General features: G+C 67.0%; 51 protein-coding genes and 1 pseudogene (1 of these 52 only partly in view). 34 read left to right on the top strand and 18 right to left on the bottom strand.

Annotated elements, in window-relative coordinates; all coding sequences use genetic code 11:
* A protein-coding gene (locus WEB29_01540) for a hypothetical protein (protein MEX2135629.1) crosses the window boundary here: on the top strand, window positions 1-87 show its final stretch. The gene continues 117 nt to the left of window position 1, outside the view; 87 of the gene's 204 nt are visible here — the last part of the coding sequence; its start codon lies beyond the left edge, outside the window; it ends in the stop codon at window positions 85-87.
* A gap of 59 nt (window positions 88-146) precedes the next feature.
* On the opposite strand, the gene WEB29_01535 is transcribed toward WEB29_01540, so the two are convergent.
* Complete coding sequence (locus tag WEB29_01535) at window positions 147-1,031, bottom strand: carbon-nitrogen hydrolase family protein (protein MEX2135628.1); 885 nt, start codon at window positions 1,029-1,031, stop codon at window positions 147-149.
* Between the two features lie 29 nt (window positions 1,032-1,060).
* Here WEB29_01535 and WEB29_01530 point away from each other — a divergent pair, with 29 nt between their 5' ends.
* The 6 genes from WEB29_01530 to WEB29_01505 all read left to right on the top strand — a co-directional run bounded on the left by WEB29_01530 (window position 1,061) and on the right by WEB29_01505 (window position 9,314).
* The gene (locus WEB29_01530; protein MEX2135627.1) at window positions 1,061-1,984 is read left to right on the top strand and encodes a DMT family transporter; all 924 of its coding nucleotides are present in this window, start codon (window positions 1,061-1,063) and stop codon (window positions 1,982-1,984) included.
* Complete coding sequence (locus tag WEB29_01525) at window positions 1,981-3,459, top strand: hypothetical protein (protein MEX2135626.1); 1,479 nt, start codon at window positions 1,981-1,983, stop codon at window positions 3,457-3,459. Before WEB29_01530 ends, WEB29_01525 begins: the two co-directional genes overlap by 4 nt.
* The gene (locus WEB29_01520; protein MEX2135625.1) at window positions 3,459-3,788 is read left to right on the top strand and encodes a DUF971 domain-containing protein; all 330 of its coding nucleotides are present in this window, start codon (window positions 3,459-3,461) and stop codon (window positions 3,786-3,788) included. The genes WEB29_01525 and WEB29_01520 overlap by 1 nt, the downstream gene beginning before the upstream one ends.
* Complete coding sequence (locus WEB29_01515; GenBank protein ID MEX2135624.1) at window positions 3,785-4,630, top strand: patatin-like phospholipase family protein; 846 nt, start codon at window positions 3,785-3,787, stop codon at window positions 4,628-4,630. The genes WEB29_01520 and WEB29_01515 overlap by 4 nt, the downstream gene beginning before the upstream one ends.
* The gene (locus tag WEB29_01510; protein ID MEX2135623.1) at window positions 4,620-5,543 is read left to right on the top strand and encodes a PIG-L family deacetylase; all 924 of its coding nucleotides are present in this window, start codon (window positions 4,620-4,622) and stop codon (window positions 5,541-5,543) included. Before WEB29_01515 ends, WEB29_01510 begins: the two co-directional genes overlap by 11 nt.
* Before the next feature lie 228 nt (window positions 5,544-5,771).
* Window positions 5,772-9,314, top strand: a complete 3,543-nt coding sequence (locus tag WEB29_01505; GenBank protein MEX2135622.1) for an adenylate/guanylate cyclase domain-containing protein — start codon at window positions 5,772-5,774, stop codon at window positions 9,312-9,314.
* 43 nt (window positions 9,315-9,357) lie between these two features.
* On the opposite strand, the gene WEB29_01500 is transcribed toward WEB29_01505, so the two are convergent.
* Window positions 9,358-9,972: a hypothetical protein gene (locus WEB29_01500; protein MEX2135621.1), complete on the bottom strand. Its 615-nt coding sequence runs from the start codon at window positions 9,970-9,972 to the stop codon at window positions 9,358-9,360.
* Window positions 9,973-10,036: 64 nt separating this feature from the next.
* Window positions 10,037-10,645, bottom strand: coding sequence for a histidine phosphatase family protein (locus WEB29_01495; protein ID MEX2135620.1), 609 nt, complete (start codon window positions 10,643-10,645; stop codon window positions 10,037-10,039).
* 406 nt (window positions 10,646-11,051) lie between these two features.
* Here WEB29_01495 and WEB29_01490 point away from each other — a divergent pair, with 406 nt between their 5' ends.
* The 8 genes and pseudogenes from WEB29_01490 (at window position 11,052) to WEB29_01455 (ending at window position 20,946) form a co-directional block, all read left to right on the top strand.
* A complete protein-coding gene (locus tag WEB29_01490; protein MEX2135619.1) occupies window positions 11,052-12,059 on the top strand; it encodes a hypothetical protein in 1,008 nt (335 codons plus the stop codon).
* Window positions 12,060-12,139: 80 nt separating this feature from the next.
* Window positions 12,140-12,700 (top strand): sigma-70 family RNA polymerase sigma factor, encoded by a 561-nt coding sequence (locus tag WEB29_01485; GenBank protein ID MEX2135618.1) that lies wholly within the window; start codon window positions 12,140-12,142, stop codon window positions 12,698-12,700.
* Window positions 12,690-13,802, top strand: a complete 1,113-nt coding sequence (locus WEB29_01480) for a hypothetical protein (protein MEX2135617.1) — start codon at window positions 12,690-12,692, stop codon at window positions 13,800-13,802. Before WEB29_01485 ends, WEB29_01480 begins: the two co-directional genes overlap by 11 nt.
* A 243-nt stretch (window positions 13,803-14,045) precedes the next feature.
* The gene (locus WEB29_01475; GenBank protein ID MEX2135616.1) at window positions 14,046-14,699 is read left to right on the top strand and encodes a helix-turn-helix transcriptional regulator; all 654 of its coding nucleotides are present in this window, start codon (window positions 14,046-14,048) and stop codon (window positions 14,697-14,699) included.
* An 18-nt stretch (window positions 14,700-14,717) separates the two neighbouring features.
* Window positions 14,718-15,698 carry a Dyp-type peroxidase gene (locus WEB29_01470; protein ID MEX2135615.1) on the top strand — a complete coding sequence of 327 codons (981 nt, stop codon included), beginning with the start codon at window positions 14,718-14,720 and terminating at the stop codon, window positions 15,696-15,698.
* 334 nt (window positions 15,699-16,032) lie between these two features.
* Window positions 16,033-20,394: an adenosylcobalamin-dependent ribonucleoside-diphosphate reductase gene (locus WEB29_01465; protein ID MEX2135614.1), complete on the top strand. Its 4,362-nt coding sequence runs from the start codon at window positions 16,033-16,035 to the stop codon at window positions 20,392-20,394.
* 122 nt (window positions 20,395-20,516) lie between these two features.
* Window positions 20,517-20,789: pseudogene (locus WEB29_01460) on the top strand (BrnT family toxin).
* Window positions 20,752-20,946: a hypothetical protein gene (locus WEB29_01455; GenBank protein ID MEX2135613.1), complete on the top strand. Its 195-nt coding sequence runs from the start codon at window positions 20,752-20,754 to the stop codon at window positions 20,944-20,946. Before WEB29_01460 ends, WEB29_01455 begins: the two are co-directional and overlap by 38 nt.
* 89 nt (window positions 20,947-21,035) lie before the next feature.
* Here WEB29_01455 and WEB29_01450 read toward each other — a convergent pair whose 3' ends face one another.
* Window positions 21,036-21,701: a TetR/AcrR family transcriptional regulator gene (locus WEB29_01450; GenBank protein ID MEX2135612.1), complete on the bottom strand. Its 666-nt coding sequence runs from the start codon at window positions 21,699-21,701 to the stop codon at window positions 21,036-21,038.
* Window positions 21,698-22,393, bottom strand: coding sequence for a hypothetical protein (locus tag WEB29_01445; GenBank protein ID MEX2135611.1), 696 nt, complete (start codon window positions 22,391-22,393; stop codon window positions 21,698-21,700). Before WEB29_01445 ends, WEB29_01450 begins: the two co-directional genes overlap by 4 nt.
* A gap of 160 nt (window positions 22,394-22,553) precedes the next feature.
* On the opposite strand from WEB29_01445, the gene WEB29_01440 reads away from it, so the two are divergent.
* The 4 genes from WEB29_01440 to WEB29_01425 are packed head-to-tail and all read left to right on the top strand — an operon-like array spanning window position 22,554 to window position 27,106.
* Window positions 22,554-23,498 carry a metallophosphoesterase gene (locus WEB29_01440; protein ID MEX2135610.1) on the top strand — a complete coding sequence of 315 codons (945 nt, stop codon included), beginning with the start codon at window positions 22,554-22,556 and terminating at the stop codon, window positions 23,496-23,498.
* Window positions 23,499-23,515: 17 nt separating this feature from the next.
* Entirely contained in the window at window positions 23,516-25,093 is a 1,578-nt protein-coding gene (locus WEB29_01435; protein ID MEX2135609.1) for an APC family permease, read from the top strand.
* 55 nt (window positions 25,094-25,148) lie between these two features.
* Window positions 25,149-26,108: a thiamine pyrophosphate-dependent dehydrogenase E1 component subunit alpha gene (locus tag WEB29_01430; protein ID MEX2135608.1), complete on the top strand. Its 960-nt coding sequence runs from the start codon at window positions 25,149-25,151 to the stop codon at window positions 26,106-26,108.
* Complete coding sequence (locus WEB29_01425) at window positions 26,105-27,106, top strand: transketolase C-terminal domain-containing protein (GenBank protein ID MEX2135607.1); 1,002 nt, start codon at window positions 26,105-26,107, stop codon at window positions 27,104-27,106. Before WEB29_01430 ends, WEB29_01425 begins: the two co-directional genes overlap by 4 nt.
* Before the next feature lie 9 nt (window positions 27,107-27,115).
* On the opposite strand, the gene WEB29_01420 is transcribed toward WEB29_01425, so the two are convergent.
* Window positions 27,116-27,952, bottom strand: coding sequence for a DMT family transporter (locus tag WEB29_01420; protein ID MEX2135606.1), 837 nt, complete (start codon window positions 27,950-27,952; stop codon window positions 27,116-27,118).
* Between the two features lie 574 nt (window positions 27,953-28,526).
* On the opposite strand from WEB29_01420, the gene WEB29_01415 reads away from it, so the two are divergent.
* The 3 genes from WEB29_01415 to WEB29_01405 are packed head-to-tail and all read left to right on the top strand — an operon-like array spanning window position 28,527 to window position 30,727.
* Complete coding sequence (locus tag WEB29_01415) at window positions 28,527-29,102, top strand: type II toxin-antitoxin system HicB family antitoxin (protein MEX2135605.1); 576 nt, start codon at window positions 28,527-28,529, stop codon at window positions 29,100-29,102.
* Window positions 29,099-29,518, top strand: a complete 420-nt coding sequence (locus tag WEB29_01410; GenBank protein ID MEX2135604.1) for a hypothetical protein — start codon at window positions 29,099-29,101, stop codon at window positions 29,516-29,518. Before WEB29_01415 ends, WEB29_01410 begins: the two co-directional genes overlap by 4 nt.
* Before the next feature lie 57 nt (window positions 29,519-29,575).
* On the top strand, window positions 29,576-30,727 hold the full coding sequence (locus WEB29_01405) for a hypothetical protein (protein ID MEX2135603.1): 1,152 nt from the start codon (window positions 29,576-29,578) through the stop codon (window positions 30,725-30,727).
* Between the two features lie 329 nt (window positions 30,728-31,056).
* Here the strand turns inward: WEB29_01405 and WEB29_01400 are convergent, their stop codons facing one another.
* On the bottom strand, window positions 31,057-31,344 hold the full coding sequence (locus tag WEB29_01400; protein ID MEX2135602.1) for a hypothetical protein: 288 nt from the start codon (window positions 31,342-31,344) through the stop codon (window positions 31,057-31,059).
* 240 nt (window positions 31,345-31,584) lie between these two features.
* Here WEB29_01400 and WEB29_01395 point away from each other — a divergent pair, with 240 nt between their 5' ends.
* Window positions 31,585-32,058, top strand: a complete 474-nt coding sequence (locus WEB29_01395; protein MEX2135601.1) for a hypothetical protein — start codon at window positions 31,585-31,587, stop codon at window positions 32,056-32,058.
* A gap of 15 nt (window positions 32,059-32,073) precedes the next feature.
* Here WEB29_01395 and WEB29_01390 read toward each other — a convergent pair whose 3' ends face one another.
* The 4 genes from WEB29_01390 to WEB29_01375 all read right to left on the bottom strand — a co-directional run bounded on the left by WEB29_01390 (window position 32,074) and on the right by WEB29_01375 (window position 37,974).
* Window positions 32,074-33,984 carry a DUF2075 domain-containing protein gene (locus tag WEB29_01390; protein MEX2135600.1) on the bottom strand — a complete coding sequence of 637 codons (1,911 nt, stop codon included), beginning with the start codon at window positions 33,982-33,984 and terminating at the stop codon, window positions 32,074-32,076.
* Between the two features lie 29 nt (window positions 33,985-34,013).
* Window positions 34,014-35,258 carry a hypothetical protein gene (locus tag WEB29_01385; GenBank protein MEX2135599.1) on the bottom strand — a complete coding sequence of 415 codons (1,245 nt, stop codon included), beginning with the start codon at window positions 35,256-35,258 and terminating at the stop codon, window positions 34,014-34,016.
* A gap of 506 nt (window positions 35,259-35,764) precedes the next feature.
* Window positions 35,765-36,757, bottom strand: coding sequence for a thermonuclease family protein (locus WEB29_01380; GenBank protein MEX2135598.1), 993 nt, complete (start codon window positions 36,755-36,757; stop codon window positions 35,765-35,767).
* 269 nt (window positions 36,758-37,026) lie between these two features.
* Window positions 37,027-37,974, bottom strand: coding sequence for an agmatinase family protein (locus tag WEB29_01375; protein ID MEX2135597.1), 948 nt, complete (start codon window positions 37,972-37,974; stop codon window positions 37,027-37,029).
* Between the two features lie 239 nt (window positions 37,975-38,213).
* Here WEB29_01375 and WEB29_01370 point away from each other — a divergent pair, with 239 nt between their 5' ends.
* On the top strand, window positions 38,214-38,996 hold the full coding sequence (locus tag WEB29_01370) for an SDR family oxidoreductase (protein ID MEX2135596.1): 783 nt from the start codon (window positions 38,214-38,216) through the stop codon (window positions 38,994-38,996).
* Here the strand turns inward: WEB29_01370 and WEB29_01365 are convergent.
* Window positions 38,993-39,670, bottom strand: a complete 678-nt coding sequence (locus WEB29_01365; protein ID MEX2135595.1) for an HAD family phosphatase — start codon at window positions 39,668-39,670, stop codon at window positions 38,993-38,995. The genes WEB29_01370 and WEB29_01365 overlap by 4 nt on opposite strands.
* Window positions 39,667-40,551: a TIGR03560 family F420-dependent LLM class oxidoreductase gene (locus WEB29_01360; protein MEX2135594.1), complete on the bottom strand. Its 885-nt coding sequence runs from the start codon at window positions 40,549-40,551 to the stop codon at window positions 39,667-39,669. Before WEB29_01360 ends, WEB29_01365 begins: the two co-directional genes overlap by 4 nt.
* Before the next feature lie 94 nt (window positions 40,552-40,645).
* On the opposite strand from WEB29_01360, the gene WEB29_01355 reads away from it, so the two are divergent.
* Genes WEB29_01355 through WEB29_01315 form a run of 9 tightly spaced genes read left to right on the top strand, consistent with a single transcriptional unit; the run spans window position 40,646 to window position 50,007 of the window.
* Window positions 40,646-41,407, top strand: a complete 762-nt coding sequence (locus tag WEB29_01355; protein ID MEX2135593.1) for a GntR family transcriptional regulator — start codon at window positions 40,646-40,648, stop codon at window positions 41,405-41,407.
* A 3-nt stretch (window positions 41,408-41,410) separates the two neighbouring features.
* The gene (locus tag WEB29_01350; GenBank protein MEX2135592.1) at window positions 41,411-42,538 is read left to right on the top strand and encodes an SIS domain-containing protein; all 1,128 of its coding nucleotides are present in this window, start codon (window positions 41,411-41,413) and stop codon (window positions 42,536-42,538) included.
* Between the two features lie 2 nt (window positions 42,539-42,540).
* Entirely contained in the window at window positions 42,541-44,064 is a 1,524-nt protein-coding gene (locus WEB29_01345) for an extracellular solute-binding protein (GenBank protein ID MEX2135591.1), read from the top strand.
* Between the two features lie 11 nt (window positions 44,065-44,075).
* Complete coding sequence (locus WEB29_01340; GenBank protein MEX2135590.1) at window positions 44,076-44,969, top strand: sugar ABC transporter permease; 894 nt, start codon at window positions 44,076-44,078, stop codon at window positions 44,967-44,969.
* On the top strand, window positions 44,966-45,814 hold the full coding sequence (locus WEB29_01335; protein MEX2135589.1) for a carbohydrate ABC transporter permease: 849 nt from the start codon (window positions 44,966-44,968) through the stop codon (window positions 45,812-45,814). Before WEB29_01340 ends, WEB29_01335 begins: the two co-directional genes overlap by 4 nt.
* A 4-nt stretch (window positions 45,815-45,818) precedes the next feature.
* Window positions 45,819-47,198, top strand: coding sequence for a hypothetical protein (locus WEB29_01330; protein ID MEX2135588.1), 1,380 nt, complete (start codon window positions 45,819-45,821; stop codon window positions 47,196-47,198).
* Window positions 47,183-48,115: a carbohydrate kinase family protein gene (locus WEB29_01325; protein ID MEX2135587.1), complete on the top strand. Its 933-nt coding sequence runs from the start codon at window positions 47,183-47,185 to the stop codon at window positions 48,113-48,115. Before WEB29_01330 ends, WEB29_01325 begins: the two co-directional genes overlap by 16 nt.
* Window positions 48,103-49,176 (top strand): SIS domain-containing protein, encoded by a 1,074-nt coding sequence (locus WEB29_01320; protein ID MEX2135586.1) that lies wholly within the window; start codon window positions 48,103-48,105, stop codon window positions 49,174-49,176. Before WEB29_01325 ends, WEB29_01320 begins: the two co-directional genes overlap by 13 nt.
* 3 nt (window positions 49,177-49,179) lie before the next feature.
* Window positions 49,180-50,007: an EamA family transporter gene (locus tag WEB29_01315; GenBank protein MEX2135585.1), complete on the top strand. Its 828-nt coding sequence runs from the start codon at window positions 49,180-49,182 to the stop codon at window positions 50,005-50,007.
* Here the strand turns inward: WEB29_01315 and WEB29_01310 are convergent.
* The 4 genes from WEB29_01310 to WEB29_01295 all read right to left on the bottom strand — a co-directional run bounded on the left by WEB29_01310 (window position 49,953) and on the right by WEB29_01295 (window position 54,904).
* Window positions 49,953-51,467 carry an FGGY family carbohydrate kinase gene (locus WEB29_01310; GenBank protein MEX2135584.1) on the bottom strand — a complete coding sequence of 505 codons (1,515 nt, stop codon included), beginning with the start codon at window positions 51,465-51,467 and terminating at the stop codon, window positions 49,953-49,955. The two genes, WEB29_01315 and WEB29_01310, sit on opposite strands and share 55 nt — an antisense overlap.
* Window positions 51,468-51,475: 8 nt before the next feature.
* Window positions 51,476-53,254, bottom strand: a complete 1,779-nt coding sequence (locus WEB29_01305; protein MEX2135583.1) for an L-fucose isomerase — start codon at window positions 53,252-53,254, stop codon at window positions 51,476-51,478.
* A gap of 146 nt (window positions 53,255-53,400) precedes the next feature.
* Window positions 53,401-53,634, bottom strand: coding sequence for a hypothetical protein (locus tag WEB29_01300; GenBank protein ID MEX2135582.1), 234 nt, complete (start codon window positions 53,632-53,634; stop codon window positions 53,401-53,403).
* Window positions 53,627-54,904 carry a helix-turn-helix transcriptional regulator gene (locus tag WEB29_01295; GenBank protein MEX2135581.1) on the bottom strand — a complete coding sequence of 426 codons (1,278 nt, stop codon included), beginning with the start codon at window positions 54,902-54,904 and terminating at the stop codon, window positions 53,627-53,629. Before WEB29_01295 ends, WEB29_01300 begins: the two co-directional genes overlap by 8 nt.
* Before the next feature lie 758 nt (window positions 54,905-55,662).
* On the opposite strand from WEB29_01295, the gene WEB29_01290 reads away from it, so the two are divergent.
* A complete protein-coding gene (locus WEB29_01290; protein MEX2135580.1) occupies window positions 55,663-56,226 on the top strand; it encodes a dihydrofolate reductase family protein in 564 nt (187 codons plus the stop codon).
* 171 nt (window positions 56,227-56,397) lie between these two features.
* Here the strand turns inward: WEB29_01290 and WEB29_01285 are convergent, their stop codons facing one another.
* Window positions 56,398-56,832 carry an SRPBCC family protein gene (locus tag WEB29_01285; GenBank protein ID MEX2135579.1) on the bottom strand — a complete coding sequence of 145 codons (435 nt, stop codon included), beginning with the start codon at window positions 56,830-56,832 and terminating at the stop codon, window positions 56,398-56,400.
* Window positions 56,833-57,050 lie beyond the last annotated feature (218 nt).

Genomic DNA, 57,050 nt, shown 5'->3' with positions numbered 1-57,050 from the left:
TCCGGGCCGGAGGGGACGGCAGCATTCATCGGCCTGGTCGCGGGCGTCTTCGTGGCCGGCTTCGTCATGTGGGCCGCCTCCGACTGACCTCCGACTGACCAAGGATTAGCCGATGCGCCTCGCCAGGGCGCGGCGACGGACAGCACCTATTCCACGTCCCCCGAGAAGAGGTTCGCGCTCGCCGCGTGCTCGCGGTCGATCGCGGGATCGAGCAGGCGCCGATACAGCCCCGGCCGACGATCGGCCATCGTGTCCCACTCGTGCTCGCCGGGGCGTCGCCGCACATGGGTCTGGCGCGCCGCCTCGGGGTCGATCTCCCCGACCAGCAGCTCTTCCTTCGTGTCGCTTGCCACCGCCAGCTGCTTCCCGTCGTAGTCGATCAGCACCGAGCGACCGATGAACGTGACTCCGCGCTCCGTCCCGACGCGGTCGCAGGCCAGCAGGTAGCAGTGGTTCTCCGCGGCGCGGGACGGGGCGAATATGCCGGGGTGGAAGTCGACGCCGACCGGCCAGTTGGTCGGCAGGGCGATCAGATCGGCCCCGTCGAGCGCGCACATGCGCGCCGCCTCCGGGAAGCGCAGGTCGTAGCAGATGAGGACGCCGATGCGCAGGCCGCCGACATCGATCACGCTCGGTGCATCGGGCCCGGGCGTGGTGAACCGGTCGACCCCGAGGTAGGGGAGATGCATCTTGCGGTAGGTGTAGCGCTTCCCATCGGGAGCCGCGACCAGCGCCGCGTTGAAGACCTCGTCGCCGTGCGCCTCGAGCGTGCCGCAGATGACGGTCATGCGGTGGACCTCGGCCAGGCCGGCGAGGACGTTATGAGCGATCACCCCGGCGCGTCGTGCAACCGGTCGCGCCTCGTCGAGCGAGCCGAACGCGTATCCGGTGACGGCGGCCTCGGGAAGGACGGCGAGGACGGCCCCCGCTGCGGCAGCCTCGGCCACCGCGCGGCCGATCCGGTCGAGGTTGCCCTCCACGTCGCCGAGCTGCGGATCGATCTGGCAGGCGGCCACGCGAAGCGTCGGCATCGGACCTTCCTTCCCGCTACCCTTCGCCGATGGCCACTCGACCCTGGCTGGTTCCGGCTGCCTTCATTTTACTCGGGCTCATCTGGGGCTCCTCGTTCCTGTGGATCAAGATCGGCATCGACGAGATGGATCCCGCCACGCTGGTCGCGCATCGGGTCAGCCTGGGCGCCGTGGCCATGCTCCTGTACGTGCGCCTCACCGGCGAGAAGCTCCCGCGGACCTTCCGCGAGCTCGTCCCCATGGCCGCCCTGGGGATGATCGCCACCGCCCTCCCGTTCTTCCTGATCACGTGGGGCGAGCTCTACATCGACTCGGGGACCGCCGCGGTGCTCAACTCCCTCACGCCGATCTTCAGCCTGATCCTGGCCGGGACGATTCTCCACACCGAGTCGGTGACGCTGGTGCGAGTGATCGGCCTGGTGACCGGCTTCGCCGGCGCCGCCCTGCTCGCCTCCCGGGAGTTCGCGCTGCGAGGCGATGCGCTGGCATTGATCGGGGTGGGGGCCGTCACCGTGGCGGCCATCTCGTATGCGGTCGGGGCCTCCGTCTCGAAGGCGATGGTGCATGGGACCCCTCGCAACGTGGTGGCGGCAGGCAACCTCACCTTTGGTGCGGTCTATATCTGGGTCTTTGCGCTGATCAGCGGGGCGAACCTCGCGCTGCCGACCCAGACCGACAGCATCATCGCGGTGCTGTGGCTGGGGCTGCTCGGCTCGTTCCTGGCCTTCATGCTCCTGTATTTCCTGATCGCGCACCTGGACGCGACGGTGGCCGCCATGGTGACCTACCTCTTCCCGGTAGTGGGGGTCACGCTCGGGGTCGTGTTCCTGAACGAGGTGCTCGATGCGCGCCTCCTCATCGGCACCGCCCTGGTCCTGATCGGGATCGTAGTGGTGAGCCTTCGGTATGATCAGGTCGTGCGAGTGGTCACCGGCTTGAGAGGCCGCGGATGAGCGGCTTCGACGAAGGGCCACGCTGGCCAGAGCGTGACGTCCCTCGAGAGCCCGATCAGGAGCCCCCGTCCGAGCCGTGGCGACCGCGGTGGTACGAACCCCCCGCGCTGGAACCCGAGCTGGAACCCGAGCGCCAACCGATTGCGGAACCGGAGCCCGAGCCAGAGCCGGAGCCGGAGCCGGAGCCTGAACCGGAGCCGGAGCCTGAACCGGAGCCCGAGCCAGAACCGGAGCCCGAGCCAGAACCGGAGCTGGCCCAGGAGGCGGAGCAGGAGGGCGACCTGCCGAGCCCCGATACCGAGGCCGCGCCGTCGACGACCTCGCTCGGCGACTCCGACGACTGGGACCCCAAGCGTGACGGCGATCGCCGCCGGCCGACGACCGCGGAGCAGGCGGTCCCGTGGCTGATCGGCCTGCTGCTGGCCCTGACGGGGATCGTGGTCGTGCTGATGGCGCTCATCTTCATCGGGCCCGAGGGAGTCTCCGGCCTGCCGAGCCCCTCGGCTTCGGCCTCGGCCTCGGCATCGGTCCAGGCCAGCGTCAGTGAAGGCCCAGCTGCCTCGGCGTCGATCGAGCCGTCGACCGGGCCCTCGGCCACGCCAGAGCCTGTCTTCGGCCCGCTCGAGATGACCTACCTGGGCCGCGCCTCCGCCGCGTCGCCGATCCGCCTCTCGCGCCGCGACTTCTCCACCACCGCCGACCCGGTGGTGCTGGCGGAGGATGCCAACGGGGTCGGCAAGTACGCATGGGCCCCCGATGGGCGTGTCGGCGCCGCGATCATCTCGGGGCGGGCGGTTGCGGTCGTGCCAGGGCAGGAGCTGCGCACCCTGACCGACCCGGTCGACGCGATCGTCTTCGCCGACGACTCGACCACGCTCTACGGCCTGCGCGTCGTGGAGGGCGCGACCAGCGATCGGGCCGAGGTGCTGCGCATCGACTTCGAAATCGGGGCGACCGAGATCATGACCACGATCACGTACCCGCACCCCGAGATCATCAAGGACCCCGCCCTGCGGGAGGCGCAGTTCGCCGACAACGGCGGCGTCGCGCGCCTGTGGGCAACGGTCGACGGCTACGTGGTGGCGTGGATCCTGGCCGAGCCGAGCAAGACCTACCGCATCGATCCGGCCGACGGGAGCTACACGGAGGTGGACGCCCAGCCGACGCTCTGGTCGCCGGACCAGCGGCTGCAGGTCAAGGTGAGCGAAGCGTCAGGTATCACCACCCTCACCCTGGCGGGGCATGACGATGTTGCCCAGGCATCGGTCAAGATCACCGGGCTGGTCAGCCACCTCCGCTGGGCGGGCACCAAGAACGCAGTCGTCTTCACCGTCGGCGTCCTCGTGGGCGGCGGGGTGCGGCAGAACCTCTACGTCTGGGACCTGGTCGACGGCATGGCCCCGTCGCCGCTCACCAGCAACGGCGCCTCGTTCGGCGCGGAGTGGCTGGGCGTGCTGCAGTCGTGGGTCCCCTGATGCAGCAGATCATCAACCCCATCGCCGTCGAGCTGGACGACACCGCCCGCCTGATGCGCATCCGCTGGGATGACGGCCACCTGGGCGAGTGGCGCTGGACCGACCTGCGTCGCGCCTGCCCCTGCGCGCTCTGCTCGGGCGAGGGGAATATGCCCGGCATCGTGACCCTCGACATGGTCTTCAGCGAGCAGCAGACGACCATGGAGCGGGTGAAATGGATCGGCCGATACGCCCTGGCGCCGATCTGGGCCGATGGCCATGACACGGGCCTCTTCACGTACACCAAGCTGCGCGAGCTGTGCCAGTGCGAGGAGCACCTCGCCCGATGACGCGGGTGCTGCAGTCCGGGTTCACCCTGGCGCTCGGCGGTGGCGGCGGCCGGGGGTGGGCGCACATCGGCGTGGCGCGGGCGCTCGATGACGCCGGGCTGCGCCCGGGCCTGGTGGTGGGCACCAGCATGGGTGCGATCGTGGGCGCCGGGATCGCCGCCGGCGTAGCGCCCCGCGAGATGGAACGCCTTGCCGGGCAGTTCTCCGTCTCGCGTGCCGTGGGCCGCGGCGGGCGGCTCGCCCTCTTCGATCCGCGGCCGCTGCTCGAGCACCTGCGACCGATCCTGGGCGATCCGTGGATCGAGGAGCTGCCGTTGCCGCTCGCGGTGTCTGCCTACGACCTGGTCGCTGGGCGGCCGGCAGCGATCACCTCGGGTCGACTGCTCGACGCGCTGGAGCGCAGCATCGCGGTGCCGCTCGTGTTCCCGCCCACGGCCGTCGAAGGCGCCGTCTGGTGCGACGCCGGTCCGTGGGAGTCGGTGCCGGTCAGCCTCGCGCGCAGCCTCTCGACGGCGCCGGTGATCGGCGTCTGGATCGACATTCCCAAGCCGGGCCTGCTCGCATCGCCGCCGGTCGCCACGCTGCTCCGCCGCCTGGGCGGTCGCCTGGGGACGGGGAGCCCGGCGGATGCGCTCACCGCCCGCCGCTACGCCGCGCTCCTGGCAACGCGCTGGGCAGACCCGGTGCACGTCGAGGAGCCCGACCTGATGATCCGGCCGCGGCTGGGTCTCACCTCGGGCCTGCAGTTCGGCCGCGTGGCCCGGATGGTCGAGCTCGGCTATCGCGACGCCCAGGCCACACTCCTGCAGGCTGGTTACGCGCCGGAGCGTCATGTCGCGTGAGCCGGCGCGACCCGCCGGACTGCTGCTGGTGCATGCCCATCCCGACGACGAGTGCTTCGCCACCGGCGGCCTGATCGCCCGCTCCATCGCGGAGGGGCGTCGCGTCGACCTGGTGGTGTGCACCGGAGGCGAGGAGGGCGAGATCCACGATCCCTCGCTGGACCCCGAAGAGGCGACACCGCGGATGCGCGAGATCCGCACGGCAGAGCTGGACTGCTCGGTTGCCGCGCTGCGGGACGGTGGCCCGGGCGAGCTTCAGGTGCATCGGCTCGGCTACCGCGACAGCGGCATGATGGATTCCGAGGCAAACGCGCACCCGGACGCGTTCTGGCAGGCGGACCTGGACGAGGCCTGCGGGAAGCTGGTGTCGGTCATTCGCGCGGCCCAGCCGGCGGTGCTGGTGACCTACGACGCCAAGGGGAACTACGGCCACCCCGACCACATCAATGCCCACAAGGTGGCGGTCTCCGCCCTGCAGGCGGCCGCCGACTCGTCGCGCTTCGACGCCGCCGGACCGGCCTGGTCGGTCGCCAAGTTCTATGAGATCGCGTTCAACCGGGACCGATGGTTCGCGGTGATGGTCGAGATGAAGGAGCGCGGCCTCAAGCTGCCGTGGGACCTCGATGCAGAGGGGGAAGAGTCGTCGGAGTCCGCTGAGGAGGAGTCATTCGGCGTGCCCGAGGCCGAGATCACGGCCTTCGTGGATGTCGAGGCCTGGTCTGGCGCCAAGTTGGCCGCGATGGACTGCCACAAGACCCAGCGCCAGGACTTCGGCTGGCTGCTCGACATGCCGGATGACCTCGCGTCGCGCATCCTCTCCCCGGAAAGCTTCGTGCTGACCCGCTGGCCGCACCGCGGAATCGCGCCCGGCCTGCGCGAGTCGTCCCTCTTCGAGGGGATCGACGAGCCCTAGCCCTGCGCGCCGCGGCTCGCCGCGCACACCGGGTGTGCACAACTGGCAAGAAGAGGCCCGGCCCCACCCGTTTGGGTCGTGAACTTGCCGCTGCCGCACGCCCCTTGAGCAGGGAGAGGAACAAGCGGCTGTATCCTGGCCGTAGTTCCCGTTTGTGCACGCCGGGTGTACACGGACCCAAGCAGCGGCACTTCCCAGGGAGGCCGTCGTTCGGTAAGGTCTCCCCTCATGGATCTCGCCCCGGTCATCTGCGCGAACTGCGGCACGCCCAACGACGCCGGCCGCAAGTTCTGCTCGGAGTGCGGCCACGGGCTCGGCGTGGCCTGCGCCGTATGCGGGACCCTCAACGCACCATCGGTCAAGTTCTGCGGCGAATGCGGATCACCCATGCAGGCCGATGCAGCGGCCGCACCCAAGGCAAGCGCCGAGCCAAGTGCCGAGCGGCGGCTGGTGTCGGTCATGTTCGCCGACCTGGTCGGCTTCACGACCGCCTCCGAGGGACGCGATGCGGAGGAGACGCGCGAGCTGCTGACCCGCTACTTCGAGATGGCGCGCGCGGCGGTCGAGCGGCACGGCGGGACGCTGGAGAAGTTCATCGGCGATGCGGTGATGGCGGTCTGGGGAGCGCCCACAGCCCACGAGGACGATGCCGAGCGCGCGGTCCGCGCGGCCATGGAGATCATCGCGGCGGTCCCGAGCCTGGGTGACGAACAGCACCCGATCCAGGCCCGCGCAGGGGTGCTGACGGGAGAGGCGGCGGTGACGATCGGCGCCGTCAACCAGGGACTGATCGCCGGTGACATGGTCAACACCGCGAGCCGCCTCCAGTCGGCCGCCGCTCCCGGCACCCTGCTGGTGGGCGAGGCGACCTACCGCGCCACGTCCAACGCCATCTCGTTCGAGCCGGCCGGCGAGCAGGCCCTCAGGGGCAAGGCCAGCCCGATCCCCGCCTGGCGCGCGATCGCCGTGGTGGCACGGCGCGGTGGATCGGGCCGGAGCGAGCTGCTCGAGCCGCCATTCGTGGGCCGCGAGGACGAGCTGCGACTGCTCAAGGACCTCTTCGACGCCACCGTCCGCGAGCGCAAGTCGCGGCTGATCAGCGTCATCGGGCAGGCCGGCATCGGCAAGTCAAGGCTGGCCTGGGAATTCGAGAAGTACCTCGACGGCGTCGTCGAAACTGTGTGGTGGCACCAGGGCCGCTCCCCGGCCTACGGGGAGGGGATCAGCTACTGGGCGCTGGTCGAGATGGTGCGGGGGCGCGCCGGCATCGGTGAGGGAGACGACGAGGCCACGATCCGCAGCCGCTTGAACGCGACGCTGGAGCAGTTCGTGCCCGACGCCGGGGAGCGGCGCTGGATCGCGCCGCGCCTGGCCGGCCTGCTGGGGATCGAGCAGCTGCCGGCCGAGAGCCGCGAGGAGCTGTTCGCGGCGTGGCGCACCCTCTTCGAGCGGATGTCCGAGCAGGCGCCGGTGGTCCTCATCTTCACCGACCTGCAATGGGCCGACCAGGGGATGCTCGACTTCGTCGAGAACCTGCTCGCCTGGGCCCGAACGGCACCGATCTTCGTCGTGGCGCTGGCGCGCCCGGAGCTGGCCGAGCGGCGGCCCGACTGGGGGAGCGGCGTCCGGACGCTCACGCGCCTCAACCTCGAGCCGCTGGCGGACGCGGAGATCGGCGAGATGCTGGAGGGGCTCGTGCCGGGACTCCCGCCCGCGGCGCTGCGCTCGATCGTGGGGCGCGCCGAGGGGATCCCGCTCTACGCGGTGGAGACGGTGCGGATGCTCCTCGACCGCGAGCTGATCGTGCCCGACGACGGCCGCTACCGTCTCACCGGAAACCTCGCCTCGCTCGGGGTGGCGGAGACGCTCCATGCGCTGATCGCCAGCCGTCTCGACGCGAACCGGCCGGAGGACCGCGCGCTGCTGCAGGACGCATCGGTCCTTGGCCAGACCTTCACCCTCGACGCGCTTGCGGCCGTGGCAGGTGAGGAGCCAGCCGCGCTGACGGAGCGGCTCGAGCGCCTCGTACGACGGCAGCTGCTCGCGCTCGACCAGGACCCGCGATCGCCGGAGCGCGGTCAATACGGGTTCGTGCAGGCGCTCGTGCGCGAGGTCGCCTACGCCTCGCTGGCGCGTGCGGACCGTCGGGTCCGGCACATGGCCGCCGCCCGCCACGTCGAGTCGCTCGGCGTCGACGAGCTGGCCGGCGTGCTGGCCAGCCACTACTTCGCGGCCTACCAGGCCTCGAAGGCCGGCGCCGAGGCCGATGCGCTGGCGGCCCAGGCCCGGATTGCGCTCCAGGCCGCGGCCGAGCGCGCTGCAGCGCTCAACTCGCACCGCCAGGCGCGCGGCTACTTCGAGCAGGCGATCACCGTGACGTCCGATCCGGCCGAGCAGGCGGTCCTTCATCTGCGCGCCACCGAGTCGGGGGAGAGCACCTTCGACATGGATCGTGCCATCGAGCATGCCAGCGCCGCACGGGAGCTCTACCGTTCGCTCGGCGACCTGCCCGGCCTGGTGCGCGCCACGACCTGGCTCGGCCGCCACCAGACCTCGGCCAAGCTCGAGCCGCAGGCGGTCGTCACATTCGAGGAGGGGCTGCGCGACGGCGAGCCGATCGCCGACTCGCCCGAGTTCGCGGCCCTGCTGGCGGAGCTGTCGCGGGTCTACATGATGATGAACCGCGACGAGGAGGCGATCGCGACGGCCGACCGCTCGCTGGAGCTCTCGGGCCGCCACGGGCTCGTGCTCCCCGTGGTCGAGGCCCTCATCAACAAGGGGACCGCGCTGGAGAACGCCGGGCGGATGACCGAGGCGGTCGCCACCCTGCGCGGGGCAATCGCCGAGGCGGAGCGCCACGGACTTGCCGTCAGCGCGCTGCGCGCACGAAATAACCTGCTCGGCGCCATCGAGGTGGACGATCTGAACGAGGCGATGGTCCTCCTGCGCGAGGGATACGAGCAGTCAGTCCGACTTGGCGGCGCGGGCTTCGTGCAGCAGTTCGTCTACAACATGGCGATTAACTCTCCACACACGGGAGAGTGGGGCGCGTGGATGGATGAGATGGCGGCAATCGAGGATGCCGAGCCACTCCATGCGTTCTACCAGGTGTCCTTCGCCGAGGCTCGCGCGTCGCTGGCCGCAGCGCGCGGTGACCAGCGTGAAGCCGATGCACAGCTGGCCCGAGCCGCCAGCGCCGCGCAGCAGCTCGACAGCTTGCTCGTGACCTCCAGCGAAGCCATGACCGAGTCGCGCGTCGCCTTCTTCCGGGGCGACTGGGTGCGATCTGCCCGACGCGGTCTCGACGCGGGACGGGACCAGAACTTCAGCCACGACGGCCCTCATTTCGCTTCGTTGGCGGCCATGGCAGGCGCGCTGCCAGGGGAACTCGCTGCCGCCATCACAGCGCTCGACGACTTTGCCCGTGGTGGACGCATCGCGGCCGCGTCATTCGCTGCCGCCGAGGCTGGCCAGGCGGCGCGAAGCGGTCGGCTCGACGAGGCGCGAGCGGGGTTCCGTCGTGCGCTGGGCCTCTTCCGCGAGGGTGGGGATCTCCTCAGCGAGGCGCTCACCGGGCTGATCTGGGGCCTGCTCGCCGGGGGACGTGACGCGGAGGCGGCCGCGGCGGAGAAGGCCGCCGAAGCCTTCTTCACCGAGCGCGGAGCCGCTCCCATGCTGGCCGACCTACACGCCGCATTCGTTCCGCTCTCGGACGAGGCTGCGGTCACCGCCACACCCGCCTCATCCCGGAGCCGCGTCCCCTCGGCATGAACGAAGAGCCGGCCCAGCAGGGCCGGCCCTCCTGGTGCTCAGCCTAGGCTCGATCCACCGTTGCCGCGCTGCCAGCCGCCACCCCCGCGCCAGCCGTCCGGCGTCGCGACCGGTTGCGGATCACCTGGCCCGCCAGCGCAGCCCCTGCCAGGCCCCCGAGCACCAGCGCAACCGGCAGCACGGGCGAAGCCGGCGCTACCGGAGGCGCCGTCACCGGAGGGGTTTCCGGAGCTCGGGCAGGGAGGACGCCGCCCCAATCGGTGCTGACCGCGACTTCGAATGGCTGTCCGATGACGTATTCGAGCTTCGCAGAGACGCCCCAGCTGCCCTCGTCGGGCAGAAGCAGCTCAGCGGTCCATCGGCCGGGCTCGCTGGCGGCAGTGGCCGGCACCGTCAACCTCGACCCGTCCGAGTTGCTGGTGAGGATGAGGACGACCGTCTGTGCCACGAAGGGCTGCTCACCCTGCGAGAGATAGATGTCGACGGACTGGCTGGTGCCGGCCTGCGGCACCCCGCCGACGTCCAGGACGGCCACGATCATCGAGCACTTCGCGGGCTTCGGATCTACGGTCTCCTCGCACTTGGCGAGAGCGCTTCCCGCGGTGGCGGCCAGGAGCAGAGCGCTCCCCAGGAGCGGGACGAGCAGGCTGCGAATCATCGGTCTCTCCTCGAAGTGATTCTGATGCTTCCTGTACACCGATGCACCTGCCCCGGTTCGCGTCCTAGTCCCCTTGCTCGATCGCCGCGAAGCCGTGGCCGCCCATCACGCGCCAGCCGATCCCGTCGTGCTCGAGATGGAAGATCGCCGGGTTCGGCATCGACACGTGGAAGGCATGGTCCACGCCCGGCTCGAGCGATTGGAGGATGAGCGAGATGACGTTGCCGTGGCTGCCGACCAGCAGCCGCCCGCCGAGCGCGTGCCGGGCCCGCAGCAGGTCGAGCGCTCGCAGCCCGCGGAGCTGCGCCTCACGGCCGGTCTCGGCGCCGGGCGCCGCGAAGTCCGGGTCGGCCCAGCCACGGGCGAGGAGATCGGCCCAGTCGTCGCTCGGCGACGAAACCAGGCGGCGCTCGCGCAGGTCGTCGAGCAGCTGCACCTCCAGCGAGCGCCGCGCGGCGGTCGGCGCGACCGTCTGCATGGAGCGCGGGTACGGGCTCGAATAGACCGCGTCGAAGTGGTACGGGTCGAGCTCGAACGCGAGCTCATCGGCGTCGCGCAGGCCCTTCGCCGTCAGTGGCCGCTGGTCGTCGTCGACCTCCCAGGGCGGCGTACCGATCGGTTCCGCCTCTGCGTGGCGGACGAGGACGATCTCCAGGGTAGGGAGGCGAGCCATGACGCGGAGTGTACGAGCCGCCACGGGCTGCCGACGCGTGCACCGCGGGCTGCCGACGCGTGCACCGCGGGCTGCCGACGCGTGCACGCTGAGCGTGCATAACGACCAAGCACGGGCCGCCCCCATCGCCCGCCTCACTGCAGTGCTCACCCAGCGTGCATCTGCGTCAAGTTGGCCGGAGACTCGGCTCCTGCATGGCCTCCGAGCGGCCGTTCTTGTCCGTTGTGCACACCGGATGCACATGCGACCCGCCGCGAGAATCCTGCCGCGCGCCCGAAGTACCTCCCCGCACCGGTACTTCTGCCTGCCTGCCGCGCGTAATCGCCGACCCCCCTCCCCGTTCTGTTGACGTTCATCGGGCGCCGAATCGCCCACCAACGTCATTCATCCGGGAGAACTCGTCGAAATGGACAAAATGGACAAGGCCAGGCGCGTCATCACCGGCTCCGCCTCGAGCGCCTTCGCGGCGCTCTTCATGGTGGGTGCCATCGCCTTCGGCTCGACCGTCATCCGGCCGATGACCATCAACCATGAGCCCGAAGCCACCACTGCCCAGACCGATGACGGCTCCGCCGGCACCGATGGCGGCGCCACCGAGCCGACCGCGGCTGACAAGCCCGACGTTGACTTCCACGACTACTGGAAGCCCGCAACTGAGCCCAAGGAAGAGCCCAAGGAAGAGCCCAAGGAAGAGCCCAAGGCCGAGCAGCCCAAGGAAGAGCCCAAGGAAGAGCCCAAGGAAGAGCCCAAGGAAGAGCCCAAGCCGGATCCGGCGCCGAGCACGAGCCTGAAGCTCAACGCCTTCTTCAACGAGGAGAAGGGCAAGCTCGTCGTCGAGTGGAGCGCCTTCACCGGCGCCTTCGAGAAGTACAAGCTGGTCCGATCGAGCGACGGCGCCGTCTCCTGGCCCGAGGGCGCGGGCGACACGCTGGTCGGCGTCATCGGTCCAGACGAGGCGACCCGTTTCGTCGACTACGACGCGCCATGCGCCAAGGAGCTCCACTACCGCGTCTTCGCCGTCCGACACGGCGAGGAGGGGTACGTGGTCCTGGCCTCGAGCAACGTCGACGCAGCCGCGCGCGCCTGCCCGGAGCCACCGGCCGATCCGGTCGCCCTGGCCTTCGAGACGGGACAGACCGCGGAGGGCGTTCAGCTCTCCTGGCAGCAGTGCACGGATGACCACTTCGTCGTCTACAAGGTCGTCCGCTCGGCGACCAACGCGGATCCGAAGTACCCGCTCAACGACGGCACCGAGCTGATCGGCGTCATCGACAACGCGGGGGTCACCGGCTTCACCGACTCCAACGTGGAGGCGGGGCAGACGTGGACCTATCGGGTCCTGTGCATGGGCCAGAACGGTGGCGGCTGGTACGCCATCGGCCTGACCGCAGCTGTCAGCGTCACGGTCGAGTAGGGACGGCCCATGGAGTGCCGCGGTGGGGTGACGATTGGCGGATTGCCCCACCGCACCCTGCTCCATAGCCTCCTAGGCCGATGGATGGCCCGAACGGCGGAAGCCGCATGGATCGCGACCGGGAGCGGACCCTCGTGGACCGCGCCCGGTCCGACGCTGCCGCGTTCGGGGAGCTTTACGACTTCTACCTGCCACGCATCTATGGCTTCGTCTTTCGCCGGGTGCAGGAGCGTTCCGTGGCCGAGGACCTGACCGCCGCCACCTTCCAGCGCGCGCTGGAGACGCTGCGGCATCGCGAGTTCCGAAACGACGCCTTCGGTGGCTGGCTCTACAAGGTCGCCTCGAACGCCGTGGTCGACCACGTCCGACGTGGCAGCCGACTCACCCACCTGGACGGGACCGATGGCTCCTCCGGCGACGCCTTCGCCGCCGCCCTCGACGCAGACGAGCTGCGTTCCGCCCTCGAGCGCATTGCGCCGGGCCACCGCCAGGTGCTGGCGCTCCGCTTCTACGACGACCTGTCCGCAGACGAGGCGTCCGCCGTGCTCGGTTGCTCGCGCGCCACCTTCGCGGTGCGCCTGCACCGCGCCCTCGCCGCCCTGCGCGGCGCCATGGCCCAGGAGGCGACCGATGCAGCCTGATCGCGATTTCGACCGCCTTCTCGCCGCCGCCGGCTCGCGCGCACGCACCGACCGCGACGCCGCGCCGGACCGCGACTTCGCCGTCGACCTGCGAGACCGGCTGCTGGCCCAGCTGCCGGATGGCTCGCCGGAGCCCCGCACCGGCTGGTCGCTGGGCCACCTCTTCCGGCTGCCGCGCCTCCTGCCGCTCGCCGCCGGCACCCTCCTGCTGGCCGGAGCCGTGGTCGCCGGCCGCGACCTGTACGTCGCTTTGGGGGATCACCCGACGCCGACTCCTGTCCCCAGCCTCGAGGCTACGGCGGCCCCCTCGCTGGAGCTGCCGTCCTCGCTCGCGCCCGTCTTCACTGCGGGCCCGACGCCATCGGCCACCGTGGAGCCGACGGCCGTACCGACGCCGAAGCCCACGCCGGTGCCGACGCCCAAGCCAACCCCGAAGCCAACTCCCAAGCCCACTCCCGTTCCGCCTCCGCCGATGAGCGTCCTGAGCCTGGCCGCGACCGGCTGCCCCGGCGGCGTGGTGCTCGACTGGTCCGTGTACGACGGCGCCGCGGCCTTCAACCACTACCTCACCCTGCGCAGCACCTCCTCCTCCATTCCCAAGGCATACCCGCCGCAGGGCGGCGCGGTGGATCCGGGCGGGACCTACAGCTCCCAGCTCGAGAAGACCTCCGCCGCGGATGCGGAGATCTCCGCCGGGACGACCTACTACTACCGCACCATGGCCTTCAACGCCGCCAACGATGTGATCGCCGCCTCGCCCGTCACCTCGGTCGTGGCCTCCCCGGTCGGCTCGCTCGGCTCCTTGGCGGTTGGCGCCGTCGCGGAGGGGACGAAGATGGCCTGGACCGCGTACTCCGGCTCCGGCGCGTGCTTCACCTATTACAAGGTTGTCTACTCCGAGGAGAATCCGACCCCTTCGTATCTCGGCGGCGACCCCTACCTGGCCGCCCTGGGCGACCCGTCGACGGATCGCTACGTCGCCGGGCCCGAGGAGCTCATTTCCGGCCACACCTACTACCTGCGCGTGCAGGTCATCCGCGCCACCGACCTCGGCGGCTTCCTGGTCGCTCAGACGGACGTCGCCACCTACACCGTCCCCTAGCCACGCCCGCCTTCCGCAAGCTCTGCGGCTTACACCTGGTGTGCATGACACCTAAGAAGGCTCGTGACGGGTCGGCGTCGGATCGGGATCGTGCCGGAAGTTGTCCGCCGTGCACACCGGGCGTGCACCACCGCCTAGCTGGCTTCGGCGCAAGCCCACTCCCGCCTCGACGTTGACCATTGTGCACACGAGGTGTAAGCGGGAAATAACCCAGAGGTAACGACCCTCGCCGATGCTTGGCCGATGGGCGGCCGCATCCGGGTGGTCGACGAAGCATCGATATCTGGGCGCCGGCTCCGGGCGGAGCTCGGGATAGAGCTTCGGAATGCCCGCTTAGCGCGCGGTCTGCGCCAGGCCGACGTGGCTCGAGCGATTGACACTTCGCATGCGACAGTCAGCCGGGTTGACCTCGGCCGTTCGGCCACCTTTTCGATCACCGATCTTGCCCGTCACGGTGCAGCGGTCGGCCTGAGACTCCACGCGCGCTTCTACCCGGCCGGCGGTGGCCTCCGCGATGCCGCCCAACTCGACCTCCTTCGCCGCCTGCGAGCACGAATTGGTGACCGATGGAGCTGGCGGCTCGAGGCACCCCTCAACATCGCCGGTGACCTCCGTGCCTTCGACGCGCTCCTGACCCGTCCCGAAACCACAATCGCTGTCGAGGCGATCACGAGACTCCGCGACGCACAGGCGCAGCTCCGCGCCGCGGCCCTCAAGCAGCGGGATGGCAACGTGCCCCGGCTCGTCCTTCTCATCAAGGCGACGAACCACAACCGTGCTGCCCTCGCCTCAGCCGCGGACGTCCTTGCAACAACCTTCCCACTCAGCACCCGAGCGACCCTCGCGGCCCTGAGCCAAGGTCAGGACCCAGGCGACAACGGAATCGTGTTGCTCTAGCGCTACCATGTCGCTCCCATGACCGTGCCGCAGTTCGGGATCTTCGCGCAGGGGACCATCGCGCACGAATTCATCGAGTTCGACCTGCGACCGGACGTCGACATGGCACGAGCCACAACCGCCCTGAGCCAGCTCCGTGCGCCTGCGGTTGCGGCGGGTGGCGTGAGCCTGGTCATCGGCTTCGGAAGCGAGCTGTGGCGGACCGTCGCGCCTGACGAGGCACCCAGAGACCTGGCCAACTTTGAGCCGATCGGCCGGCCCGGTGGCCACCACGCGCCCGCCACCCAGCACGATTTCTGGCTGTGGATCAGCGGCTCATCCCAGGACGTCGTGTTCGAGCACTCTCGAGCCGCCGTGAAAATGCTCCAAGACGTGGCCACTGTTGCCTCCGAGCAGCCCTGCTTCGTGCATCGCGACAGCCGCGACCTGACCGGGTTCATCGACGGCTCCGCCAACCCGATGACCCACGAAGCCCCGGAGGCCGCCCTCATCCCCGACGGCCAACCCGGCGCCGGCGGCGCCCACGTGCTGGTGATGCGCTGGGTCCACGATCTCGACGCGTTCGAGGCGCTCCCCCGGACGGAGCAGGAACAGGTCTTCGGCCGGTCCAAGCTGTCGAGCATCGAGATGACCGGGGAGGCCCTGCCCGCCGACGCGCACATTGCGCGGGTGCAGATCGACGACGAGGCAGGGGAGGAGCTCCCCATCTACCGTCGCAGCGTCCCGTATGGCACGGTCGCCGAGCATGGCCTGTACTTCGTGGCCTTCTCCGCGGACCGCGCGCGATTCGACCGCATGCTGGCCCGCATGTTTGGCACCGATGCCGACCACCTGCACGACCACCTCACCGATTTCTCGCGCCCGGTCACCGGCTCGTTCTACTTCGCCCCCTCGCTCACCACCCTGGCCGAGCTGTCCGACCGATGGAGTGCCGCCCTCGATCCCGTCGCCATGTCCGAGCAGCCCGCGCCCGATAACTGTGCGCGACTGCGCGTATGACAAGGGACCGATGCCTCCGCCCCTTCAAGGCGCCGGTGGCCGGGCCCCCACACCAGGCCCAGGCCGTCCGGCGCGCAGATCCAAGCTCAGGGCAGCGTCGCCCGAGGCTCGCGAGGCCACGGAAGACCCCCGAAACATGTCCACACCCCCTCCACATTCCGTCCACGGCCCAGACCCGCCACTCCACAATAGATAGCGCACCCATCCCGCCGGACCCACCACATCTTGTGGTTTTGGGCTTGACGCGTCATCTGGCGAGACGTACACTGAACGTCCGAAAACGCGGCGTCCCGCCTACTTCTCCAACCCCCTCGAGCACGAAGGAATCGACCCGATGCCACGCTCCGCCACCCCCTCAGAGCCCGCGGTCAAGCACACCGACGGCAACGGCCGCAGCACGAATGGGCACGGAACGGGGGCAAAGCAGACAGGCTACCGCCAGCTGAAGCCGGGTGAGCGGAAGACCTGGAAGGGCCTCAGCATCGAGCGCCGATTCACCCGCACAGGCGTCGATCCGTATGACACGGTCGAGTGGGAGACGCGCGAGGCGGTCATCACCAACGAGCACGGCAAGACCGTCTTCGAGCAGAAGAACCTGGACTTCCCCAAGTCCTGGTCGCAGCTCGCGACCCAGGTGACCGCATCCAAATACTTCCGCGGCCACCTCGGCACGCCGGAGCGCGAGCACAGCGTGCGCCAGATGATCGGCCGCGTCGTGGACACCATCACCGGCTGGGGTCAGAAGGACGCCTACTTCGCCACCCCGGAGGACGGAGCAACCTTCCACGCCGAGCTGACCGACATCCTGCTCAAGCAGCGCGCCGCCTTCAACTCGCCGGTCTGGTTCAACGTGGGGATCGACGAGCACCCGCAGTGCTCCGCCTGCTTCATCAACTCGGTCGACGACACCATGGACAGCATCCTGACCCTGGCCCACACCGAGGGGATGCTCTTCAAGTTCGGCTCCGGCACGGGATCCAACCTCTCCACCATCCGCTCCAAGACGGAGGGGCTCAAGGGCGGCGGCTCCGCCTCCGGCCCGGTCTCCTTCATGAAGGGCTTCGACGCCTTCGCCGGCGTGATCAAGTCCGGCGGCAAGACCCGAAGAGCCGCAAAGATGGTGATCCTCAACATCGGGCACCCCGATATCGAGGAGTTCATCGACTGCAAGATGAAGGAAGAGAAGAAGGCCTGGGCCCTCATCGACGCCGGCTATGACGGCAACTTCAACGGTGGCGAGGCGTACGAATCGGTCTTCTTCCAGAACTCCAACAACTCCGTGCGGGTCACCGACGAGTTCATGGAGGCGGTCGAGAAGGACGGCGAGTGGACCACCCACGCGGTGACGACCGGTAAGCCGATGGATACCTTCAAGGCCCGATCCCTCCTCAACAAGATGGCCGAGGCGGCCTGGGTCTGCGGCGACCCCGGGATCCAGTACCACGACACGGCCAACCTCTGGAGCCCTGTTTCAAACACCCACACGATCCACGCTACAAATCCATGCGGTGAGTACCAGCATATCGACGATTCAGCTTGTAACCTCGCGAGTTTGAATCTGATGAAGTTCCTGACCGATGACGGCGAATTTGCGATCGAGGACTTCAGGCACGCGGTGAGGATCGTCTTCACGGCCCAGGAGATTCTGGTCAGCAACGCCTCGTACCCGACGCCGAAGATCGAGAAGAACTCGCACGACTTCCGGCCCATCGGGATCGGCTACGCCAACCTGGGCGCGCTGCTCATGAACCGCGGTCTGGCCTACGACTCGGATGAAGGCACAACCTACGCGGCAGCGATAACGGCGCTCATGCAGGCAGAATCCGCCCTTCAGTCCGCACGCATCGCTCGCGACCAGGGTGGCCCATTCAATGGCTATGCCCCGAACCGGGAGCCCTACCTCAAGGTCATGGGCATGCACCGCGAGGCAGCCTACCGGATCGACCGCCAGCGTGTGCCAGTTGACCTGATGGACACTGTCCTCACCGCCTGGGACGACGCTGTGGCGTTGGGCGAGCAAGCGGGTTACCGCAACTCCCAGATGAGCGTGCTGGCCCCCACCGGCTGCCTGACTGGCAACTCCCTGGTCCTGACCGATCGCGGCCTGGTCCGCCTCCGCAGCCTCGGCAACCCTGATGGCGCGCATTGGCAGGACCTCGACGCCAAGGTGGCGACCGACGACGGGCCGCGACCGGCGACGAAGTTCTTCGTGAACGGCGCCGAGCCGGCGGTCACGATCAAGACCAACCGCGGCTATCGGATCCAGGGCACGCCGACCCACCGCATCAAGGTGGTGGACGGGAACGGCAACTGGCAGTGGCGGCGGTTCGCGGACGTTCGGTCCGGCGACCGGGTGCCGCTGATGCTCGGAGGCATGATCGGCGAGCCGCGCGAGGTGGCGCTGCCGCCGCTGGCGGAGGCCTACTGGACCTCCGACCACACCACCTTCGTGCCGCGCTACATGAGCGCGGACCTGGCCGAGGTGCTCGGCTACTTCATGGGCGACGGCTCCCTGCATACCAAGGGCCTGCGCTTCTGCGTTACCGCCTCCGACACTGATGTCGTCGAGCGCCTGGTCAGCTTGGGCCGCAGCCTGTTCGGACTGGAGGCGGCTGTCGCAGACCGCGAGGGCTACACCGAGGTTGCCTTCCATTCGGTCCGCCTGACCCTGTGGTGGGAGGCGTGCGGGTTCGCCAAGCGCGCACCGCACAGCGAGCATCGCGGCAAGGGCTACGAGAGCCACATCCCGGACGCGGTTCTGTACTCCAACGACCCGGCCGTCTACCGCGCCTTCGTGCGGGGACTGTACGAGGCCGATGGCAACACCAACCATGGCTACGCCTACTGGGCGACCGTCTCCGAGCAGTTCAGCTACGACGTCCAGTCGCTGCTGCTGGCGCTAGGCTTCGTGACTACCCGCAAGACCGATCAGCCGGGCGCTGGGCACAAGGGTCCCAACCCGATCCACTACCTGCGACTGCTCAACGCAAACACTGCCGGCCGGTTCCTGGACGAGATCGGCTTCATCTCGGCGCGCAAGACCGATGCGCTGGCGGCCACCACAGGTGACCATCCACAGACTGCCAAGGGCGACCTGGTCCCGCTGGACCGCGGCCTGATCGACCGGCTGGCGCCGGATAACGATCACCTGCGCAAGACGATGCTGCTGTCGCTGTCACGGACCGGCCTGGTCACCCGTCGGTCGGCCACCGCCCTGGCGGAGCGCATCGAGGATGCGGAGCTCGAGCAGACGCTCGGCTACTTCTACGACGAGATCGCCTCAGCCGAGTTGGGCGAGGAGCAGCTGACCTACGACATCAGCGTGCCGGCCAACGTGACCTACGTGGCCAACGGCTTCGTGAGCCACAACACCATCGCCTTCCTGATGGACTGCGACACGACCGGCGTCGAGCCTGATATCGCCCTGGTCAAGTACAAGAGGCTGGTCGGCGGCGGCTACCTGAAGATCGTCAACCAGACGGTGCCGCACGCCCTGCGCGAGCTGGGCTACGACGCCCGCCAGACCGAGGAGATCGTCGCCTACATCGACGAGCACGAGACGATCGAGGGCGCGCCGCACCTGAAGGACGAGCACCTGTCGGTCTTCGACTGCGCCTTCAAGCCGGCCAACGGCAACCGGTCGATCCACTACAACGGCCACCTCAAGATGATGGCCGCGGTGCAGCCGTTCATCAGCGGGGCGATCAGCAAGACGGTCAACATGCCGGAGGCTTCGACGGCCGAGGAGATCGCGCAGGTCTACATCGACGGCTGGAAGCTGGGCCTCAAGGCGATCGCGGTCTACCGCGACAACTCGAAGCGGTCGCAGCCGCTGAACACGAAGAAGGAGGGCGGGGACGCGGTCGAAGCCGGTGCCGTGGCATCGGTCCCGGAAGCGCCCAAGCCGTATCGGCGCCGGCTGCCGGACGAGCGGGCTGCCTTCACCCACAAGTTCAACGTGGCGGGGCACGAGGGCTACCTGACGGTCGGCCTGTACGAGGACGGCCAGCCGGGCGAGATCTTCCTGAAGATGGCCAAGGAGGGGTCGACCATCTCCGGGCTGATGGACGCCTTCGCCACCGCGGTCAGCGTGGCGCTCCAGTACGGCGTGCCGCTGAAGGACCTGGTCAACAAGTTCAGCCACCTGCGCTTCGAGCCGGCGGGGTTCACGACCAACCGGGATATCCCGATGGCGAAGTCACTCATCGACTACGTGTTCAGGTATCTGGCGACCAAGTTCCTGAGCAGGGATGAGCAGGATGTGGTCGGGATCATCAATCGGCAGATGACTCTCTCTGATGCACCAGCTGTGACAGCTGATGCGGCGCCGGACACCACACCCTCGGCTGGCTTCGCGACAGCCTCGGGCGCGGCGTCCGACACCGCCTCCCCTAGCTCAGTTGAGGCTTCGGGGCAGGATGCTTTGGCGACGGATGAGGCGACGACGTCTGGCTCTTCCACCACTGAAGCGAGTCAGGCAGCACCGGATTCAGTGCCTGGCATCCTGGACGGGTTGAAGGTTGTGGCCAGTAATGGGCATGCGGCGGGTCGGGAGGAGCGACTGGAGAAGGGGCAGCCGACGGTGATCTTCGATACCGCGGACAGCCCCTCCTGCTCGGACTGCGGCTCGATCATGGTCCGCAACGGGAGCTGTTACAAGTGCCTCAACTGCGGCTCGACGAGCGGGTGTAGCTGACCCGGGTCCAGATAATCGGCCGCTAACGCGCCGGTAAGGGGCGGGGAGCATCCTCCCCGCTCCTTCGCTGTGTGACGAGATGGATTGGATGAGTTCCCCCTGAATACCAATGGGATCCCACAAAGAACAGGCGCAACCTTGCAAGACATGGGGTGACCTTCGAGTCCGCGTCTTCGGCCTTCGCGGACCATCGCGCTGTCATCACGTTTGACGCGCGCCACTCACAATCGGAGGTGCGGCAGCGGCTGATTGGCAGAACACAGCACGGAGCCATCGTTGTCGTTGCGTTCACAGAACGAGGCACTAACATTCGGATCATCTCCGCACGGCCTGCCACGCCGCAGGAACGAAGACGCTATGAAGCAGACCCACGACGACGACGAGGAAGAGGCTGACCTCCAGAAGCCATTCGACTTCAGCCGGGCACGGCCAAACCCCTACGTTCGATTCGCCGCCCGCGCCAAGGGCCACTTCCGAGAGGTGACCGATGAGGAGGACGCCAGGCGCACTGCGGCTCCGCTTCGGCCGAAGCGCGTAGCGAAGAAGGGCTGAATTGCCCGTAGACTGATCGCGCACCCCCGACAGTTTCGACTGTTGGCCGCGAGGCCGCCGCAAGGCGGCCTCAGCATTTCAACCGGTGATCAGGGCAAGCGCGGCGGTTGGGCGGCGAGGCGGCTGATCTCGTCGATACGGCTGGGGTCGGACAGCAGGCCCCTCACCAACAGCAAGGCCACGTGGTCCGCGAGAAGGCTCCCTTCGCCGCGTCCTCCGCTCTGGAGCGTGAGGGCTCGGACCAGGATGCCGGCGATCGCCTGTCGCACCAGCGCCGCGGGGATCTGGATGAACTCGCCGCTGGCGATCCCATCGGCAACAATGCCTTGCACCACGTCGTGCAATTCGTCGCGCAATCGGGCCCACCTGGCGAAGTCCGACGAGCCGATGACCTCCTCGTTGTAGATGGCGCTCAGGTTGTAGGGCGCGCTCGACAGGTGCCCAACGTCGTAGAGCAGGTACCGATACAGCCGCACCGCTGCGGGCTCGGGCAGCGCGGCGATCTCCTTGACCTGCGGCAGGGCAAGTCCGAGGTCCCATTCGAGCAGCCCCTCGGCGATGGTCCCCTTCGACGGGAAGTGATGAAAGAGGGACGGCTGGCGCACGCCGACCGCCGCGGCGATCTCGCGGGTGGTGGTGCCGTGGAACCCCTGCTGGGCGAACAGCTCGGCGGCAACGAACAGGATCCGCTCGCGAGTCGACCTGGCGGGCGTGGACGAGCGACCAACGGCGAGTCCCTTCGTGGTGGCGGTCACCGGTCGACCTCCTCCACGTCCTCGTACCAGGGCACGCGCGTGCCGATTCGGGCGCGCAGCCGCCAGCGCGTGGTCTTGGGCGCGGCCTCGATCGCCTCCGCGAGCTCCCGCGCGCGTGCGCGAACGGTCGCGGCGACCTCTCCCGACAACGCCGAGTAGCGTTCCACCGCCTCGCCCAGCTTGGCGAGGTTGGCCAGGGTGGTGTGAAAGAACCCCCAGTCGGCGGCCATGATGCCGGCGATGTAGGCCAGGTCGATTTGGTCCTCCCCTGGCCCGAAGCCGGCGGCCCCCAGCAGGACCACCATGTCGATCAGGTCGTTCTCCGTGATCCGATGGATCTGGAGCTTGGAGAGAAGCAGGTCGGCCAGTGAGACAGTTCGCTCGTCGCGCTCGAGGCGCCCGGCGAAGGTGATGGTGTGGGCCATCACCAGCTCGTCCAGGAATACGTCCACCTTGTGACCGATGGCATCGGTGTAGATCAGGCGCTTGACGCCCCACTCGCGACTGTTGCGCACGGCGGGATGCAGGAGGTAGCCGCGTGACGCGAATAGCTTCTCGATCGGCTCCGCCTGTGTCGAATAGCCCACGAAATCGATGTCGCGCGGCACGCGCCGGCCGAGCAGCTCCGTCAGGTGGCGGGTCGTCTCACAGCGGAGACTGACCGCCAGCGAGCCGATGAGGCGCAGCGTCACGCCCAGCCTGGCAGCCTCGTCCTGCAGGAGGCTCGCCTCGACGCTAACCGGCGATGGAATCACTCTTGACAGTCCCGCGAGTCGGGGGCTATGTTCATCGCGTCAGCCTATCGCCCGATAGGCTGGGTGGCAAGAGCGACGCGGTGCGGAACGGACGAGGGTGCGCATCTACTTCTGCTCGGATATCCATGCATCTCGGAAATGCTGGAAGAAGTTCCTGAATACCGCGTCGGTGTACGGGGCGGACCACATTATCGTCGGGGGTGACATCACCGGGAAGTTCGTGGTCCCGATCGTCGAGGGAGCCGGTGGCAAGCGAACCGCGACCTTCATGGGGGTGGCTCGGACGGCGGAGACGAGGGATGAGCTGGATCGGCTCAGGACCTGGATCGCAGATGCTGGGCAATACGTCTTCGAGGGCACCCAGGACGAGGTCGATGCTCAAGGTGCGGATCAGCAGAGCATCGACGAGCTCTTTCGCCGGCTCGCGCTGGAACGCGTGCAGGAGTGGATCGACGAGGCGGAGACGAAGTTGAGCGGCAGCGGCGTGCGGGTCTTCGTCTCGGGCGCCAACGACGACATCCTCGAGGTGGACGACCTGCTGGCCGCCTCGAGCCTCATCGAGGATCCCAACGGCAAGGTGATCGACCTGGATGACGACCTGCAGATCATGGGCATCGGCTGGGGCAATCCGACCCCGTGGGCCTGCCCGCGCGACGTCTCGGAGGAGGAGCTGGGGGCGCGCATCGACGAGGTGGCGGCCACGGTCCGCGACCCGGGTCGCACGGTCTTCAGCCTCCACGTTCCGCCGCTTGGCAGCGGGCTCGATCTGGCACCGCGGCTCGACGCCGAACTACGACCGCAGCTCACCGCCACGGGCGTCGAAATGATCAACGTCGGCAGCAGCGCCACGCGCGACGCGATCCTGCGCTACCGGCCGCTGATCGGCCTGCACGGTCACATCCACGAATCGAAAGGAGTGAAGAAGCTCGACGGGGTGACGATCGCGAACCCCGGCAGTCAGTACGCGGAGGGGATCCTGGATGGCCTGCTGGTCCAGATCGACGGCGGCAGGCTCACCGATGTCACGTTGGTGTCAGGTTAGGTAGGGAGAGGCAGCAGATGACCGGAATTCCAACCACGCCGGGGGTGTTCACACGGGCCAGCTCAGGCCTGGTTCGGCAGGTGCGCACAGCGGATGTCTTCTTCTTCGGCTTCACAACCATCGCCCTGTCATACATCGTCTTCACCATCGCGGTGTGGGGCGCGTACCCCGGCGCCTCCATGGAGCTGGGGACGCTGATCGCGATCGTTGGTGCGGCGGGGATCGGCGGCAGCTACGCCCTCTTCGCCAGCATGTATCCGCGCTCGGGTGGCGAGTACGTCTTCCTGTCGCGGACCCTGCACCCAGCGGCTGGGTTCATGCTGAGCTTCTCGTTCGCGTTCTGGCAGATGTTCTATCTCGGCCTGAACGGCGCATTCCTGGCCCAGTTCGCGATCAGCCCCACCCTGGCCGGCATCGCCGTCCAGGCCGAGAGCCAGGCTCTGCTGGATTTCGCCAACTGGACGGGGAGCGGTTGGGGCCTGTTCCTGATTGGACTCGCGATGATCGTGAGCATGTCGTGGCTTCACTACCGAGGGGCGGCCGTCTACTTCCGCTGGCAGAAGTGGGCCGCCTGGCTGGCGATCGGGAGCCTGGGCGTGACAGTGGTGGCGCTGGCCCTCGCGGCCATCGGCGCCCTCGACTTCAAGTCCAACTTCGATGCGCTGGCCGGCGCCGGCGCGTATGACCAGGTGCTGGCCGATGGAGAGGCCGCTGGCGTCCTGCCGGCAGCTCCCTTTGACCTGGGCCAGACCCTCAACTACGTCCTGTGGCCCGCCTTCTCGATCTGGTTCGCGATCACCGCCACCTCGTTCGCCGGTGAGGTGAAGAACGCGCAGCGCGGGATGGTGGTCGGGATCGTCAGCTCGCAGGTGCTGACCGGAGTCGTATTCATCGTGCTGATGTTCCTGTACCGCGGCGCGTTCGGGAACGACTTCGTCCTCGCCTCGGCGGGTGGCGTGCCACTGGACGCGCCCCCCTTCGTGCCGTTCTTCACCGCCATCGCCGGCGGCAATGTCCTGCTGTCGGTGGTGATGAGCGTCTGGGTGATTGCGATCGCCATCTTCGTGGGCGGGACCGTCCTCCCGTACACGACCCGGACCCTGCTGGCCTGGGGCATCGACGGGATGGCTCCGGCAGCCGTGGCTGAGGTCAACGAGCGCAATCACTCGCCGCACTGGGCGATCGTGGTCAGCGCGGTGGTCGGGACGGCGGTGCTGGCAATGTACGCCTTCACCGACTGGCTGACGATCGTGTCGGGCTTCTTCGCCTTCGCGGTGAGCTTCTGTGTCGTCTGTCTCTGGGCGCTGGTCTTCCCGTTCGTCAGGCGCGACAAGTTCGAGAACTCGCCCATCGCCAAGCGCTGGGCCGGGATCCCGGTGCTTTCGATCGCCGGATTGGTGGGCGGCGTGTTCAGCCTGTTCGGGGCGTACCGGCTCACCCAGGACAAGGTCTTCGTGCTGGATCAGGGCGTGATGGTGGGCGGTGCGGTCGCCGTGTTCGTGGCCGGACTGGTCTGGTATTTCGTGGCAGTGGCGTACCGTCGCTCGCAGGGCGTGGATATCGCCGCGCGCTACCGCGAGATCCCGATCGAGTAACGTGCTGGGGCCGGTGCGCGTGCGCCGGCCCCAGGCCCGACCCCACGGAGCTCCGATGACATCGCTGCTCGACCGCTATCGGCTCATGGCTCGCATGCGGGCGTTTGAAGACGCCTGCGCGGAAGGGATCCGCAGTGGCGAGCTGCGAGGCGAGCTGCACCTGGCGCAGGGCCAGGAGGGCATCGCGGCGGGGATGGTCGACGCGCTGCGCCCAGACGACTGGATGGTGAGCAATCACCGCCCGCACCTGCATGCCATCGCCAAGGGGGTGCCTCTCTTCCCGCTTATGGCCGAGATCTACGAGAAGGCGGTCGGGCTGGCCGGCGGCAAGGGCGGCCACCTGCACCTGTTCGACCCGGACCATCGCTTCTCGACGACCGGCATTGTTGGCTCGTCGCTACCGGTGGCGCTGGGCCACGCATACGCCGCCCGCCTGCAGGAGACCGATGACGTCGCGATCGGCATCACCGGCGATGGGGGAACGAACACGGGCCAGTTCCACGAGACGCTGAACATGGCGGCCATCTGGTCGCTGCCGCTGGTGGTGCTGGTGGAGAACAACGAGTACGCGATCTCCGTGCCGGCCTCGGAGGTGATCGCACCGCCGGGGATCGCCGGGCGGGCGGCCGCGTACGGCGCCTGGGGGCGACGGGTGAACGGCATCGATGTGGAGGCCTTCGCCGCCGCCTTCGACGAGGCGGTCGCACATGCCCGAAGCGGGGCGGGACCCGCGCTCCTGGAGGCAACCTGCCACCGCTTCCGCGGCCATTACGAGGGGGATCCGGACGTCTACCGCTCACCAGCAGCCCACGCGGAAATGGCGGCGACCGGCGACCCGATCCTGATCGCGAGGGCGCGGCTGCTCGAGCGTGCCGAGGCGGACGAGTCGAGCCTGGACCGCATCCTCCGCGAGGCCACCATTGAGATGGCCGACCTGCTGGAATCGGTGCGAGCCGCACCGGCGCCTGACCCCGCCAATGCCCTCACCGATGTCTTCGCAAGGGCGGAGCCGTGACGCTGCGCGCCAACGCGAACCTGTCCGAGCTGATCGCGCAGACGATGGAGATGGAGATGGAGCGCGATCCGCGCACGCTCCTCATCGGTGAGGATGTCGGCTACTCGGGTGGCACGTTCGGGGCCAGCCGTCGGCTCTTCCGGCGCTTCGGTGAGTGGCGGGTGCGCGACACGCCGATCTCCGAGATGGGCTTCACGGGGATGGCAGTGGGGCTCGCGATGAGCGGATGGCGGCCGATCGTCGAGATCATGTTCACCGACTTCTTCGGCGTCTGCCTGGAGCAGATCTACAACGCGGTCGCCAAGAACCGGTACATGTCCGGTGGCAGGGTCGCCATGCCGATCACCATCCGGGCCGCGGGCGGCGCGATCGGTGTGGCGGCTCAGCACTCCCAGACGTTGTGGGGCATGCTCGCGCACCTGCCTGGCCTCAAGGTGGTGGCCCCTAGCAACCCGTATGACTACCGCGGCATGCTGGCGGCAGCCATCGAGGACGACGACCCGGTGGTGGTCATCGAGCACAAGGGCGTCTATCTCGAGAAGATCAGCGACTTCGCGCTTGGGACGACCATCCCCGAAGGCCGATACACCGTGCCCATCGGTCAGGCGGCAGTCGTGCGGCCGGGCGGCGACCTGACCATCGCCACGCTGTCGACCATGGTCGAGCGCAGCCTCGCAGCGGCCGGGATTCTCGCTGCCGAAGGGATCGAGGCGGAGATCGTGGACCTGCGCTCCGTAGTCCCGCTGGACCACGAGACGGTCGTGGCGTCCGTGGCTCGCACCGGGCGGCTGCTGGTGGTCGACGAGGACTACCAGAGCTTCGGACTTTCAGGTGAGCTGGTATCGCGGACTGTCGAAGCGCTCGGCCCCAGCGGGGTGCGCGGACTGCGCCGCTTGGCGGAGCCCGACGTCCCCATCCCGGCGGCAAAGTCGCTGGAAGACGAGGTGATCCCCTCGGTGGCTGCCATCGCGAGAGTTGCGCGCGAACTGGTGGCCTAGGAGCCACTGCTAACCCAGCGCGATGAGCGCGATCCCGGCACAGGCCAGCCCCACGGCGAAGAGCCCGCTGCGCGGCATCCGCTCGCCCAGCAGCAGCCACGCCAGGGCCATGGTGACCAGCGGAGTGTTTGCGTTCGAGACCGCCGCCGCCAACCCAACCGGGATCACCAGCAATGCCGCAACGATCAGGCCACTGGCACCGGCATCGAGCACGCCGGCGCCGACGAGGGGTCGCCAATCGGGCCGAAAGCCTTCCCAGCGGAGGCCAATGGCCCCGACCAAAACGGCGGTCCCCGCCGCCCGCGCCGCGACCAGGCCCCAGAGCGGACTCGTCTCGGCCGCACGCTCGAGCAGCAGGAAGTAGATCCCAAAGGCTGACCCTGCCAGCAGCGCAACACCGATGAATCCGACGGTGACCGCGCTGCCCTTGACGCTGGCGACCAGCCACGCGGCGACCAGCGCACAGGCCACCCCGATCAACTGGATGGGGGACGGCACATTCCCACGGATGGCGGCGTCCACCCCCAGCGCCACGAGCGACGCCGTCGCACCAGTCAGCCCTGTGACGAGGCCCATGGCTCCGCTGGTCAACGCCCAATAGAGGGCCGCCAGACCCACTCCACCACCAACGCCGGCTACGACCCCGAAGGCAAGCGCAGCGGCGGTCAGTCCCTGGCCCACCACAACGGCGACGATGAACAGCCCGCCCAACCCCACGGCTTGCACCACCGCCGCGACGCGCACGGCATCGTTCCGCCTCGCTGCCGAGCCGCCAAGGAAGTCCCCACCCCCGAACGCGATGGCGGAGGCAACCGCGAGCAGTACGCCGAGGACTCCGATGGGCATGCTTCATTGTGCGGTGGCGGGTGCCGGCGAAGCGCTCATTGCGCGACCCCGCCCGAGAGGAGCGGCTGGAGAAGGGGCAGCCGACGGTGATCTTCGATACCGCGGACAGCCCCGCCTGCTCGGACTGCGGCTCGATCATGGTCCGCAACGGGAGCTGCTACAAGTGCCTCAACTGCGGGAGCACAAGCGGCTGTAGTTGAGACGCACGCCGTAGACGCACGCCGTAGCGGTACGAGAGCCGGACGGAAGTCCGGCTCTCGTGTTTCATTGGAAACCGCCACGGGAACCACCGAATCGAGTACTATTGCGCTCTGTAGTATCGTATGCAGTACTAAGGTCTGCCTAGTGACGCGACCAAGTTGGCGCGACCAACACGACCGGCTGAAGAGGAACAAAGGCAACGCGAAGTGACGAGATGTTCGGCGGCTGCTCGCTGATGCTGGGTGGGAGCTCGCTCGCGAGTCCGGCAGCCACGAGACCTATGCCCGGGACGACTGCCCCCCGATCATCACCATGACGTGCAAGAAGGGGCACGTACGGATAGGCCAGCTAACAGAATTGCTGAGGATCATCGATGAGTGCGGCGATGACGAAAATGAAGACGACAACGAATGACCCGACGAGGGGATATCGCCTCGATGTTCGTCGCGAGGTGGACGGCACGTGGACGGCCGTCGTTCCACAGCTTCCGGGTTGTGTGGCGACTGGCGAATCCATTGACGAGGTCATGGCGGACCTGCCCAACGTCATTGACCTGTGGATCGCGACCGCGGACGCTCGCGGCCAGGACGTTCCGGAGCCCAACCGCGTAGGCGAATACAGCGGCAAATTTGTGCTGCGCTTACCAAAGGGTCTTCACGCTCGGCTCGTTGGTCAGGCCACGGGCGAAGGGGTGAGCCTCAATTCCTACTGCGCGACCGCCCTTGCGGAAGTAACTGGGGCTCGCCTAGGGGCGGACATCGCCTCACGCCTTTCCTGGAGCCTTCTCCAGTCGAGGCAAGCGAGTCGTTTCATTATGTTTGGCGGCGGTTACAGCGCCGAATGGCGTGTGGGTGCCTCCTTGAGAACCCTGCCGGCGAACGCGGGAGTCGTTCTTGGAAACCAAGAGGTAATGCAGAACTCGACGATGGCGCTCGGGGTGAAGCAATGAGAATTGCCTATCTGCTCGTAGCTGACAGCGCCAATCAGAGCAATGACGGCAAGTTAAACGTTCTTGGGATGGGTGTCCGTGTCATCAACGCTCCAGTCCTTCCGTTCCCTGTCGCATTGACAGTCCTCGTCTCGGCGCAGCTGGACCATGCCGAAAGGGGAGCGAAGCACGTCAAGCTCTCGCTCGCAACTCCCAGTGGATCTCAGGTGCTGATCGACGACACAGCACCCATGGAGTCCAGGGAAAACATGATTGAGAACCTCCCGCTCCAGCTGAACTTTCAGTTCGTACTCAGCGGATTGGCATTTAAGGAGGCCGGGCTTCACCACTTTATCGTCGAGATCGAAGGGGAACGGGCGGAGTATCCGTTCGTGGTCCAGATCCTAGGCACGGAGGTGCAGTCCTCCCCGGGATAGCGCTTGTTGGGGTTGGCCAGGAGAGGAGTCGACGGGGTCGACTCGGAGTCGAAGGACATGGCACGGGCCAAACGCGTGCAGCTCTTACGACGAATTGAACGGCTGCGCGGCAGCCGGGTGATTAGCTATGTCACCGGCGATCGCCAACCAGTTCCGGCGCAGATCGGTGACGACGCCGTTCGGCCGATGTACGAGTTGCTGCGCGAGATTGGTCACGTCAAACGCTTGGACCTGTTCCTCTACAGCCGGGGAGGAGCAATCGATGTCCCGTGGCGGCTAGCAACGGCACTGCGTCAGGCGGCCGACGAATGGCGGGTTCTTATTCCCTTCCGGGCGAACAGTGCGGGTACGTTGCTAGCGCTCGGCGCGGATCAAATCGTGATGGGGCGTCAAGGGGAACTCGGCCCAATCGATCCGATCATGAACCTTCAACGGATGGTCCAATTGCCGGGGGGAGGCAGTTCGCTTGTGCAGGAAACGGTCAATGTTGAAGACGTGATGGCATATGTCCGGTTTGTCCAGGACCGAGGAAAGCTGTCCGATCAGGCTGCCCTCTCGACAGCCCTCACGAAACTCCTTGAGCGAATAGATGCGATCAGTCTTGGGAATGCCTACCGGACCCACTCGCACATTCGCGACGTCGCCAGGCGACTGCTGTTAGCGCGAGCAAGCCCTCCGACTGAGCAGGAAATGGCAACTATCGTGGAGACGTTGGCTGAGAGGGTGTATGCCCACGGTCATGCCATCGGCAGTCGCGAGGCAAAGGATATCGGTCTGCCGGTTGAGGAAGCCGCCGATGACCTTGATGTCCTGATGTGGGGTCTGCTAAACGAATACGAGGATCATCTCCAGCTGCGATCGCCCATTGACCCAGAGGCAGCTGTGATGTCGGTCGATACCTACGACGAAGATGTCATCATCGCCGCGCTTGAGACCACAAAGTCAGGCAGCGAGTTCGGCGGAAGGTTCAACGTCCGAGCGCAGCGCCAGATGCCGCCAACGTTGAATGTGTCGCTGAATCTGAATCTCCAGTTGCCCGGAATCGACCCACAGACACTCCCACCCGCGCTCCAGGCGGCGCTACAACAGGGGCAGCAGGCTCTACTTCAAGCCGCGCAACAGGCCGTCCAGGAGGCGCTTCGTGCGCAGGCACCCATAAGTGGAGTTCAAGCTGCGGTCCGGAGCGCTCATTGGCGATCTGTTACGTAGTCCGCTCCTGACGGATGAGCGGGCTCGTTGGGAGGGAAATCCATAACCCAGCACCGATGGGACTTGTGCCCATGGGAACCGTCTGGCCGGCCGGGGTCCCGATTGGGTCGGCCACAACGCTGGGCTGTGGGGCGAGGTGGTAACGGTAGACATAGTTCGTGCCTGCAGAGAGACGCAGTTCAGCGCGCCCAAGATCGTCAGACGCGGCTGCTGGCTCGGCGTGGTCGGCTCTTACACGGGTCATTCGGACGGTTGATATTAGGTATCTCTCCGGCCAGCCGCAAGGCTCTGCACCCGAGAGCACAAGGCTCGGCGCGTGGGGACGCCTGCTAGCCCAAGAATTCTCTTTGCTCCGCGGCCTGCTTGGCGGGGATACGCTCGGCCTGCTGGTAGGTGGGCATCAGGAGCAGGGGCAGCATCGGCTTAGCGTGCTCTTCGAGCAGCTGGCGGATGCTCAGGATCTGGATGCGCGGGTAGTCCTTGCCTGAGACGGGTGAGGTGTAGACGCCGGCGGTGGAGGTCTCGAGCAGCATCGGCTTGGAGGGCTCTTCGAGGGTGATGAACAGCCCAATCTGGGCGCCTTCGCGCTGGATGGTGCCCTTGAGGTCGCGGATCATGGCTCCACCCCTGTCCGGATGTACAGCAGCATAACGCCCGGCACAACGGTGCGAGGACTCGCCTTTTGACGGTCGTGGCCCGCCTCCTTTGCACTTGGCCGGGCGCCTCCTGACGCACCCGTTGAGGTGTAGGCCTTGCCATGCCTGAGAGCCTAATTGTCATCTGATCAATTGGCTTGCCTCCAGGGTGTAACTTGCGATCCATGCGGCCGCATAGCGGCCTGAGGGAGGGAATCCAGCGTGAAGCTTGTGCCCGCGATGGTTGCGCTTGCCTTGATGGCAGCGGCGTGCAGCCCTGAGGGAGGTGGTGGCGACGGAGGCAACCGAAGCACAGATGAAGAGCCCGCCTCTGTGCCGTCGGAAGTGTCCGTGGACGAAGTTACCTATACGACAGAGGTCGCCGTCGGTGGATCGATCGTCGTAAACATTGAACTGTCCAACACTGGCACTGCTGCTAATCCGGGCACCAAGCTGCAGTTTTCCGATATTGATCAGTACGCAGATATTGTTGGATGTGTGCCCACCTGCGACGTCAGCGAGTTCTTCGGCGACTACGCCGACCTCCCTGGCGTGCCTGCTGGTGGTAGTGCGCAATACAGTGTGGAATTCATCGCGACTACGGTCGGCGCTGCCCGGTGGGGCTTATGCATCTACGACGGCTCAGGCGGTGACGACCAGATCTATTGCGGCAATGGAACCACGATCATCCGGTAGTTAGACCCGGGGTGCTTAAGCACTGACGTCGATTGGTTCGAGTGCCCCGTCGCGTCGCGGCTCCGCGTCCGCGCCTTCGACTGGTAGCCTTCCCAAATCGAAGCGGCTCTGAACGCCTTGTTGCGTCGCCGCATCCTCGAAGTACACGTAGCAGCCCTTCATGCCGCGGGTGAGAAGGACGCGGTAGGTGCGCTTCACGAGTTCCAGGAACTCGTCGCCCTTGGCACGCTTGACCATCGAGTCGTGCGATGAGCCAGGATCTGCGACCCATGATTCGGAGGCGGGATCCCAGCGGAGGTCCGTGCCGAAGATGACGCCGACGTAGTCGAACTCGAAGCCCTGAGCCGTGTAGATGCAGCCGACCTGGTTGATGCCGCGGGGGTCAGATGCCCAGAAGCGCTCCTGCGGGATGCCGTCGGCCAGGCGGCCGGCATCGGACTTGGCGTTCCACGGCATCTGCCAGGCGCCAACCTTCACATCGGGCACCAGGGTGCCGTCGTCGAGCGGATCGGACCAGGGCCAGCAGAAGCCGGCGACGAGGCGCGCGGTGTGGCCCTCATCGGCTTTCGATCGGATCATGGCATCCAGCTGCTCGACCGAGTCGACGATCTGGAAGTCGAAGCCTTCGCTGCCATCCCAGATGGGGTTCGCGGTCTCGTCCAGGCCGAGCGTGTTGTCGACCCAGGTGACGAAGCCCTTGGAGCCTGCGCACCGGAACTGGGTCTCGAGCTCGAACTCCTGGATCTCGGCACCGGCGCGGTGGGCCGTCTCGCTGATGAGGTCGGTGCTGCCGACCTCGTCGGGGCGAACCGCCTGAAGGTCGTCGATGAAGAAGACCGATGTCTTCGCGGATCGCACCAGCTCATCCACCTGAGCTAGATCGGTGCGCTGTGCTTTTGGCTGGAAGCGGTGCGCCGATGTCTTTCGCAGCCGATGCGCCTCGTCAAGGATCAAGACGTCGATGTCGTTCGGAGCTGCGTTCCCGAACTGGTTGAAGTAGGCGAAGAGCGCCCGAGCACGCGAGCCGACGACTCGGCGCATGTTCTCGGTGAACGCCTTACTGCCGGTAGCGTGCTGGGCGTTGAAGCCCTCCTTCGCCAAGCGTCCGACGAGGTGCAGCGCGATCACTGATTTGCCAGTGCCCGGTCCGCCCTTGACCAGGATCACCCGCTTGTGCGTGTCGTGGAACCCTTGTCGCGCGGCGGTGAGCACCGACTCGAAGACGACGAATTGCTCGTCCAGGAGGATGAACTCCTGCTGGCCGGCGACCATTTCGGCGGTGTGCTCGAGGAGCTTCCTGCTCGGCTTGTACCGAGACTCGAGGACCTTGGCCATGATCGAGATGCCGTCGCCCTCGGACAGGCGCTCGTTGAGGTACCCAGCAAGGTCTTCTGACTGGTCGCCAGTGAAGAGCGGATTGGTGGCCAGGTACGAGGCGTGCTTCGGGGCGAACAGCTCCTCGTCAGGGTCGAAGAGCAGGTTGTGGAGGTAGCTCACTCCGGCGAGATTTACGCCGTCCTCGTAAAAGACGGTGTGGTTGTCGAGGAGCCACTGTTCGTAGTGGCCAACCTGCACCGATGGGTGGGGGACCGGTCTAACTCGCCCTCCGACCCGGGTCTCGACACATCCGTCCGCGTTTGAAGGTCCTGTATCGCCCCACTGCTTTAGCTCGACGATTACCGCGCTTTCGGCGCTCGTGGTTGCATGGCCGGTGAGCATCGCGTCCAGACGTCGGCTGGTGTTGCCGAGCTGGTATTCAAGGATCACTCCATGGTCGTTCAGCTCCGCTTGGCCTATCAGCATGGCCAGCGCGCCGAGACTGTTCTGCCAGGAGGCGAACTCCGCGCCTCCGGGCTTGTGACCGATCTGACTGACGTACTCGACCCGCAGCTTCTCGGCGATTCGATGCATCCGTGCATCCGTCATGAACTGCTCGGACGTCCCCGAGTACAGTTTCACGTTTGACCCGTGAGCTCCGTATCCAGCTCGGCGGCCTCCTCGAGACCCTCGGCGATCGCGGGCGGCACCTCCACGATCTCTTCCCCTATCGGACGCGTGCGGAGTTTCGGCGCACGGGGCTTCCAGGCCGTGAGCTTCTGCAACACATCGCCGTAGTAACTCTTGACGGTCAGCAAGACGCTCTCGATGAAGGATCCCCGACCACCCGCGCGATTGATACCCAGGTCACGAGTGAGCGTAAGCCGGAAGCCGCGGATTTCTCGCGTTCGGTCTGGAAGGAGCGCGGAAGGTTCTTCACGCAAGTCGGAGAGAGTGGCCATCAAAGTCGTCGACAGACGTGAGACTCGCGCTTCGACGGTCAGGTCGGGGGGAGCCTTCTGGAGTTGGCGGAGCAGCCAGGAAATGCGGCCCCGCGATTGGCCTTCCTTTGGAGCAGCCAGTTCAGTCGAGATACGGATCTGCCGTTCCGAGAGGTCCGCAATGATCTCGAGTGGCCCGGCTGTGTCGGGGATGTTGAGCTCGGCGTAGAGCTCGCCCGAGTCCGCCAGCGACTCGCGAAGGGCCTGATGACGCGCAGCCGCCGAGGTCTCGGTTCGGCGCTGCAGTTCACGTACGTCGCGCCCCAACTCCTTGGTCATTTGGAGGGTCAGGAAACGGACGAGTTCGTCCCACCGGTTGGCGACAGTGCCGACGTCCTCATCCGTCTTCCGCAACGTCCGATTCCTTGCTCCATCCTTCACTCGGATCCAACTGGGACCCATGTCGTTGAACTGGACAACTCCTGACCGAGGGTCCGAGAGGTAGCGGATGAGCTCGTCGAGAAGATAGGCCTGATCCGGGTCGTTAACTCCGCGGAATTGCTTCTGGACCTCGGCTTCGGTCAATACACGCACCCAAGACCAATGATGAAGGGCCACCTTCTTGAGCTTCTTCTTGTCAATCGAGATCGGGTAGTCGGATGATCGCGACGTGAATTGATTCGAGATAGAAAGCACCGCGTCGATGCCGATGAAGCGAGCTAGATCGAGGTACATCTCCATCTGCTCAGTGGTTAGTGGCTGGGCGCCGATCTTGCACTCGACGAGAGCCCACCACGTTCTGCCGCCGCGCGTAACTCCGATCAAACCGTCCGGCCGGATCGTCTTTCCGTTCTCCGCCTTGATCTGCGTCTCAACGAACGCCTCGATCCTTCCTGCGGGCGCGCCGAGCGGCTTAAGGAGACTGCGCCCGAACTCATCCACGTGCGATAGCACAGCGAGTAGGGCGGATGCGGCATTTCGCTCCTTAGCTTCGACGCCGGTATCGGACGTCAGAGGAATCAGCCGAGCGACTGGCCATCGCTCATCACGCAACATGGGCACTGGTGTCCTCCCTGTAGCAGGCCTTTGGGTGGCCTGTTCGGCAAGCGGCGTTGCTGGCGAGTTCCGTCACCGGGCGAAGACCTGGGTGATGCCATCAATCATCCCCGGGGTTAGGACGAACCAGATGAGCGCAAAACCGATCGCAACCACTGCGAGCAGGATCGCGCTTTGCACCAACCAGGCCAAGAAACGGCGCACGAGGGAGTCGCCGGCCCAGGTGCTGAGCAGGCCTCTGGAGCGCGAACGACTGGGAGTGGGCATGCGGTCCCCCGGGAGACGTGGTTCAGGTTGGGCGCCCGAACTACCGGGAGCGTAGCACTGGATTACAACTTGGAGGCCACGATTGGGCGTACACGATGTTTCGCCGTCGGGTCAGGGGTCGGGGGTCACTCGCAGCCGATGCCGTCGCCGTCAGCATCGAGGCCGTACTCGTCCGGTCCAACCACCCGCACGCGACCGGTGTAGTACGGTCCATTTCCGGACCCACCGGCGCAGTCATAGTCCTCAACGCCTACGAGCAGGCAGGCGTCGAGGTACGACGTGTGGCAGTTAGCGGGCGCGGGGGTAGCTGCTGGCGGCGCCGGTGTAACGGCCGGTGCGACTGGCACTGCCGTAGGCACCGGTGTCGGCGGCGGAGTGGGAGCTGGTGTAGGAGTCTCGCCCCACAGGCCGCTGCCGGCCCCTCGCGCCTCTCCCTCGGCCTCGAGGAAGAGCTCCTGATACAGGACGTCCGGCGCGTAGGTAGAGCTGTTGGCGAAGCCCAGCCGCACCAGCTCGTAATTGACGAGCAGCCAGTCGGTGCCCTGCTGGAGCCAGACATAGCGTAGAAGGCGGCCGTATTGGTCGACCTCGGAGATGTCCTTCTCCAGCCAGACCTCCTGACCCTCTACCAGGAGGGTGTTCGCCATGGAGGCCTCTGCACCCATCCACTCAACCGGGACCGTTGGGTGGACGGTCTCCGGCGTGTCGATCCCGATGTAGCGAACCGTGAAGACCCCGCCATTGATCTCGACCTTGATGGTGTCGCCGTCCACGACATCGACCACTTGACCGATGGTCGTCGTGCCAGCGGGCGCGCGGCCGAGCTCGGGGGTAGGTATGGCAGTTGGCCCGGGGGTCGGACGTGGAGTCGGCTTTGCGGTTGCTTCGGCCACGGCGGCCGTTGAAGGCGTGTCTGTAGGTGGTGGAGCATCCTGCCCGCCGCCCGTAACGTTCCCGATTCCGATCAGGAGGACCAGTGTTGCGCCACCGATGGTGGCTCCCTTTCCGCGGCGCGACCGGCGCTGCCACCAGCCGGGCTGCGCGGTGGCATCTCCATCGTCAAGCAGGAAGGTGGTCGTGGGTTCTATCGGCTCATTGCGATCGCCGCTCGCGCTCATGAAGTGATCGAACAAATGGGGTTTCGGTGTCGCAAGGCACGGGCATTGGACAGATGGACTGGTTTCGGCACGTCGTTCTCCTGGTTCATCTCGGCTTCAAGGAACTACCGAATGTCTACCTTGTCGCCGGAGTAGAGAACGCAGGTGGCGAGGTGGGCCGTCGGTCTCCCGCGGGAAGGCTCAGGTGGGCGCCTGAGTTGCGTCAGAGTAACACGGGATTACAACTTTGAGAATATTAATCTCAAGGGGAGCGTGCTACGCCTTCCACGTCAGCGGCTGTTGCTCATCGCAGACAGCAGGCTGATGGTGATTGCGCATGCCAGGCGAGCGGAATTGGTTGACGGATCGTAGGTAGGGGCAAGCTCCACGAGGTCGAAGGCGATCGGTTGGGCCGCACCAAGCATCCGGCCGATCTGAAGGGCCTGGCGGCTGGTGAAGCCGCCGGGTTCGGGTGCACCGACGCCCGGCGCGTAGGCTGGGTCGACAGCGTCCAGGTCGAAGGTCACGTACAGGCCGTCGACGCCATCGGTCGCCATCGCGATGGCTTCGGCAAGGGCTCGGTCGAGTCCGACCTCCTCGATCGCGTCCATTCCATACCACCGGACGCCAAGCGCCTTGGCGGCCTCCACCGACGACCGTGGGTTGAGCCAGCCTCGCACTCCAAAGACCACAACATTCTTTGGGTCGACATTCTCGAGGTCGGTGGCGCGGTAGGTGGGGCAGCCATTGAAGAACGGCTCGCCGAGCCAGCTCTCCGCCATGTCTAGGTGCGCGTCGATGCTGAGGTAGCCCATCCGGCCAACGGTCGAGGCGGCGCCACGCGCGGCTCCGATGGTGATGCTGTGGTTGCCGCCGATGCAGACCGGGAGGACATCGTTCTGCCTGAGCAGGCGGACGTGGTCCGCGACGTTGTCCATCGTCCGGACGGAGTTCGTTGGCACGACCAGGACGTCCCCCACATCGGCCGTCGGAAGGACCTCCCAGAGATCGAAATCCCGCTGCGCGTCGTAGCCATCGTTCCAGCTCGAAGCGTCGCGGAAGGCCCGTGGGCCGTAGTTCGCGCCTGCGCGGCCGGCGGTGCCTTCGTCCCACGGGACGCCGGCTATCGCGCATTTGACGCCTTCCAGGTCGGAGACGCTCTTCTGATTACGCCCGAAGAAGGTCGCGACGCCTGCGTGGATGAGGATCCCTTCGTTGTGGATACCCGGGTCGGTCATCAGAGGCCCCTTCTTCTCCGGGAAACATTGTTCGCTGCCCACCGACGCAGCGGGCATGCCCGGTATCCTAATTGCGGCTTCAGATCCGGAGCGCACCCGAGGGAGCAACCCGCCGATGGCAGACAAAAGAGTGCTACTGGCTGGCGAGACCTGGATCTCCTACGGCGTCCACCTGAAGGGGTTCTCGGCATACACCACGGGCCAGCTCAGATGATCGGTTGGCTGGCGGGAGAGGGAGCATGACGGACGCCATCAGCCTGGCCGGCAAGGTGGCCGTCGTGACCGGTGCCACGTCAGGAATCGGGCGTGAGATCAGCCTGCGGTTTTCGCGCGCCGGAGCCGCGGTGGTCGCGGCCGGGCGCAGGACGGAAGGAGGGGAGTCGGTCGTTTCTGAAATCGATGGCACAGGGAGATCGGCGCGGTTCGTCGCAACGGACGTCCGCGACCCGGCAGCGGTTGAGCGGTTGATCGCCACAGCCGAAGAGACCTACGGGCAGGTCAACGTGTTGGTTTCGGCTGCGGGCGTGATGTTGCTTGGGTCAGCTCCGGATACGTCCGTGGACGTGTGGCGAACGATGATCGAGACCAACCTGTCTGGTCCGTTCTACCTGGCCAAGTACGGTATCCCGGCGTTGTTGCGCGCAGGTGGTGGAACGATGGTGGTCATCGCCTCGGAGCTCGGGCTCGTGGGAGCCCGCGAGTCAGCCGCGTATTGCGCGGCCAAGGGCGGGCTGGTGAACATGGTGCGAGCCTTGGCCGTCGACCATGCGCCCCAGGGAGTGCGCATCAACTGCCTGTGTCCCGGACCGATCGACACCCCGTTGCTGCAGGGGTGGTTCGCCGCTGGGACGGATCCTTTGGCTCGCGAGCGTCAGCAAGTCGAGCCCGTGCCGCTCGGACGGTTGGGTCGCGTGGACGAGATCGCCGAAGCGGCGCTGTTCCTGGCCTCGGACGCGAGCTCCTACTTCGCGGGGTCGATCGTGGTGGCCGACGGGGGCGCTACCGCCTGGTATGGGCTCTAGCCACTGCTCAGGTAAGGAATCAGCTCAGCAACGGTGGGAAGCACGAGGCTGGCACCGGCCTCCTGGAGCTGCTCCGCGGTCACGGCTGATCCGGCGGTGATGCCGACGGCGGGCATTCCGGCGGCCGCAGCGGCGAGCATGTCCCACGTCGAGTCGCCGACACACCAGCACGCGGCCGGATCCGTGTCAAGCACCCTCGCCGCGGCAAGCAGCAGATCGGGGTGGGGCTTCGCCAGCTTGACGGCCGTGCCATCGACAATGCGCGGCGGGCTGGTGCGGCGCAGAGCCGCAACCGATGGGCCGACCTGCTCGCGGCGGCTCGAGGTGCCGATCGCCCAGGGGATCACCGCCGCATCCAGCGCATCGAGAAACGGAGTGACGCCGGGCAGGAGGCGTGGGCTGGCGTTGAGCTCGGAGTAGATGGCACCGGAGCGGGCGTCGATCCGCTCCGCGCGCTCGTCGTCGATGTGCGTGCCGGCCGCCTCACCCACCTGGGTGGCCAGCTGGCGTCCATCGGAGCCGATGAGCGCGCTCACGAGGGCCTGATCGGCGGGGATACCCTCTTCCGCGAACGTTCGCACCCACGCGTCGATGCGGGTCTGGACCGTGTCGACCAGCGTGCCGTCCAGGTCGAGGACAACGGCCCTGGGAGGGGCGAGCTGGGCCGCAGTCACAAAAGCTCCGCACCGGCGCTGAGGGCATCCTCGCGGAAGCGATCCAGCGCGCCGAGGTCGGTGCTCGCCGCCGTCAGCTGCGCCATGACACGGGAGACGTCCAGGTCTCGGTAGGCGGCGAGGCGTTCCGCCCGCATCGGGCCCTCGTCGCCGACCGCGGGACCCCACAGGTGGACCGACACCTTGAGGGTCTGGGGGTCCCGGCCGATCTCTCGACATCGGTCTTCGACGATTGGGAGTGCCTTCGCGACCTCCTCCGGGGAGAGGCCGTCGAGGTTGAGCTCGTCGGCATGGCGCGCTGCCAGCCGGAAGGTGACGTTGGGTCCGTTGCCGCCGACGATGATCGGGATCCGGGGCCGCTGGAGGCCGACCGGGACGTTGATGGCGTCGATGACCTGGCGGTGCAGGCCCGCGAAGGTCGCATGCTCACCGGAGAACATTCGGGTGACGATCTCGAGCGTGTCGGCGAGAATGGCGAGCCGCTCCTTGAGGGGCGGGAAGCCGTAGCCGAAGGCGAGGTATTCGTCCTCCTTCCAGCCGGCGCCCAGGCCGAGCTCCATCCGGCCACCGGTGATCACGTCGAGGCTGGAGGCCATCTTGGCAACGAGCGCAGCGTTCCGGTAGCCCGCGCCCAGCACCAGGTGACCGAGTCGCACCCGCTCGGTGCTGACGCCCAGTGCGGCGAGCAGGGTGAATGCCTCGAAGGTGATCGCGTCGACCGGAATCGGGTCGGTGTGGAAGTGGTCGTACACCCAGATCGACTCGAAGCCGAGCTGCTCTGCGTGCCGGGCGACCTCGATCGAGCGACGCCAGGCGGCCGCGGGCTCCCATCCGTCGAACTCGTGGTCGACCCCCTGGGGCATGGTGACGCCGATCTTCATCGGCTCAATTCTTACCATGCGGCGGCCCGGAAATCCGAGCCGCAGGCCAGTTTCGTGACAAGTAGGCACTTGTTGTCCCAAGTATCCTCAGCCGATGCTGCGCGATGAGGTACCAGCCACATTGCGCAACGATTTCGCGCCGTCCTCACTGCCGATACACGAGGTGATTCAGCGCACCCTGCGGCGCCGCATCGAGGCCGGCGAACTGACCGAGGGACGCCAGCTGCCTTCGGAGGCGGCTCTCCAGCGCGAGTTCCAGGCAAGCCGCACACCGGTGCGCCAGGCGCTCCGCAGGCTCCAGACCGATGGCCTCATCGTCCGCTCTCAGGGCAAGGGGTCCTTCGTTGCCTCGGCCAAGATCGGGGTCGCGCTCCGGCAGATGGTGAGCTTCGGCAACGAGCTGCGGCGGCAGGGACACGCCGTCGAGGCGCGAACCCTCAGCGTGGAATGGGCAGCTGCGCCGACGGAGGTGGCCGGGTCCCTGGGGCTCGAGGATGACCATGCCACCTACGTTCGCCGGCTGCTCGTCGTCGATGAGATCCCGCTCACCTTCTTCGAGCACTGGATTGCTCCCACGATTGCGCATTCCGTCTTCGTGGCCGCCGGTGACTTTCCGTCCCTCTACGACCTTCTCACCGAGCATGGGCGCGAGCCCTGGTATGGGACGGAGACGATCGGTGCGTCGGTGGCCAGCGAGGAGATGGCGGAGCTGCTCGATTACCCCGAGGGCGGCCCGCTGGTCACCATGATCCGCTTCACGCGCGACTTCGAGCGCCTGCCAATCGAGTACACGACCTACGTCGTTCGGGCGGATCGGTATGCCTACGAGATCAACCTCATGCGGCAGCGGCGCTAGGCGATGAGCGAGACGAACCTGGAGCTGTTGGCGCAGGACCTCCGGCGCCAGCGGGAGGTGCTCGCCGCGGGGATCTCGATGTCGCGAGCTCGCGTGCGGGACCTTGCCAGCGAAATCTCCCGCCCGAGCCGCATCTATATCGTGGGGTGTGGCGACTCGTTGAATGTCGGTATGGCGGTCCGCTTCGAATGGGAGCGGGTGATGGGGCTGCCCGTGCACGCCATTCCGGCGCTGACCTTCTCGCGCTTCGAGGCATCCACCATCCCGGCGGATGCGCTGGTGATCGCACTTTCGCAGTCGGGCACGGTGGTGCGCGTCATCGAGGCGGCGCAGGCCAGCTTCTCGCGTGGGGTCAGCACCATCACGGTGTCAGCATCCGGGACCAGCCCGCTGGCCGCGGAGCCGGCCACGGCGACGCTCGTCACCGACTTCCCCAAGCTCGGATTCGTGCCCGGCACCACCTCCTTCCCGTACCACCTGGCGATCTTCTATGAGCTGGGGCTGGCGCTGGCCGAACGGTGGGGGACGGAGGCAGACACCGGCGCTGGTCGCGCAAACCTGGATCGGCTTCCGGACCTGGTCGAACGGTCTTTGGAGCCGATGTGGGCCACCGCCAGGCGGCACGCAGCCTCGATCACGCGCGACCAGCCGTTCCTGCTGCTGGGCACTGGGCCGAACCTGGCCAGCGTGCTGTTCGTGGCCCGCAAGCTCTTCGAGGTGCCGCAGGTCGCGGCTCTGGCCCAGGAGACGGAGGAGTACGCGCATGACGAGTACTCGCTGGTGACTCCGTCGCTGCCGTCCATGATCATCGCCCCCCACGACGCGGCCGCGAAGCGAAGCAGCGAGATCCTCGACTCGCTGCTGAACATCGGATCCCCGACGGCCGTGGTTGCGGAGCGTGGATATGTTCCCCCCAGGCCGGCCACCTGGACCTACGAGATGGAGCCCGGCCTGGACGAGCTCTACATGCCCCTCCTTGCGACCCTGCCCGGGCAGCTGCTGACCTACGAGCTGGGGCGAACGATCGGGGGGTCCTTCTACGCCACTGACGATCCGATCCATCGACGAGACGGCGATGACCTCATCTACCGCAGCGAGCTCGTCGCCACACAGCCAGCAACGGAGGAATAGCAATGGTCCGGTTCAGAGTCATCGTCGCCCTCTTCATCGCATCGGTCCTGGTGGCCGCCTGCGGGACCTCGACGACATCGCCCGACAGCTCTGCGGCCGGCTCCGAGGCCCCGCAGATTCCGCAGGCCCCGCAGCAGTTCGCGGATCTGATCGCGGCCACGGAGGCCGCGGACAAGCAGTACGACGGCGTCGAGGTCAGCGTGGTGGTCGACTCGATTCAGAGCGGCTACCCGTTCTTCTGGCTCGCGCCCGCGATCGAGAAGGCCTTCGACATCAAGATCAAGGTCATCCCCGCCCCCTTCGAGACGTTCTATCAGTCCATTCAGAACGACATCGTCTCGGAGACCGGCGCGTATGACATCCTGAACTACCCGCCTCGCTTCCTGGGCGACCTCGCGTCCGCCGGAAATATCGTGGATCTCACCGAGTACGCGTCCCAGTGGGATCCGGAGATGGACGACGTCTACCCTGTCTACCAGCTCTACACCAAATTTGACGACACGCTCTTTGCACTGCCGATGGACGGCGACCGGCTGGAGCTCTATTACCGCAAGGACCTGTTCAGCCACGCCGATGAGCAGGCGGCCTTCGAGGCCGAATACGGATATCCCCTGGCTGCCCCCGAGACGTGGGACGAGTACCTCGACGTCGCCAAGTTCTTCCAGCGTGACGCTGGGGCGACGCTGGCCGGCGAAACCCTTGCCGATCCGTTCTCCGGGATCGCCGAGATCACGAAGCTGCCGGACAACTTCGACTGGTTCCTCAATCGGTTCGGCAGCTACGGCGGCATCTATTTCGACGACCAGATGCACCCGCAGCTCGATACCGAAGCCGGGACGAGCGCCCTCACCAACTTCGTCGAGTCTGTGAAATATGGGCCATCGGACATCCTGAACTTTGAGTACGTCGAATCGTTCGATGCGTTCGTGCAGGGCCAGACGGCCATGTGCATCCAGTGGACCGACGTGGCCAAGATCGCTGAGGACCCGAACACCAGCAAGATCGTCGGCAAGACCGGCTATGCCCAGGTCCCCGGGGCCGAGCAGGCCGACGGCTCGGTCGTCCATCGCTCGATTCTGGCGTATAACCGCGTCAACTCGATCAGCAAGCTGGCCGAGAACCCGGAGGCGGCCTACCGGGTCATGCAGTTCATGAACCAGCCGGAGGTCAGCCTCCTGTTCGTCACCGAGCCCAGCGCCGGCATGGACCCGTACCGGATCTCCCACTACGCGGATCCGTCCGCGTGGGTTCAGCAATGGGATGAGCTGCCGGCCTACATCGAGAACAACAAGCTGAGCCTGACCAACGGCTATCCCGAGCTCACCATGCCCGGCGCGAACCGGTACAACGAATCGCTCGGGACCCACATCGCCCAGGCTCTCGCCGGTCAGGAATCGGTCGCAGATGCGCTCAAGAATACGACCGCCGAGTGGGAGACGATCACCGACGAGCTTGGTCGAGATGCACAGATCACCCACTGGCAAGCCCAATTGAGCGCGTGGAAGGAGGTTGGGCTCATCGACTGAGCGCCTCCTCAATGGAACGCGCAACCGGAGCGAGGACCATCGAGCCACGGCGAACGCCGTGGCTCATGGTCCTGCCGGCCCTGCTCCTGATCCTCGGCATCAACATCGTTCCGCTGGTCTACAGCACGATCCTCTCGTTCTTCCAGTGGAACCTCACCCAGGCGCAGGTCCCACCCCGCTGGGTGGGCCTCGACAACTTCATCCGCCTCCTGACCCGGGACCCCCAGTTCATCACGTCGGCGATGAACACCGCGATCGTGGTAGTGGCAACCGTCGCCATCCAGACCGTGCTGGGCGTGGCGATCGCGTTGCTGCTTGATCAGAAGCTGAAGTTCACCGGCGTCGCGACGACACTGCTCCTGATTCCCCTGGCCCTCGCGCCGGCCGTGGTTGGTCTTCTGTTCAGCAGCCTGCTCAGTGGGAGCCTGGGTCCGATCAACTACTGGCTGGACGCGATAGGCCTGCCTGCGCCCTCCTGGCTCGGCGACGCCCGCTGGGCCCTGCCCAGCGTCATCCTGGTCGACACCTGGCAATGGACGCCATTCATGATCCTGCTCACGCTGGCCGGGCTGCGATCGCTTCCGCAGGAGCCGATCGAGGCGGCGGTGGTGGATGGTGCCGGCAGCTGGCAGCGCTTTCGCTTCGTCAAGCTGCCGATGCTCCTCCCGGTCCTGACCGTGGCGGTCCTGCTGCGTGCCATCGATAGCTTCAAGACGTTCGACCTGGTCTTCCTGCTGACCTTCGGCGGGCCTGGCACGGCGTCGACCACGATGAGCTTCTACGGCTACAAGGTGGGCCTGCAGGCCTTCGACATCGGACGTGCGTCTGCCATCGCGTTCCTGATGGTGCAGGTCTTCATCGTCTTCGTGATCATCTTCTACTGGCGGTCGAAGGACCAGCTATGAGGCCGAATCGGCTCATCCGCGCGCTCCAGTACCTGGGTCTCATCGCAGTCGTCGGCGTCTTCACGCTGCCCACCTTCTGGATGGTCCTGGGTGTCTTCAAGCGCAACGTCGAGCATCGTGCACGGCCGCCTGTCCTGATCCCCAGCGATCCCTTCGGCGCCGCCGCGGACACCATCCGCTTCGCGTTCGAAGGCTCTCCGGTGCCCATCGGCCACGTCTTCCTGAACAGCGTCGTGGTCGCATCGGCGACGGCGATCGTCACCCTGGCGGTCGGCGTGACCGCCGCCTATTCCTTCGCGCGTTTCCGAACCGGCGGGACGAGCCTGCCGTTCTTCATCCTGACGCTGCGAATGGCCCCGCCGATTGCGGTCGGCCTGCCCTTCTTCCTGGTGTTCCGACAGCTGGGGCTGCTCGACAGCCAGCTTGGCCTGGTGATCGCCTACACAACCATCAACCTGCCGCTCGTGATCTGGCTGCTCCGCAGCTTCTTCCGGGAGCTTGATCCATCCATGGAGGAGGCGGCCCTGGTGGATGGGGCGTCTCGCTGGCAGGCGCTCCGCTTCATCGCACTGCCGCTCGCGGTGCCGGCCATCGCCAGCACCGGCCTTCTCGCGTTCATCTTCAGCTGGAACGAGTTCTTCTTCGCCACCCTGCTGACATCGAACGAGGGACGAACCATCCCGGCTCTGCTCCCGCTCTTCCTCCCTCGCTCGATCTCGGCCGGCCAGCCGCTCGGTGCGTCGTTCCTCATCGCGGCGCTCAGCGCCGTGCCGATGATCATCCTGGTCCTGTTCCTGCAGCGTTACCTCATCAAGGGCCTCTCACTTGGGGCCGCCAAGGAGTGAAGACTTGAACGCCCCGTTTGCCTTCTACCTGGCCGAGGATCCGCACAACACCATCCTGGACAGTGCCATCGCCTCGGTGCGCTTCGCCGCCAAGGTCTGCGACGACCCGGGCGACGGTACGCTGCGCTGCCAGAGCATGGACGCCATCCCGGACGGGACCCTGGTCGCCTTCCGCGAGCGAATGATCGACGGTGTGGGCTACTGCACCGATGCGGTCTTTGCCGCGAACCAGATCATCCGATTCGGACGCCTGCTCGAAAGTCCGCGGATGATCCGCTTCGGCGAGCGCCTGGCGGAGCACGCTTTCAACGGGGGGTTCTTCGATGACCCGAAGCTTCCGGTGCGGCTCTACCTCGTCCTCGGCAGCAATCAGTTCATGGACAACCTGGAGGGCCACGAGACGTACATCGAGCCCGGGCACATGGCGCGCGTCGGGCACCAGCTGCTCATGCTGAGCGACGTCGTCAACGACGAGATGGCAGCCCGTGCGCGAGAGGCGGGCGCGCGCATCGCCAGCTGGGCGACGACCCTCGACCGTTGCGATAACGGATGGTTCCCACGGCGCTCGACCCCGGACGGGCGCGTGTTTCCGAATGCTGCCGATGCGTTCGGCCCGGTCAGCCTGGGAGCGGCCCTGCCGATGGACCCGATCTACGACCGCAGCGGGAGCGGGGTGCTGATCCTCCAGCTCCTGGTCGAGGCGCATGCCCGCGGATTGGGTGACTTCAGCGCCATCATCTCCGACACGACCGCCGCCTTTATCGATGCTGGCGGGCATTTCGGGAGCACCAACAGCGATACCGAAGACCTCGAGGAGAATGTGACCTACGCGATGGCGTTTCAGGCGCTGCATGCGGCCGGCAAGCTGATGAACCGCCAGGATTGGGTCGACTTCGCCTACAGCGGCTGCCTGGAGCCGTTGGTGCGCTTCGAGCTGGTCGAGGACCTCAACGGGTTGGCCACCAAGGGGCTCCTTTACATGGAGGACTCATGGAATGCGGCGTGCACCTGGGAGATCGCCGAGGCTGCCCAGGCCTATCTGACTGCCTTCGGCGACCGGGGCAGGCGGCCTGACCTGCACAAAGCACTGACCATGCTGCGCGGCCTGGCCAAGCATCATCATGGTCCTCACGGGTTCCTGACCGAGGCGGTCGACTGGGACGGTCACTCGGTCGTGACGCGGCACGTGGACGGCCTGCGTTACTCGGACATCGTGACGACCCACCCGTTCCTCAATAACCTCCACGTCCTGGAGCCGACGGTCACGTTCCTGGAGCGGTTCGCAGTCCGCTCCGCCGTGGACGGCGCCGAGGCGTACTACGACCCCGAGGGCAACCGGCTCGGCCCCGCTCGCCTGGAGGAGGCTGATTGGCTGCCGAGCTAGTCGCGTTCGGCGACATCAGTATCGATGTCGCCGTCCAGATTCCGCGGCTTCCCGCGCCCGATGAGAAGCTGTGGGTCGAGATCGTCGGCGAGTACCCCGGAGGCATGGGAGCCAACGCAGCCGCGTCGTTCGCTGGGCTGGGCGGCCGGGCGGCTCTGGTGGCATCGGTCGGCGACGACGAGCGGGGAGCCCGCGCGCTGCAGGAGCTATCCGAGCGAGGGGTCGACCTCGCAGGGGTTGCCCACCTCCGGGCGCCGACCTTCTGGACGCTGGCCCTGCTCGGGGCCAACGGCGAGAAGAGCCTCCTGCAATTCGCCACGCCGGCGCTGAACGTGCCGTGGGCATCGGTCGACTGGTCCATTCTCGACGGGGCTTTGTTCGCGCATACAGTTGCCGATGAGGGGGACGGCAATCTGCGGCTCACCGCCGAGGCCAAGCAGCGTGGGGTCAGGGTCTCGGTGGATATCGAACCGGGCACGCTGGCGCCGCAGTTGCGCGATGAGCTGCTCGCTGGCGTCGAGGTCGTCTTTACCACCCCTGCGGGACTGCGGTCGGTCGGGGGACCGGCCGAGCCGCACGCAGGGGCCGCGTGGCTGCTGGAGCGCGGGCCGGCGATCGTAGCGATCACGCTCGGCCGCGAGGGCTGCGTGGTGGCCACCGCAGCCGGGGAGATGGCCCGCATCCCAGGCGTGGAGGTCGAGGCGCGCGACACCACCGGGGCGGGTGACTGCTTCGCCGGCGCGTTTCTCTGGGCGCTGAGCCGGGGTCGCGGTGCCCAGGACGCGGGTCGCCTGGCCAACAGCATGGCGGCGCTGAGCACCACCGAGCTTGGGTCGCGCGGGCGCCTGCTGACCCTCGCCGAGCTGGCACGCCGGCCCGAGCTGGCAGGGATGGGCGTGGAGGGATGGGACTCGTGAACGAGCTGATGCTGCGCGAGATGCGATCACAGCCGGCGGACCTCGCCGAGGCGCTGATCGACTTGCGACGTCAAGCTGCCGGCCTGCCCCTTCCACGGCCGGAGCAGGTGGTCCTTACCGGCAGCGGGGACTCAGGTTTCGCGGCGGCGGCGGCCGAGCTCGCCTTCACGCACGCCCTGGAGCGTCCTGTATGGGCGCTCCCGTCCGCGGCGGCGTCCCGCTACGGGAATGGTCGGATCGAGGGGCTGACGGTCGTGATCTCGGTGAGCGGCGAGGTGCGGCGCACGGTCGAGGCGGCGATGGCGGCAAAGAGTGCGGGCGGCTCGGTGGTCGCCGTCACTGCAGGTGCCGGCTCCACCCTGGCAGGGCTCGCCGACGCAGTGCTGCTGATGCCCGAGCCGATCAGCCGATCGACCCCGCACACCCGCGACTACACGATGACGCTGCTCGCCCTCCTGGTCCTGCTCGAGGGCCTTTCCGAAACGCCGATTCCGGAGCTCGACGAGTGGCCGGAACAGGTTGGCGATCTCCTCCCGGCGGCCCTCGCTTGGGCCGACCGGCTCGCCGGGGCCTTCGCATTGGTTGACGGGCCAGTCTGGTTCCTGGGCATGGGCCCTGACCGCGGAACGGCGGCCTATGGCGCGCTGAAGTTCTGGGAGGCCGGCGGCAGCGCCGCGTGGTGGGACGACCTGGAAGAGTTCGGCCACGGCTCGCAGCTCGCCGCCCGGCCGAGCGAGCTCGCCGTGATCTTCGCGTGCGGCCCGGCGATGAGCCGGGCGCAGGAGATGGCTGATGGCATAGCGCGCATGGGCCTGTCGCCGGCCCTGGTAGGCGAGGGGCCGTTCACCGACCCCGACAGCCTGGCGCTGCCACCGATCCGACCCGAGTTCAGCCCGCTGCTGACGTCCATTCCGCCGCAGGCGCTCGCCTATGCATTCGCCACGCAGCGCGGGATCGACGTCGAGCTGCCGATGGGCGGCAACCCGCTGGGCGACCTCTACGACGAAGTGCACCGCGACTGGATGCGACGGAGCGCGCTCGAACCGACACGCTCAGGCTAGGGTGTGGACCTGCCGCTCGGCGTCGCGGCGGCTGCGGCAGCCGCCCTCTTCTTCGCAACGGCCGATTTCTCGGGCGCCGTCGTCTCCCGCAGGGCCACGCCACTCTCTGCGGCGTTCTCGGTGCAGCTGATCAGTGGGGTCGCCCTCGCCATCGTCCTTGTGGCCACTGCTCAGGAGGTGCGTCCGTTCGCCGTGGGAATCGGTCTGATCGCCGGACTCGGCGTGGCGATCGGCCTGTTGGCACTGTACGAGGCCCTCTCGATCGGGGCGATGGGAGTGGTCGCGGTGCTGACCGGGGTGGTCGCCTCGGCACTCACCTTGGCATTCGACATCCTGGTGGCTGGAAGAGCACCTTCTGCCCTGCAGTTGACAGGCATGGCCTGCGCGATCGCGGGAGCGGCCGTGAGCGCGCGCCTCGGAACGGTGACCATCCGCGTGGCCGTCCTGTCCCTGGTCGTAGGATGCGCCTTCGGGGCGTCGTTCATCGCCTTCAATCTCGCCGCCGGGGAGAGCCTTGTCACCGTGCTCTTCGCCGCTCGGCTGGCTGCCATCGTTCTGCTCGGTGCGATCTGGGCGCTGCGGCCAGGCCGGCGCCTGGCCGTCCATCCGCTGATCGCTCTCGCTGGTGCGCTCGATACCGCGGCAAATCTGCTGATAATGGTGGCGGTGTCGCTCGTGCCGGTGAGCCTGGCCACCGCGATCTCATCGGCTGACCCACCGATCATCATCATGTTCCTTGCTCGCTCCATCCTGGGCGAGGGCCTCCCCAGGCTGGCCTATCTGTCGGTCGCGCTGGGCTGCGCCGGAATCGGCTTGATGATCCTAGGCTGATGCAAGTTGACGAGGCGATGTGTCACCTGCTTCGTGTCCAGATATGCCTGCCGGTAGTGGCCGAAGAGCTCGTCATACAACCTTGCATGCTCGCGATTCGGCTCGATCGTCCGCTCGATCGGGTTCCATCCCGCTGACCCACTCATCCCAGCCGCTTCTGCGGCGAGCATCGCGTCGCCGAGCGCGGCGCCAACGCCATGGCGTGGCATGAGCTGGGTGACGCCGCTCACATCGCTCACCACCTGGGGCCAGGTTGGGGTACGCGCCCCGCCGCCAACCGCCAGGTGCCGCGCGGCGGGGGGACTGACATCGTCGAAGGCGGCGAGGTTATGGCGGACTCCCATGGCAACGCCTTCCAGCATGGCGCGCATGATCTGCGAGCGCCCGTGCGACAGGGTCAGGCCGAGCAGCGTGCCGCGCGCATGCGGATCGAAGATGGGTGTCCGCTCGCCGGCAAAGTACGGGAGCAGGAGGAGTCCCTCTGCGCCGGGCTGCACCGCTGCCGCCTCGGCCATCAGCGTCTCGAGCCGCTCACCCACCAGCTCGCCGAACCACGAGGCGACGATCCCGCCGGTCGCCATGCCCGCGGCAAGGGTCTCGGTTCCCTCGTGGACGCCCGCGGTCGCCCACAGGCGCGGCGACCTCGTTCCGCGCTCCACGACCTTGGTCAGGAACATGGTCGATCCGTACATCAGCATGACGTCGCCCGTCTGGGTCGCGCCGATGCTCACCGCCTCCGCCCAGGCGTCGATCGTGCCCGCCAGGACCGGCGTGTCTCCATCCAGACCGGTTGCGCTCGCGGCGGCGGCCGTCACGCGGCCAGCGAGCTCCGATGGCCAGAGGAGGCGAGGCAGCTCGATCCCCGGCGCGACGCGATCGACCATCTCGTCATTCCATTGGTTGGCAGGCAGGTCGTATAGCGGGTTGCACTGGCTGGCCGAGTGGTGGTCGAGCACGTACTCCCCGGTAAGCCGCCAGACCGCATATGAGCTCGGCATGGAGAAGCGCCGCGTCGAGGCCCACACGTCGGGATCGTGGCGCTGGAGCCAGAGGAGCTTTGGCCCAACCGCCTGGGAGCTGAGAAGCGACCCGCCATGGGCGAGCAGCTCCTTCTCGCCGATCTCCTCGCTGAGCTCCGCGATCTCCGCTTCGGCGCGCGTGTCGATGCCATACAGGATCGCTGGGCGCAATGGTTCGCCGGCCGCGGTCATCGGCGCCAGGCAGGGTCCCATGCCGCTGACGCAGACAGCCGCCGGCGACGTGCCCACCGCAGCCACGACCTGCCGGCTGAGCAAGGCCACCTCGGACCACCAGACCGCCGGGTCGTGCTCCGCCCATTGCACGCGCGGTCGGGAGATCTCATGGGCAATCTGCTCGGTGGCGCGGATCTCGCCACTCTCGTCGACCGCGACCGCCTTGGACGACGACGTGCCGATATCGATGCCAAGGACGTAGGCCATCGCGCGATTCAGCCGTACAGCGGTCCGAACGCGGCGCAGGCGCGGAAGTCTGCGCCCTCCGGATCGGCGGTGCCAAACCCGTTCCAGGCGGCCGGTCGAAAGACAGCATCGGCGTCGATGTTGTGCATGAAGACCGGCACGCGAAGGATCGACGCAAGGGTGATCAGGTCCGCGCCGATGTGGCCGTGGCTGATCGCGGCATGGTTGGCGCCCCAGGCGTTCATGACCGAGTACACGTCCCGGAAGACCCCATCACCCCCGGTCCGGGGGACGAACCAGGTCGTCGGCCACGACGGGTTGGTTCGGTCATCGAGGATCGCGTGCACCGCGTCCGGCAGCTCAATCGTCCAGCCCTCGGCGATCTGGAGCGCCGGCAGGCCGCGATAAAGGTTGATGCGACACATGGTCGCCGGCATCCCGCCCCGGGTCCGGAAGCGTGTCGACCAACCGCCGCCGCGGAAGTACTCGGTGAGCCCCGGGTGCCACGTCGTCGCGCGCAGGGTTGCGGCGATCTCGTCCTCGGAGAGCTCCCAGAACGGCTTGATTCCGGCTCGGCCGTCGATAGTCTGCTGGCCGGTCGCGTCGAGGGCTGCCGGCCCGGAGTTGATCAAGTGGAGGAATCCCCCCGCCCCGACGCCGCTGAGCTCATGGCCCGATACCCGTTTGACCGCCGCCGGGCTCCAATAGGTGCGGACGTCGGCAAAGATCTGAGCCGTGTTGGTCAGCAGGTAGCCGAAGAGCATCGAGGCGCCGTTGAGCGAGTCGTTCTCCGTGGCGACCACGTACGGAGCGCGGGGCCCATCCCAGTCAAAGGACGAGTTCAGGATGGCCTCCATGAAGTCCCCGTTCGGCAGGAAATCGGTCCACTGACGTTGCCCCTGGAAGCCCGCCAGGATCGCGTTGTGGCCGAGCGACTCCTCGCCATGCCCGGCCTCCTTCAGCTTCGGATTGCCGACCATCAGGTCCCGCATGGCGAGCGCCATCTTCACCGATGAGGCCCAGTCGCTATCCAGCTCCTCTCGAGAGCGCTGCTTGTCGGCGCGGTTGTAATCCGTCCCCTCGATGCAGTTCGCGCGAACCCATTCCATCGCGCGCTCGAATTCCTGCTGGTCGTAGATCCCTCGCTCGATCCTGCGCAGGATTTCGCTCATGTCAATCGCCTCGACTCGCATCCCCAGGTAGCGCTGGAAAAAGGCGTGGTCCACGATCGATCCCGCGATCCCCATCGAGGTGCCGCCGACCGACAGGTAGGATCGGCTTCGCATCATCTGTGATGCGACGGCTGCCTTCGCGAACCGCAGCACCTTCTCGCGAACGTCATCCGGAACCGACACGTCACCGCTGTCCTGGACTTCCCGTCCGTAGATGCCGAACGCGGGGAGACCTTGCTGGTTGTGGGCTGCCAGGACAGCAGCGAGGTAAACGGCGCCCGGCCGCTCCGTTCCGTTGAATCCCCACACAGCCTTGGGCCGAAGGGGATCGACGTCCATTGTCTCGGAGCCATAACACCATGCAGGCGTGACCGAGATGGTGGCCCCTACGTCTTCGCGCCGAAACTTCTCATCGCTCGCAGCCGCCTCCGCCACACGACCGATCGTGGAGTCGGCAATGACGCATTCCACGGGATCGCCATTCGGGTAGCGGAGCGCGTCGGAGATCGTCTCCGCGAGAGCTCGTGCGAGCTGCATCGTCTGCGCTTCGAGGGATTCTCGGACTCCTCCTTCCCGAGCATCGATTGTCGGTCGGATGCCGATCCTGGGGAGGACTCCAAATCGGTCCGCGGTCATCGGTCTTACTCCTCAGCACCTGGCAGCGAACGAGGCTGCCTCGCGCAGTCGCCGCCGCATTGCGTCAAGTATCAGCCGAGGGTTCGTTGTCGTGCCCTATCTGGGGCCCGCGAGGATGCTCGTCGAGGATTTGGTGCCAAGGCGCCCTAACTTGTATCGACCTTCGAAGCCGATGGACCCCAGTGCCAGGTGTCCTCGAAGGCCAGCAGCTGGGCATCGGTGGCATTGCCCGACTCGTCGCGGAAGATGACGTTGTCGTCGCGGTTCGAGTTGAAGGGCGGGTCGAGGTAGACCAGGTCGACGGCGGCATCAGGCAGGTAGCGACGCAGGATGTCCAGGTTGTCGCCGTAGTAGAGGACGTTGGTAGCGAGGTCAGGCATTTAGGGCTTCCTGAAGCAGGTCGACCGCTTCCGCGTGGCGCTGTTCGGAGACGAGCAGGTCGGACCACTCGCGGAGGACGACGGCGAGCCTTGGTCGTGGGCCGGCGGTGCGGAGGAGTTCTGCTGCCTGGCGGTAGGTTGCCTCTGCGGCGTTGTCATCGGTCTGGCGCTGGGAACGAGCGAGCGTCAGGAGAGCGCTTGACTCGGTGTTGGTGTTCTGGCTGGCGCGGGCGAGCTCGAGAGCTTCGGCCACCTTCTCGCGGACGGCGGGGTGGTCACCGAGGGCGAGGGCGATCTGGGCTTCCGTCTCCGTCACGTACGCCAGCGAAGCCTGATCGTTGCGTTGTTCGCTCATCTGGCGGGCCTCAGCGGCGAGCTCAGTGGCGCGCGCTGCGTTTCCGAGCTGGAGGTAGGTGAGCGCCAGGGTGTTGCGGAGCCCAGTGGCATCGCGTTCCGCGTTGGCCGCCTCGAAGAGGGGAAGGGCCGCAGTTCCGGCGCGAAGCGCCGCCTCAAGGTCGCCGGTCTCGGAATAGCTGTTCGCGAGTGAAAACAGGAAGGTCGCGCGGCGCAGATCGTCCATCTCGCCCGTCAGCGCGCGTCCCTCCTCGAGGAGCGCGAGCGCCCGATCATCGTGGCCGTCCCACGATTCGAGGATCGCGAGCGCGAGCAGGAGCCGCAGCTTGAAATCGGCCTGCACTTTCAGGCCGGCTCGGACCTCGGCCAGGAGCTGATGGAGGAGGGCGCGCGCCTCTTCGGTGTTGTCGAGCTGATGATGGGCGTACGCGAGCCAGTAGCCGGCGTAGGCGGCATCCACCTGCTGCCCGGCCTGGGTGAGTGCCTCGTATGCCGCAGCGGCGTCAGGGAGCGCGTCGCGGGGACGCCCGAGGCGGCAGAGTGCCTCGGCACGTCCGCTCCGGATCAGAGTGGCATCGGTGCCGTTGGCGTCCTCGAGCAGCTGGGTGTATTGGTCGGCGGCAGCCTGCCAATCGCCGGCCGCCAGGCGCAGGTCAGCGGTGAGCCGATCCCAGCCCGGCTGCGCCTCCCGGACCAGGTCGTGCACGGCCAGCCCGAGTCGATCTGAAAGATAGCTCAGGGCTGCCCAGGACGGTCGCACCAGGCCGACCTCCAGGGCGCTGATGTAGGCCGCGGTATACCGGTCGCCCGCCAGCTGGCGCTGAGTAAGCCCGGCTCTGTGTCTGGCCGCACGAAGGCGCGGGCCGACCGTGTTCTCGACCTGAGGTCGCTTCGTCTTCGTCCGCGTCCTCGGCATGCGGGCGAGTGTACCGCAGGTTCCAGCCCCCGCCTGCTCCCGGAGTTGTCCGTGCAGATTAGAAATAGTTGATTATTGGTTCGACGGAGCGTAGGCTTTGGCGACGGTCGGCGGGGCCGGCCGGGGCGCGACGCTCCGAGCGGGCATGGAAGGAGTCATTCCATGCGACTACGGCGTCGGCGTTCCTTGATCAGGCGCATCACAGCGGTCGGTCTCGCAGGGGTGCTGTCCATCCTGGCGGCGGCGACCGCCCTGGCGAACAAACCGCCTCCCGGATGGCCATAGGAGGCGATATCGGAATCTAGGCCCGTTTCTCTTTAGCCGATGAGTGCCCGCTCGGAACGGATGCCCACCGCTCCGGACTTGATCCACGGCTCGACTGGCAACCGGGGGGAAGCCAGCCGGGCCGTTGGCTTTGCCGGCGGGTTTGGCTGGAGTCGAAGGGCGGGTCGAGGTAGACCAGGTCGACGTGGCATGGGGCAGGTAGCGACGCAGGATGTCGAGGTGTCGCCGTAGTAGAGGACGTTGGTGGCGAACTCGGTCATCGGTCCCCGCGAGGTTTGGCTCAGGTGGGCGCCGAAGCCTGAGGAGAGGGTAGCAGCGCGGGCAAGCGATCACGCGCTGGTAATCCTTCGGTAAGGTCCGCCCTGGCCCACGTCCCGAAGGACGGATCGCAGGCGGGGTGGCGATTCCCGCGCGGTTAGCTCGGAGGCTTGGGGCGAGTGTACTGTCGAACCCGTTACCGAGGAGGACTTCTGATGCGCAGCGTGACCTATTCGATGGGTGTCTCACTTGACGGCTACATCGTCGGGCCGGACGGCGGCTTCGACTGGACGGCGCCCGACGAGGAGGTCTTTCGCTTCTGGATCGACGAGATTCGAGAGGTCGGCGTCCACCTGTTGGGACGACGGCTGTACGAGACGATGCTGTACTGGGAGACCGCCGACCAGGATCCATCGCTCGACGACTCAGAGCTCGAGTGGGCCGCGCTCTGGAAGCCGCTCCCAAAGGTGGTGTTCTCCACCACGCTGTCGGCGGTGCAGGGCAATGCCCGCCTGGCCTCCGGCGGCCTGGCGGAGGAGATCGAGCGGTTACGAGCCGAGCCGGGGGAGGGCGACATCGCGATCGGCGGCGCGACTCTCGCCGCCGAGGCGGCCGCGTTGGGTCTCATCGACGAGTACCGGGCCATGGTCTACCCGGTGCTGGTCGGCGGTGGCATTCCGTTCTTTCCCCAGCGCGAGCGTCGGGTGGATCTCGAACTCGTCGAGACCCGCACCTTCAGCTCGAGATTCGTCTACCTCCGCTACCGCGTGGCGAGCTAGCCGGCTCCGCCGCCGAGCCCAACGATTGAGAATGGGCGCACCGTTCTAGCACCATCAATCACAGTTCGCCCCGGCGGGACTAACCGCGATTCGACCTCTCGGACCCGCGGTAGCCGAGGTGGGCGTCGGGAGCACCCCCCGCGACGACTCGCTCGGCCCAAGGCGTTCTGATTAGCGGGACGCTTCCATGAATTGCTTCAAACCCTCAGCCGCGGACGTCGTGTTGCGGCTGAAGATCCTCCGTCGCAGCAGCGGGGCCAGCAGCGCGCCGAGCACGCCGGTGGCCTCTAGCCAGAACTCCGCTTTCGCGCCATCGCCCTTCGCCGCCACGACGTGCCCGCCGGTGACCCGCAGGCCCGGCGCCAAAGCCGACGTCCAGGTGAACGAGCGCCCATCCACGTACTCGGTCACCGTCCAGTCCGAGGTTGCCTGCCGATCGGTGGTCTTGCAGCGCACCGTGTTGCCCATGGCCAGGGGGCCTGCTTCGAGTCGCTCGAGGCGCTCCCACTGGGACGCCCAGCGTGGCCAGTGCTCGACGTCGGCCAGCGCCGTCCACACGGCGTCCGGCGACGCGGCAATGTCAATACTGCGGGCGACGCGAGACATCCGGTCCATGCTACCCCAGCGATTCGACCTCTCGGAGGCAAGGGCACGAAGGGATGACGGTTAGCAAGCAGCGCCGTGTGCGCGTGGGCCGCGCCAGTGGCCATTACGGTCGGCGCGACTCAACCCGCCGGATCAGCGAGACTCCTACCCCATAGCCGCGTATTCGCCCCGGCGAGGATGATCAGAGATGGCCTCAGCGATGATGCGGACCGCGCGGG

The organism is Chloroflexota bacterium, assembly GCA_040902225.1.
Taxonomy (GTDB): Bacteria; Chloroflexota; Limnocylindria; order QHBO01; family QHBO01; genus CF-167.
This window is presented reverse-complemented; position numbering and strand designations above follow the sequence as displayed.

Coding starts and splice junctions, on each gene's coding strand:
- WEB29_01535 (MEX2135628.1), bottom strand. CDS start 1,031: ATGCCGACGCTTCGCGTGGCCGCCTGCCAGATCGATCCGCAGCTCGGC.
- WEB29_01530 (MEX2135627.1), top strand. CDS start 1,061: ATGGCCACTCGACCCTGGCTGGTTCCGGCTGCCTTCATTTTACTCGGG.
- WEB29_01525 (MEX2135626.1), top strand. CDS start 1,981: ATGAGCGGCTTCGACGAAGGGCCACGCTGGCCAGAGCGTGACGTCCCT.
- WEB29_01520 (MEX2135625.1), top strand. CDS start 3,459: ATGCAGCAGATCATCAACCCCATCGCCGTCGAGCTGGACGACACCGCC.
- WEB29_01515 (MEX2135624.1), top strand. CDS start 3,785: ATGACGCGGGTGCTGCAGTCCGGGTTCACCCTGGCGCTCGGCGGTGGC.
- WEB29_01510 (MEX2135623.1), top strand. CDS start 4,620: ATGTCGCGTGAGCCGGCGCGACCCGCCGGACTGCTGCTGGTGCATGCC.
- WEB29_01505 (MEX2135622.1), top strand. CDS start 5,772: ATGGATCTCGCCCCGGTCATCTGCGCGAACTGCGGCACGCCCAACGAC.
- WEB29_01500 (MEX2135621.1), bottom strand. CDS start 9,972: ATGATTCGCAGCCTGCTCGTCCCGCTCCTGGGGAGCGCTCTGCTCCTG.
- WEB29_01495 (MEX2135620.1), bottom strand. CDS start 10,645: ATGGCTCGCCTCCCTACCCTGGAGATCGTCCTCGTCCGCCACGCAGAG.
- WEB29_01490 (MEX2135619.1), top strand. CDS start 11,052: ATGGACAAAATGGACAAGGCCAGGCGCGTCATCACCGGCTCCGCCTCG.
- WEB29_01485 (MEX2135618.1), top strand. CDS start 12,140: ATGGATGGCCCGAACGGCGGAAGCCGCATGGATCGCGACCGGGAGCGG.
- WEB29_01480 (MEX2135617.1), top strand. CDS start 12,690: ATGCAGCCTGATCGCGATTTCGACCGCCTTCTCGCCGCCGCCGGCTCG.
- WEB29_01475 (MEX2135616.1), top strand. CDS start 14,046: ATGGGCGGCCGCATCCGGGTGGTCGACGAAGCATCGATATCTGGGCGC.
- WEB29_01470 (MEX2135615.1), top strand. CDS start 14,718: ATGACCGTGCCGCAGTTCGGGATCTTCGCGCAGGGGACCATCGCGCAC.
- WEB29_01465 (MEX2135614.1), top strand. CDS start 16,033: ATGCCACGCTCCGCCACCCCCTCAGAGCCCGCGGTCAAGCACACCGAC.
- WEB29_01455 (MEX2135613.1), top strand. CDS start 20,752: ATGAAGCAGACCCACGACGACGACGAGGAAGAGGCTGACCTCCAGAAG.
- WEB29_01435 (MEX2135609.1), top strand. CDS start 23,516: ATGACCGGAATTCCAACCACGCCGGGGGTGTTCACACGGGCCAGCTCA.
- WEB29_01430 (MEX2135608.1), top strand. CDS start 25,149: ATGACATCGCTGCTCGACCGCTATCGGCTCATGGCTCGCATGCGGGCG.
- WEB29_01420 (MEX2135606.1), bottom strand. CDS start 27,952: ATGCCCATCGGAGTCCTCGGCGTACTGCTCGCGGTTGCCTCCGCCATC.
- WEB29_01415 (MEX2135605.1), top strand. CDS start 28,527: ATGAGTGCGGCGATGACGAAAATGAAGACGACAACGAATGACCCGACG.
- WEB29_01410 (MEX2135604.1), top strand. CDS start 29,099: ATGAGAATTGCCTATCTGCTCGTAGCTGACAGCGCCAATCAGAGCAAT.
- WEB29_01405 (MEX2135603.1), top strand. CDS start 29,576: ATGGCACGGGCCAAACGCGTGCAGCTCTTACGACGAATTGAACGGCTG.
- WEB29_01400 (MEX2135602.1), bottom strand. CDS start 31,344: ATGATCCGCGACCTCAAGGGCACCATCCAGCGCGAAGGCGCCCAGATT.
- WEB29_01390 (MEX2135600.1), bottom strand. CDS start 33,984: ATGACGGATGCACGGATGCATCGAATCGCCGAGAAGCTGCGGGTCGAG.
- WEB29_01380 (MEX2135598.1), bottom strand. CDS start 36,757: ATGAGCGCGAGCGGCGATCGCAATGAGCCGATAGAACCCACGACCACC.
- WEB29_01375 (MEX2135597.1), bottom strand. CDS start 37,974: ATGACCGACCCGGGTATCCACAACGAAGGGATCCTCATCCACGCAGGC.
- WEB29_01370 (MEX2135596.1), top strand. CDS start 38,214: ATGACGGACGCCATCAGCCTGGCCGGCAAGGTGGCCGTCGTGACCGGT.
- WEB29_01360 (MEX2135594.1), bottom strand. CDS start 40,551: ATGAAGATCGGCGTCACCATGCCCCAGGGGGTCGACCACGAGTTCGAC.
- WEB29_01355 (MEX2135593.1), top strand. CDS start 40,646: ATGCTGCGCGATGAGGTACCAGCCACATTGCGCAACGATTTCGCGCCG.
- WEB29_01350 (MEX2135592.1), top strand. CDS start 41,411: ATGAGCGAGACGAACCTGGAGCTGTTGGCGCAGGACCTCCGGCGCCAG.
- WEB29_01345 (MEX2135591.1), top strand. CDS start 42,541: ATGGTCCGGTTCAGAGTCATCGTCGCCCTCTTCATCGCATCGGTCCTG.
- WEB29_01340 (MEX2135590.1), top strand. CDS start 44,076: ATGGAACGCGCAACCGGAGCGAGGACCATCGAGCCACGGCGAACGCCG.
- WEB29_01335 (MEX2135589.1), top strand. CDS start 44,966: ATGAGGCCGAATCGGCTCATCCGCGCGCTCCAGTACCTGGGTCTCATC.
- WEB29_01320 (MEX2135586.1), top strand. CDS start 48,103: ATGGGACTCGTGAACGAGCTGATGCTGCGCGAGATGCGATCACAGCCG.
- WEB29_01310 (MEX2135584.1), bottom strand. CDS start 51,467: ATGGCCTACGTCCTTGGCATCGATATCGGCACGTCGTCGTCCAAGGCG.
- WEB29_01305 (MEX2135583.1), bottom strand. CDS start 53,254: ATGACCGCGGACCGATTTGGAGTCCTCCCCAGGATCGGCATCCGACCG.
- WEB29_01300 (MEX2135582.1), bottom strand. CDS start 53,634: ATGCCTGACCTCGCTACCAACGTCCTCTACTACGGCGACAACCTGGAC.
- WEB29_01295 (MEX2135581.1), bottom strand. CDS start 54,904: ATGCCGAGGACGCGGACGAAGACGAAGCGACCTCAGGTCGAGAACACG.
- WEB29_01290 (MEX2135580.1), top strand. CDS start 55,663: ATGCGCAGCGTGACCTATTCGATGGGTGTCTCACTTGACGGCTACATC.
- WEB29_01285 (MEX2135579.1), bottom strand. CDS start 56,832: ATGTCTCGCGTCGCCCGCAGTATTGACATTGCCGCGTCGCCGGACGCC.